Source organism: Methylocystis sp. H62 (assembly GCF_015709515.1).
In the GTDB taxonomy this organism is placed as follows: domain Bacteria; phylum Pseudomonadota; class Alphaproteobacteria; order Rhizobiales; family Beijerinckiaceae; genus Methylocystis.
The window spans coordinates 1-57671 of record NZ_JADNQZ010000059.1 but is presented as its reverse complement, the minus strand read 5'-3'; the positions used below and the strand labels follow the sequence as shown (position 1 = coordinate 57671).

Genomic DNA, 57671 nt, shown 5'->3' with positions numbered 1-57671 from the left:
GGCGCCTTGCTGTTGCGGCTCACCGGAATGGCGTTCGGCGAGCCGAGCCGCGACCAAGGCGAGGTGAAGGCTTCGATGTGGCCTGTCTACGCGCATCTCTCGCTCGTGCTGCTGGCGGGAATCTACCTTCCCTCGCACGTCGTGACCTGGTTCCAGAACGTCGCGCGGCTCTTGGGTTGAGTTCAAAGGATGAAAAGATGAACTTCGCCAGCAAACAGATAGAGGCCCAGCCGTCGCCGCCGACGTGCCTGCCCTGGCCGCGTGAGATCGTCGACAGAGCTGGTTGGCTCGCTTTCGCCGAAAGTCTTGCGAAGGGCGCGCGCGAGCTCCTCAGCCTGTGGGGCGAACCTTCGAGCGTTCACATGGCGGTGCTCGAAGAGCGGCAGCCGCGCCTGCGCATCGTCAGTTTGGAGTGTCCCGAGGGCTCCTTTCCATCCGTCGGGCGATTGCATCCGCCGGCGTTGAGGCTTGAGCGCGCGATCCGCGATCTTTATGGCCTGCGAGCCGAAAATGCGCCCGACGCGCGGCCCTGGCTCGATCATGGCCGTTGGGGCGTGCGTCATCCCTGCAGCGACCCCGAAAAGATCGACTCCACCAAAGACAGTTACGCATTCCTTCCCGCCGAAGGCGAACCGCTCCACCAGATACCGGTCGGACCCGTGCATGCCGGCATTATCGAGCCGGGCCATTTCCGCTTCTCCGCCAATGGCGAAACCGTCGTGCGTCTTGAGGAGCGGTTTGGCTTTGTGCACAAGGGCGTCGATCAACTGATGGCCGGCGCCTCGATCGAGCGCGCCGCGCGTCTCGCGGCGCGCGTGTCCGGCGACAGCACGGTCGCCTATAACCTCGCCTTTTCGCAGGCGGTCGAAGCGGCGTTCGACGTCCATGTTCCGCCGCGCGCGATATATCTGCGCGCGCTGATGGCCGAACTGGAACGCCTCGCCAATCATTTCGGCGATATCGGCGCCATCTGCAACGACGCGGCCTTCGCATTGATGCATGCGCAATGCGGCATCGTCCGCGAACGCATCTTGAGAGAAGCGGCAAGTTGCTTCGGACACCGCCTGATGATGGATCGCATCGCGCCGGGAGGCGTTGTCGTCGATTTGGAGCAAGAGAACGTCACGGCGCTCTTCACGCTGATCGAATGGATCGAGCTGATGACTCCGCGCCTGATCGCGCTCTTCGGCGACACGACGTCGCTGCAGGATCGGACCGTCGGGACAGGATACGTCAGTGAGGCGCTCGCAAAGCAATATGCGTGCGGCGGCTATGTCGGTCGCGCCTCCGGCCGGACGTTCGACGCGCGCAAGGCGATCGGTTACGCCCCCTACCCGCAGCTGACCTTCGAGATCGGCGCCTCGAAGGAAGGCGACGTCGATGCGCGCGTATGGGTCCGCTTCGACGAAATCAAAGCCTCGCTGAAACTCCTCAGACAGATTCTCGACGAAATGCCGGAGGGACCGATCATCGCTGCCTGGGCGCTGCCGGAAGACTGGACGCGGGAAGGCGCGGCGCTCGTCGAAGGATTCCGCGGCGACATCTTCGTTTGGCTGCGCATGCGCGCTGACGGCGTGGTGCAGCGCTGCCATTTGCGCGATCCGTCCTGGTTCCAATGGCCGCTGCTCGAAGCGGCGATCAAGGACAACATCGTCGCCGACTTCCCGCTCTGCAACAAATCCTTCAACTGCTCCTACTCGGGGCACGATCTCTAGGACGCGCGCACGATGCAGAAATTCTTGCTTCAAGGCCTGCTTCGGCGCGCTCTGACCGAACCGGCGCCCACGCCGACTCCGACGTCGATCGCGGAACTTGGCTACACGCTCGGCCGAACGGCGCGCCAGAAACTGGGACGCAGCCTGTCGATCCGCGAAGTCGACGCGGGGTCCTGCAATGGCTGCGAACTGGAAATACATGCGCTCAACAACGCCTATTACGATCTCGAAAGGTTCGGCCTGCGTTTTGTCGCGTCGCCGCGCCATGCCGACGTCTTGCTCGTCACCGGTCCGGTGACGAAAAACATGCGCGAAGCGCTTGAGCGAACCTATGCGGCGACGCCCGATCCAAAATGGGTGATCGCCGTCGGCGACTGCGCCTTCGACGGCGGCGTTTATTGCGAGAGCTATGCATGCGTTGGCGGCGTCGCCAACGTCGTCCCTGTCGATCTCCATATTCGCGGCTGCCCGCCTGACCCCACAACGCTGCTCAAAGGATTGATCGCTTTCGTTGACACGATGAGCTGATCGACGCCAGCGAGTCCGATGGAAGATGGCCGCCGCCTGAAACATGGTGGCGGCCATTTTTGCGAAACGCACGAGCAATGTTTGAGGGCGCAGAGATAAACTCGGGAAAAACCTGCGCATAAAAACTTGGCTAGAACGCAAGCGTGCGAATGTAGAGGACGCACCAATGCAGACGCGCCAGAACGCCAAGGTTTTTTTTCGAGCTGAGCCTTTCTGGAGCGACGCAAAGGCGAGGATCCATTTACTTAAAGACGTCAAGCGTTCCGCAGTTGCGCTTACGGCTGCTGGCGTCGTGGCTCTATTGCCGCCACATCGCGCGATGGCCATGACGGACAAGGAGCAGCTGCAAATGCTCCTTGGTCAGGTGAAGCAACTTAAAGCCCGCATGGATAAAAAGGACCGAGAAGAGCAGGAGCGTCGCCGGGCCGAAACAGTAAATGCTCGCAGTGCGAACGTCAGGGAAACGGCGCTGACGCCGGTCGCCGCCGTCGCCATGCCAAGGATCCCAGATAGGTTCGTCTACAAGGGTCTGGAGATTATTCCCGGCGGCTTTCTGGCGCTCGAGTCTGTCTGGCGCAACCACTGGGTCGGCGCCGACGTCGCCACGCCCTTCAACGCCATTCCCTATGGCTTCGCGACCGCCGGACATACGGACGAGTTTCACTTCAGCGCCCGCGCGACACGTCCCGCTCTCCTCGTGCGCGGCGATCTCAATCCCACGACGCATATCCAGGGCTATTTCGAAACGGACTTTCTCGGCGCGGCCCAGACGGCGAACGCGAACCAGAGCAATTCGTACAATCTCCGCGTTCGCCAAGCCTACACCAACATCGACAACGACGATTATGGGCTGCATTTCACGGCAGGTCAGACCTGGTCGCTCGTAACGATGAATTCACTCGGCACTCGGCCTGACACGTCGTTGCAGCCGCCGACGATCGACCACAATTACATGCCCGGCTATGTCTGGGATCGAAATCCTGGCATCCGCATTTACAAGGATTTCGGAAAGCAATTCTGGTTGGCCTTGGCCGCGGAAGGCTCGGCCAACACCTTCGCCGCGCCCGGCCCAGGATTCGGGCCCGTCTCCACGCTTCTTCCCAACAATCTCGGAATCCCCGCGCCCGCCCTGCTCGCCCTGGCGACGAACGGCGGCTCCCTCAACACCTTGGACACTTATTCCTTCAATCGACTTCCCGATCTCGTCGGCAAGGCCGCATGGGATGCGCCACTCGGCGACCGGACGGTGCATCTCGAAGCGTTCGGGGTGGCGCGTGAAATCACCGAGCGCGTCTATTTTGGCAATCATCGAGTTTGGGTAGGCGGCGTTGGCGCCGGCGCAGTTATCCCGTTCATTCCCAAGATCCTGGAATTCCAGGTGTCGGGCATGATCGGACGCGGCGTCGGCCGTCTCGCATCGAGTCAGCTTCCCGATGCGACCTATTCAGTTTTCGGCGCGCTCCAGCCACTCCATCAGCGAAGCCTCCTCGTCGGCGCAACGCTGCATCCGACGCCACAAACCGATGTTTTTGCATTCGCGGGCGGCGACATCGCCGGCAAGAATCCGCAGGTCACCGCCATCAACGGCACAATCTTCGCCGGTGGCTACGGCAATCCGCTTTATAACAATATCGGCTGTAGTCTGGAAAATCCCATATCGCAGGTTACGCCGGGCGTCGCAGCAGCGGTTCCACTTGCGGCGCTCGGCAATCCCGTTTTCAATTGTTCCGGACAGACCCACGCGCTACGCGAAATCACCGCCGGAGCCTGGCACACGCTCTACGAGGGACCGGCCGGCAAAATCAGGGTCGGCGTGCAATTCGCCCATATCATTCGTAACGGCTTCAACGCGGTCGGCGGCGCGCCACGCGGCTCGGAAAACACCATCTTGACGAGCTTCCGCTACTTTCCCTTCTAGGGTTCGGTCCTACGGCTTTAAGCGCGCTTCTCCAATGCGCTTCATTGTTCGAAAGCCCATATCCGGCTCCAATCGCTCTTCATGCTGATGACGAACCATCCTCGCCGCTTCGCCTCGTCATACAAAGACTGAGGAAACGTCCCAATTCTGGTGTCAGGCAATCCGAGCGCTGGGCCATAGGCGAATTCCCGCTTGGCGTCGTCGTGCAAAACCAACATGCCAAACCGCGCGCCGTCCCCCGACGTCGTGTATTCGAGCATCTGCCGGTCGCCGGTTGAATTTCCGAACGCGGCGCGCGGACGACGACCGATCATCAAATGGATGGCCTCGGGCTTGCCGGCGCCGACGTCGCTGAGCAGCGTTTCGGCGCTCTCGATCAGAACGGGACGCCCGCGCTTGTCATAATGGTAACTCACGCTCTCCAGAGTCCCGACAATCTGCTCGGGCGGAACGCCATAGGTCTGCTCTGCATAGACTCGCACGAAATCCTGCCCGCCTCCGGTGACGATGTAAGTCTTATAGCCGTTGGCGCGTAGATGCTTCATCAGCTCGAGCATCGGCAGATACGTCAGCTCGGTGTAGCGGCGGCCCCAGCGCGGGTGTCTCGCTGTCTCAAGCCATTTCTCTGCATCCGCTCTAAACTGCTCTACGCTCATGCCGCTGGACTGCACGGCCATGATCTTGATGAGGTCCTTCGTGGAAAGCTTCGATATCGCTTCGATGTTGCGCGAAAGCGCTGTCTTGAAGGGCTCGATCTTCGCAAGCGCCGGTCTTGCCTTTACGACGGCAGGCAGGCGATCCAGACAATACATCAACTGCGGGTATATCGGATGGGACGCCCAGAGCGTGCCATCCTGATCGAAGACCGCGATGCGCTCCTCGGGCGGCACGAATTTCGTATTGGATGGATCGGTCGTCGTTCGAATGAATTCGACGATGGCAGTTTTCGTCGGAGCTTCGTTCCATGACGGAAGCGGATCGCTTCCCGCCCTGACAGACGATCCCGCCAACAGGAATGTTGTGGCCATCACAGCGATCAGGAAGCTCAATCGAACCAGCGTTTTCATCATTCCCCCTGATAGGCTGACAGGTCGTCCAAGAAGCGCCTCCGACGAGGTCGCATGTCTGCATGAACGGATGGTCGACGGCAGACGATGGACGCGCCGATCTATAAGCGATTTACACGATTGATTGTATTGCCCTTCGCGGGCGGACATACGTCTCCGCTGAGGAGCAGCTGCTTCGCAGACGATCAACTGAAAGCGCGAAGCGCCGCGACAAATTTGCAACGCTCGGCGCAATTCGTCGACGAAAGACGCGAGAAAATCGGAACAGAGATTGATTTCAGTCGTTGTTAGGATGACGTTCTAGACAGGTTGTTCAGTGGTCCTTCTCTAAAGAAGGAGATTTCCGATGACCACCAGGAAGCTTCAGCGAAGGCGAAACGCGATCAGATCGATTCTCCAGAACCTGGAGACTCGTCCGTTCTGCGAGGATCATCTGCCGCACTCCGGCGGATGGTTGAGCCAGCCTCGACCCAGGCTGTCGCGCAGCGCCTCCAGCGGCGGCAGCCAAGGCGATCGCCGCTAGAAATTTGATGCAGGCGCGTGAGCGCCTCTCAACCGCGCCCGCAATTGGGACGCGACAGCGTTCCGGCGACGAACGCCCCGACCGTGAATGTAACGGCGGGGCGTTCTGCATAGAGCGAAAAGATCTCAGAAAAAAAATCTCAGCAAGCGCCGGCTTTGGTAGCGGGCTCAGCATTCACTTTTCAGATCGGGAAGCCTCCGTCGCCTCCAGCACATTCTCGATCGGGCAGTTGAACTCCCAGACGACGCCTGCGCTGTCGTATTGGAGCCTTGCAGCCCCTCTGAGGTTCAGTCTGATCATATCGCGGATGACTGTGGACCCAAAGCCGCTACGCGCGGGCGGCGCCACCGCGGGACCCTCCGTTTCACGCCAGCTCATCGTGAAGCGCCGGCCCTCGCCATCGTGCTTGTGGACCCCCCATTCGATGTCGACGCGGCCATCCGAGGTGGACAGCGCGCCATATTTGACGGCGTTGGTCGCCAGCTCATGCAGCGCCATGCTGAAAGATTGCGACGCCGCGGCCGAGATCGTCAGCGGCGGGCCTTTGAGCGTGATGCGATGGTCGATCAAATCCTCCAGATGAGCGAGCTGCGAGCGGACGAGATCGCTTAGCGTGACGCCTTGCCAGTCGCTGGCGACCAGCAGGTCCTGATTCGCGGCGAGAGACAAAATGCGCTCTTGGAACGTTTCCTCGAAGTCGCGTCCTGGATCGCCCGCGGTCGCTCGTGCGATGGCCAGCACGATGCTCAACATGTTTTTCGAGCGGTGATTGAGCTCACGCATGAGAAGAGCGCGCTGTTCCTCCGCGCGCACGCGCTCCGTCACGTCTCTCGACAGCACCGCGACTCTTGGGCTTTCCGCTTCCTCGACGCGGAAGACAAAGGCGTCATAGATCTTGCCGAGCGCGCGCGCTCTGCGGACGACGCGTTCGGCGTTCCCGGACACCGCAACTCTGCCGATCGTATCGATCCAGTCCTTTTCCAGGCTGGGCACAAGCTCGCGACCGCTCCGCCCTTCAACGTTCTTCAGTCCCGTTATAGCCTCAAAGGCTGGATTGACCTCAAGGAAGCGGTAGTCGATCGCATGACCTTGCTCGTCATAGAGCGGCTCGACCACCGTGAAGCTTTCGTCGATGGATTCGAACAGCAGGCGATACCGCGACTCGCTCTCGCGCAGCGCCTCTTCCGCGCGCGCCCGCTCGATCGCCGACCACGTTCGCTCGGCGACGTTCTCCGCCGCCGCCACCTCAGCAGCGCTCCATATACGCGGCAGGCGGGAATGAATGGCGAGCACCGCGACAAGCCGCTTGTCTTTAACCAACGGCACGCTAAGAACCGCGGCAATCGAACGGCTGTTGAAGGTCCGTAGGCTCTCCGGCGCCGACGTTCGCGGGTCCTGACTGACGTCGCCGACCGCGACCGTCCTGCCGCGCTTCAGGTCGGCGATAAAAGCCTCGCCAAAGTCCAAAAGACGATGGCGCCCGGCGTTGCTTGGCGCCGCGCCGGCGTTCCAGTCTTGCTGAACAGTTGCGTATTCGCCGGCCTCGTCGATCTCCGCATAGGCCGCCTGGTTGGCCTCGAGATGCCGGCCCAGGACTTCGCTCGCCGCAGCCTGAATGGCCACGGGATCCGCCAATGGGCGCAAACGATCATTCAGCTCGACGAGCATATTCTGCCGAGCCTCGCGGTCCAGACGTTTCGCCTCGGGCGTCCGCTGCTCTGTCGTGTCGCGTATGGCGAGAAGGATGAGGTTAAGCTTGTCGAGCCGACGGCCGTTCAGCAGCATCACCCGAGGACCGAAGCCTTGGAACACGCGTTCGATCCGGAAGTCGTCGAAACTCTGGCGGAGGGGAAGAATGTCCTCAAGCAGCCGTCGCAGCTCCGGGGTGTCCCACTGGCCATCGCCCAGCTCGTAAATGGGGCGTCCTTCGGTCTCCTCGGGCCCTCCCCCGAAGAGTTGATAGAAGGGCCGATTCGCCGAGTGAACCGTAAGGTCCCCGTGGAGAATCAGCAGCGCTTCATGCACACTGTCGATCAGTTTCTCGGCGAATTCTATTCCGCCCTCGTGTTCATCACGAAGCCGCTCACGCTCAGCGTCATCGGATATCGCAAGCAGGATAAAATCTTTTTCATCTGGCCTGCGGATGCGCCTGGCCTTGAGCCGCAGGATGCGACGGCCGACACGTTCGAAGTCATGTTCAACGCGGCAATCCTCGATCGTACTGTTGCGCTCAACAATTTGCTCTAGCAGCCGGCGCAGCTCCGGGATGTCCCACTGACCGTCGCAAAGCTCATAAACCGGCCGGCCGACTGTCTCCTCGCGCGTCACCCGAAACTGACTGAGGAACGCGTCATTGGCGACCTCGACCGTGAGCTGTGGATCAAGCGCCAGCAGCGGCAAGCCCACGGTCTCCAGAATTGAACTCGCATAGGCGGAAATGTCAGTCTCGGTTGTCATGCCTACCGAACTCAGATCGACGATCAGCCTTGCTGAAGGTAACGCGTTTGGACGCCAGAGGAACCCCGTAATGCGAAAGGCGCGCGCAGGGGATACGATCGTCTGGCGAATCTCGATTATGATGCCCTTCAATCGCCATTAACTGTCGATTCGAGGGAACACGTGCTTTTAAAATTCTGGATGTCGCAGACGACGCTCGTGATGGCGCTCATGCTCACAGGCGCCATGGCCGCTATCGCGCTTTTCCTGTGCTGGCTCAGTTTCGCCTCGCGCTTTGCCGCCTATGCACAGAGCTGGAAAGGCGTCGTGCCGCCCTTCGTCGCCGTCCCGGCGACCCTGTTTGGCCTGCTGATGACGTTTCTCTCGCAGGACGTCTGGGACGCAAATCGCAGCGCCTATCGCGCCATCGCCATGGAGCGCGAACAATTGGCGACGCTCGCAGCGCTTTCGGGCAATCATGGAGTCAACGCGGACGATATTCCGCGCGCTGTGCGTGACTATGTGGAAACCGCCGTTGGCCTCGAATGGAAAACCATGGAAGACGGCAAAGAATCGGCGGAAACCGAGGCCGCGTTAAACAGACTCACGCGCGCGGTCGCCAGCGCGAGAATCGACGCGGCCTTCCAGCGCGCGCTCGTCGATACGGTGATGCGTTTGCGATCGGCGCGGGAACAACGACTCGCGATTGCGGGGGCCTTTCCCGACGATCGCAAATGGGCGGCGGTGATCATCATCGCCTTCATCACGCAAATCGCCCTTGCCGTCGTGCATCTCGACCGCCCGAGGCCCCAGCTTCTCGCGCAAGCGATATTCGCTTTGGCGGCGATCGTCCCGATATCGCTCGTCGCATCCGTGGACGAGCCCTATTCGCCGCCCAATGCGGTGAGTTCCGAGCCGCTTGTGCAACTGCTGGAGCGCTATCCTCAAAAGTGACCGGCTCACCTTTGATAGCGCCCTGCAGACGCAGCTAAGAGTTCCAAGAAAATTGCATTAACCTTCAACGAACGCCGGAACGCGTTCCGGCCCCGAACCCGAGTCCAATCGAGACGAGCCCATGACCAAAATTCAAAAAGTGGTTGGCACCGCTTTTGTCGTGGCGGAATTCCGCAATGACGAAAACACGCAAGCTCATCCGCTCTACCGCGATCCCTACGTACACCTGTTCCTCGATCGCGAAACGAAAGAGGCGGCGGACCGCATTTCTCAATCGTTTCCGCCAATACGCAACAATGTGCGACTGAGGACCCGCTACTTCGACGACCGGCTTCGTCATCAGATCGACCGAGGGCGCCGACAGATCCTCATCCTTGGCGCCGGACTCGACACAAGGCCGCAGCGGATCGCGGCCGATGGCGTCGCCTATTTTGAAATCGACGCTCCTGAAACCCAGGCGTTCAAGAAGGCGAAGCTCGAAGAAAGCGATGTCGATCCCAACACGACATATATCGGGGCGGACTATGTGACGGATGGAATGATTGATCTCCTACGAGAAAACGGATGTGATTTCCGGCTTCCCACCCATGTTATCTGGGAAGGAAACACAATGTATTTGAACGACGCTTCTGTGTGTCAGATCCTGAAGAGCCTCATGCGCCACATCGAGAGCTGCTCGGTGTCCTTCGACTATATGGCGCAGGATGTGATCAGCAACGCCACTGGCGATCCTGAAATCACCAGCGTCGTCGAGAGATTCGCCGCCATGGGAGCCCCTTGGACGTACGGGATCGACGATCTTGCCGCAGTCGCCGCGCGTTGCGGGGCGAGCGTGCTCGATCGGGCGACGCTCGCCGACCTTCATCGAACCTATTGGCCGGATCAGCCGTTATCGTCGCCTATTTACGGGTATTATTCGCTTTGCACGCTGCAGAACGCGGTGGCGTCTTAGTCGGCACGCCGCTGCCTGCGCCTGGGGGAACGAGCGCAAACGCCGTAAACATCGTCAGGGAGACGGCCCAGCGCTACATGAATATCAAAATCGTAAGGCAGGAGGCCCCCATGCCAAAAGGCATTCAGTTCACCGGCGATTTTGAGGTATCCGCGATGCCGGCGCTCATCCCTGGCAGCTGGTATATTGGATTTGCGTGCAAACAGTGCCGACAACGCTTTGCTTTTCTGAGCGAGCTGACAGGCACGGGCGCTCTGGAGATATCCGGGCCCGCCACATTTAAGGTGGCGTGTCCGAACTGCGGAGCGCGCGGAGAATATTCGGCCACCGAGGTCATACAGTTTCAGGCCGCTCAGGGCGGCCCATCGTCGACCGCCTGAGGCGAGTCGCGCCGCCCTCACGTAACCCTCATTTGCCGCCGCAGCGCTCGAGGCTCAACCGGCTCGTTCGTAATGGGCGGTGAAGTGCCTCAGAAATGGCGCCTGTTCAGTGATCCGGTAGGCTTCGATTGACTCGCGCTGGCGGCCAATGGCGTCGAGCACTTCGATCAGATAGTCGAAATGGCTCTGCGTATAAACCCGGCGAGGGAACGCCAACCGCACCAATTCGTGCGGCGCGGGAATCTCCTCTCCCCCTCCCGGCGCAGGCTTTCCGAACATGACGCTGCCGAGCTCCACGGCGCGAACCCCGCCCTCGAGATAGAGCGCATTAACGAGCCCGATCCCGGGATAGTCGCTGGCCCTCAAATGCGGGCAAAACGCGGCGGCGTCGATGAATATGGCGTGGCCACCGGCTGGGCGCACGATCGGGATGTCGCGCGAGATCAGCGCCGACGCCACATATTCGACTGTCGCATGTCGATAGCGCTGATAGTCGTATTCCAACGCCTCCAACAGGCCGACGGAGATGGCTTCCAGATCGCGGCCGGCGAGACCGCCATATGTCGGAAATCCTTCGGTCAGGATGAGCAGGTTGCGGAAGTCATCAGCCCATGAATCATTGTTGCAGGCGAGAAATCCTCCGATATTTGCGAGCCCGTCCTTTTTTGCGCTCATCGTCGCCCCATCGGCGAATGAAAACATTTCCCGCGCGATTTCGAGCAGGCTGCGATCGGCGAAGCCTTGCTCGCGTTCTTTGATGAAGAAAGCGTTTTCCGCAAAGCGGCAGGCGTCGATGATCAGCGGAATGCCGCGCTTGTTCAAGATTTCCTTGACGCTCCGGACGTTTTCCATCGACACCGGTTGGCCGCCGCCGGTGTTGTTGGTCACTGTCAGCATGCAGAAGGGAATGTTTCCGGCGCCGTCGGCCTCGATCAACTGTTCGAGCTTGCCAAGGTCCATATTTCCCTTGAACAGTTTCTCAGATTGCAGATCGCGCGCTTCGGTCGACGGCAGATCCGTCGCAACGGCGCCGACATATTCGATGTTCGCGCGCGTCGTGTCGAAGTGACCATTGTTGGGAACGACGTTCCCTTTCTGGAGACGCGTCGCAGCCAGAATGCGCTCGGCGGCGCGCCCCTGATGCGTCGGAAAAATGTGTTTGAAGCCGGTAATCTCGCGCACGGTTTGCTCGAAGCGTCGCCAAGAGCGGCTTCCGGCGTAGCTCTCGTCGCCAAGCATCAGAGCCGACCATTGACGGTCCGACATAGCGCCCGTGCCGCTGTCGGTCAGCAAGTCGATGGTGACGTGGTCGGCGTCCAAGAGGAAGACATTGTTGAAGGCGCTGGCGAGAAGCGCCTCACGCTCGCTGCGCGTGGTGATGGGCAGCGCCTCGGTCATCTTGATGCGAAACGGCTCGATGATCGTTCTCACGGGAATGCTCGCGATAATAGCCGAGCCGACCGGGCTGTCGGCCACATGCGACTCACATGGGCCTCATCGCACGGCTGGTCCACTTCCAAGCGCCAACGGCAGGCATCGCCGCTCGTTCACAGCCGCCTGCGAGCCGCTTTCTCGTTGATGGGTTTAATCTTGGGGATCGTCGGGCCGTTCGGCGCGTTCTGGCGTTCGCGCGTTTGACGCGGCGCGTGCATGGCGGATGCCGAACCGATTGCGCCAAGCCTGGTCGCGGCGCCGGGAGCGGCCATCGATTACGACTGCGCCGATCAACGGCGATCGTTACTGCTTCTCCCCGAGCCGTCCGAAAAACTTGCGAACCGAATTCGCGGTGCGCTTCAGAAAGGTGGAGAGGCCGTCGGTCTTTCGAGAGGCGTGATGGCTGGCGTTCTTGTCCTTGGCTTGATGCTTGGGTTTGGCGTCCGCGCCGGCATTGACTGCTCCGCGTTTGGACTCAGACGCATTTTGCTCTTGTTCGGGCCTGATCTGCTCACGCGATCTTTCCGGCGCCCCGGCTGCGGGCTCCGCATTTGAATTCTTGTCCGGCTTTGCAGGCGCGGCGGCTTCCGGAGCGGCCCGCGGAACGGGCGCCGGCAGAGTCGCCGCTGGCGCAGCCTCATTGTCATGGAGCGCCTTGTCTCCCTGCTCGCGCTCTTGGGATGGAGAGCGCGCTTTGCTTCCCTGCTCGGCGCCTGGCGCAACAGGATCGGGTTTCGAGCCTTCTGGCGTTGCGGCCGGAGGCGCGGCGATGATCGCGGCGTCGCTCGGCCCGGCCGGCGCGGCGGCGCTCGGATGTGTCGGCGCGTCGTTTGTCGGCGCGCTCCCCTTCTCCATGGGCTGCGCCGCCGGGGCGCCCGACGTCTCCGGCTTGGGCAATACGCTCTGGCTGCGATTGACCTTTTCTTGTGTTGTCGGCGGCGATGCGCGGCGCGCGCCTGCGCGTTTGGTTGTGTCGACAGAGCCAAAGAGCAATGTCTTGACGCCAATAATAGAAACCAAACCGCCAACAACGACGAGACCGGCTATTAGGACTATCCGGCCGGCGCGGCGCGGCGGCTTATCGAGAACCGTTCCGTCGTGGCCGCGTAGGAGAGGCACAAGGGCTGTTGCTGAAGCTTGATCATTGGCGCCTGTCGCGGCGTCTTGCTTCGCAGACCCGCGATCCTCGGACAGGCTGATCCGCTCCGCCGCGACGCCGCCATCCGACGGCGACAAGGCCAGATCTGAAAGGGAATGGTCGTCGCCAACGCCCGGCGCTTCTGCTTCATCGGGGCTGGCGATCGTTTCTCGTCGCCGTTCTTCTTGCTGGTGACGCTTGAAGCCTTCGATGAGCCAATTATCGACGGGAACTTCCTTGCTTGCCGCATGCGGATGTGCGCCACCGGATTGATGGCGCGCCGCTTTTGCGCGCTCTTCCGCTTGCCGGCGCCTGAAGGCTTCGGCGATCCAATTATTGCCGGATCCGTCGTGAGCTTGGCGCGTTTCGCCGATGTCGGCGCCTGGGGAAGAGCCGCGCTCGCTGCTTCGCCGCGCGTCTTCACGGCGTTCAAAGGCGCCGAGCGTCCAATCGCTTTCGAGAATTTCTTGCAAAATCTTATCCCCACTCACCGGCTCCGCTCCTGCGCTCATGGCTGCAGCGATGATCATCCGGGAACGCATGAGGTTTACACGAATGATCGATGCTAGCTGACTGGCGGCGTGCGTCAATGATCCTGGGCTAGACTCCGCCCTGGTCAGGTTGGCGGCGCGCGAAATCTGCGCGCGAACAAGCTCCTATCGCAAGCGTCGCTCTAATAAGATCAGCCGCGGCAGACCTTCCATGCCGAGCTTACGACGCGCCATGTGGACGCGCCATGTGGACGCGCCATGCGGACGCGCCATGCGGACGCGCGGTTGAGCGCGCCGTGGAGCTCAATGTGACGGTGGCGCAGAAATGGCCATTCGGGGTAAGCTCTCGCTAAGCGGGAAGTGGTGAGAGAAGGTGGAACGCTGCGGCGGCCGCGCCAGACGGCCAAGACGGAAGCGAGTGCAGAAATTTTCAACACAAGGAAACAGACTATGCGGACTGTCCTCAAATTTTCGATTGCGCTCGCGTTTGTTGGAATCTCCCATCCCGCACTGGCGGCCCAGTGTGGACGCTCGGCGGCGGGCTTCGACAATTGGAAGCAGGAATTCGCGCAGGAAGCGCGCGGCCAGGGCATCGGTCAGGCGGGCATCAGCGCGCTCATGGGCACCCATTACAACGCGCCGACGATTTCCGCCGACCGCGGCCAGAAGAGTTTCCGTCTTTCGCTCGACCAGTTCCTCGCCAAGCGCGGCGGCTCGGCCATTGTGTCGCGTGGCCGTGCGCTCAAGCGGTCCTACGGCGGTCTCTTCGCGCAGATCGAGCAGCGCTACGGCGTGCCGCCAGGACCTCTTCTCGCGATCTGGGGGATGGAGACCGGATTTGGCGCGGTGCATGGCAATCAGCACGCGCTGTCGGCTGTCGCGACCTTGGCCTATGACTGCCGCCGCTCCGACTTTTTCACCGATCAGCTCTATGCCGCGCTGACATTGGTGGATCGAGGCGCGCTGTCGCCGAGCGCGCGCGGCTCGATGCATGGCGAAATTGGCCAGACCCAATTCCTGCCGAAGAACATCCTGAATTACGGCGGCGGCGGCAATCTCGACAACTCGGCCGCGGCGCTCAACGCCACGGCGAATTTCCTTCACGCCCATGGCTGGCGCGCGGGAGGCGGCTATCAGCCGGGCGAGAGCAATTTCAGCGCGATCCAGGCGTGGAATGCAGCTTCGGTCTATCAACAGGCGATTGCGCAGATTGGCCGCCAGATCGACGGCGGCGGCGCCTACCAGTGACCGCGCTAAGCCAAAAAAACGCCGGCGCGATCGGCGCCGGCGCAATTCCTCAAACGCCTCGAGGCGAGGCGCCATCACTCAGCCGGAGTCGCCTCCGGTCCGTGGTCCTCATCTGGCGCACTCGGCGGCGGCGGCGGCGGGGGTTTGTGAGCCTTGGCCGCGGTCGTCGTGTCACGACGGCGATGGACGAGATAGATTAAGAAGGCGGCGATCGTGCCGAGGCCGAGAGTAAGATAGACCGGCAGATCGCGCATGAAGCTCTTTCCCACCGAGAAGGGGAAGCGAGACACCCAACGCTCACCGTGATCGCCCGTGACCGTGACGATGCCGACGAAATAGCCCGGCTCATCGAACGTATGTTCGAAATTGATCGTGCCTGTCGGGTAGCTCTTGGGTTCCCGGTAGGCGACGGTGACGGCCTGGAGATCCGCGTTTTCCTTCTCCTCCCCGCCGATATCCTTGACGATGCGCAACTCGACCTTCATGTCGCGCAGCTCTTCCTGCTCCGCGTCGAAAACCATGATAATCGGCCCGGTGGCGGGAATGTCTTCGCAGAATTCGTTCTTGGACGCTTCCGGCAGGTAGCCCGTGAAATTCATGATGTCCGGCCCAATGAAGAGCCGGCACCGGCCTTCGGCCGCCCCCAAGCGCCCGTGCGCCTCTGCCGGAGCGGTCGCGCCGGCGACCATCGTCACGACAACAGCCGCGGCCGATAAAACAGCGAGGCGAAGGCCTCTAGCGAAACGGAAAGCATACCGCTGCGCGAAGCGATCTTCGCCCACGTCCGGCGCGGGATGCGCTTCCGGATTTCCACCATCACGCATGATGACCTCCTGGGTCTTCGTGTGACAAGAACACGCGACTCTCAGAAATGTTGCCTTCGCGCCGCACAAACCACTCCCGTCACGCTTCCGCTCGGGGAGTCGCTCCTAACAACGCCTGAGGCTTGATGTTAGCGGATTCCGGCGCATCAGCAAGGGTGCGACAATCAGCCGCTGTTTCCGCGGCGCGCAACGTGGCGGCCCTCTCTATGCGCCGCGCTCCTTGGAATCGCCGACAACCGAACGAACGCCGCTTGGAAAAATGCATTTTGCAGCGCGAAATAAAATTGACAAAAATCAGAAAAATATTCTCCGCCGGCTTTCCGTCGTGAAACCACCTTAACAAGAGTTCATCACAGGGAAGCTTGCCACCCAATTAAGGCGGAGCCATATTCAGCGCGAGGCTGGGAGCGCTTTTCTCTATCGCGAAGCGCGGAACGGCCAAACAGACCAAGAGGATCACATGTCCAACTTCGACCGCAACACCAGCTTCGGCTACGGGCGCGGGGTCGCGCGGCCGACCACGGCTGAGATCGACCAGGGCCTGCGCGCCTATATGCTTGGCGTCTATAATTATATGACGCTGGGCTTGGCCGTGACCGGGCTCGTCGCGCTCGGCGTTTATATGCTCGCCGTCGCCAAGGTGGCGCCCGGCGCGATCGAACTGACGTCCTTCGGCCACACGCTCTACACCACACCGCTGCGCTGGGTGGTGATTCTGTCGCCGCTGGCGTTCATTTTCTTCCTGGGCGCGCGCGCGAACACCATTTCGGCGGCGACGGCCCGCAATCTCTTCATCGCCTTCGCGGCGGTGATGGGACTGTCGATGTCCTCGCTTCTGCTCGTCTTCACCGGCGTATCGATTGCGCGGGTCTTCTTCATTACCGCGGCGGCGTTCGGCGGGCTGAGCCTATACGGCTACATGACGCAGCGGGATCTGTCGGCCTTCGGCTCCTTCCTGGTGATGGGCGTCTGGGGGCTCGTGATCGCCGGCCTCGTCAATCTGTTCCTGCAGTCGACCGGCCTGCAGTTCGCGCTGTCGATCATCGCGGTGTTGGTGTTCGCCGGCCTGACGGCCTGGGACACGCAGAACATCAAGGAGATGTATTACAGCAGCGACAGCCATGAAGTCGCGCAGAAGAAGAGCGTTTTTGGCGCGCTCTCGCTCTATCTGGACTTCATCAACATGTTCCAGTCGCTGCTGTTCCTGTTCGGCCAGCGCAACAACTAAACGGGCGCCCCGCCTGAGAAAAGCCCCGCTTCGGCGGGGCTTCTTCTTGCGTAAGCCTTTGCGGGCCGGCCCGCCTGTGGCAGAAAGCCGCCGAGCGACCTAACAAGGAGCCTTAATGGCGGACGTCACATTCCCAGCCGCCGCGGCGGCGGGACTACTGTCTTTTCTCTCCCCCTGCGTCCTGCCTCTTGTGCCGCCCTATCTGACCTATCTCGCGGGCGTCAGCATGGAGGATCTCGAACTCGAGACGCGCTCCGCCGCGCGGCGCGACATTCTGCTGTCGTCAATTCTCTTCGTCCTTGGCTTTACGACGGTCTTCGTCGCCCTTGGCGCGACAGCCAGCGCCTTCGGCGGCGTGTTGCGCGCCAATATGCATATTCTGTCCTGGGTCGCGGGCGGCATCATCATTCTGATGGGCCTGCACTTCATCGGACTCCTGAAAGTCGACCTGCTGTATCGCGAGAAGCGCGCCGAGATCGCCAAGCCCATGGGGCTTTTCGGCGCTTATGTCATGGGGCTTGCCTTCGCGTTCGGCTGGACGCCCTGCATCGGGCCGATCCTCGCCGCGATTCTCGCCGTCGCGGGGACACAGGAGACGGTGCCGCTCGGCGCCGCTCTGCTCGCAACCTATTCGCTCGGCCTCGGTCTGCCTTTCATCCTGGCCGGCCTGGCGCTCGGCCGCTTCCTCGCCTTCGTTGCGCGTTTCCGCCGGCATTTTGGAAAAGTCGAAAAGATCGTCGGCGTGCTGCTCGTCTTCACCGGCATCGCATTTCTCACGGGCGGCGTGCAGGAGATGTCCTATTGGCTACTGGAACTGTTTCCTGGCCTCGCCAGGCTCGGATAGGCGGCACGCAAAACCCGCTCTATGACGAGCACCGGCTGCCGGAGATCGACCGGCTGCGCGGCCTTGTCATGGTCCTCATGGCGCTCGACCATATGCGCGATTTCTTCGACGCGGACGTCATGCGCTTCTCGCCGACCGATCTCGATCACACCTATCCTCTTCTGTTCTTCACGCGCTTCATCACGCATTTCTGCGCGCCGACCTTCACCGTTCTCGCCGGCGTGAGCGCCTATCTCTACGGCGTAAAGGTGAAAGACCCCGCGGCGCTTGCGAAATTTCTCGCCGCGCGGGGCGTATGGCTCATCTTGCTCGACGCCGCCGTCATAAGCCCGATCTGGGGCATGGGCTGGGGCCGAATCGAGCTGTCGACGCTTTGGGCGATCGGCTGCAGCCTCGTGGCGCTCGCCGCTCTCTCGCGCCTGTCGCCGCGAATTGTGCTGCTTATCGGCCTCGCGATCATCTTCGGCCATAATCTCCTCGATGGGATTCATGCCGCCGACCTCGGCGCGTTCGGACCATGGTGGTCTCTGCTGCATGAGCCCGGCAAACTGCCCCTTGATGTGCCGGGCGGCGTCCTCTATCCGGCGCTTCCTTGGATCGGCGTCGGCGCGCTGGGTTACGGGCTCGGGCCGCTGTTCCTCAAGCCGGCGATACGGCGCGACCGCACGCTTTATCTTGCTGGCGGCGCGGCTCTGGCGCTTTTTGTCGTGCTGCGCTTCTCCAATCTCTACGGCGATCCGCGTCCTTGGAGCGTGCAGCGTGACCCCGTCTTCACCCTGCTCTCCTTTCTCAACGTCACGAAATATCCGCCCTCGCTGCTCTATCTTCTGGTGACGCTTGGCGGCGCGGCGTTGACGCTGCCGGCATTGGCGCGCGCCGGAAAAAGACTAGGCGACGCGCTGACGGTCTTCGGCCGCACGCCATTGTTCTTTTATGTCCTGCATCTTTACGTCGGCGCCCTCGCGGCGCTGGCGCTCACCTTCGCGCGCGGCTATTCCCTGGAGGACATCGCGACCTGGTCGAAAGCCGGGGGGCCGCCGCCGGAATTCGGCGTTGGGCTCGCGGGCGCTTACGTCGCCTGGATCTTGATTGTATTGGCGTTGTATCCGCTGTGCCGCTGGTTTGCGGAGGTGAAGCGCCGACGCCGCGATCTCTGGTGGCTGACGTATTTGTGACGCGGCGTCAAATTGGCGCGCGGCGCCGCCTTAAGGTTTCGGCGTAAGCCGCCTTGGTGGTCGCGCAGCGCGCTTGTATAGAGGAACCCGACCGAAGAGCGCCGGTTCCCGCTCATATGAGGTCTTACGCCAGAAGGCGGGAAAAACGGAATGCTTGAAAAGCTGGTCGCCTTTTGTCTCCGCTGGCCCTGGACAGTGGTTTTGCTCACTCTCTGCCTGACGGCGGGGGGCGTCTATGTCACCGCTGAGCGGTTCGCCATCGACACTGACACCGGAAATCTTTTCTCGCCAGATATCCCTTGGCGCAAGAATGAAGCGGCGCTCTACAAAGCCTTCCCGGACCTCCTCGACGTCATCGTCATCGTCATCGACGGCAAAACCAGCGAAGAGGCCGACGACGCCGCGAAACGTCTCAACGCGGCGCTGCAGGACAAGCCTCTCCTGTCGCGCGTATGGCGCCCGGACGAGCACGAATATTTCCGCAAGAACGGCCTGCTGTTCCTGCCGGTCTCCGACATCGAAAAAAATGTCGGCGTGATGATCGGTCAGCGCGACGTACTCCAACCGCTCGCCGAAGATTCAAGTTTGCGGGGCCTGGCGAGCGTGCTCGTCGGCAACTTCAAGTCCGCTTCCGGCAGCGACCGCGCGATGAAAATGTACATCAGCGGCGTCGAGGAGTTTTCCGCCGGGATTGAGCAGGCGCTCGCTGGAAAGCCGGCGGAGGTCGACTGGGGCAAGCTGCTGGCGTCAGGCGGCAGCGCGCCCGCCGCGCCTGAAATGGACAAGCGACGCATCGTGATCGCCAAGCCGGTCGTCAATTATTCCGACCTTGAGCCGGGCGCCGATGCGATCAGGCTGGTGCGACAGACGGCGGCCGACCTGCGTCTCGACGAACAACATGGAGTCAAGCTGCGCTTGACAGGTCAGGTGCCGCTCGCGGACGACGAATTCGCCACCATCTCGGAAAACATGACCCTGAACACGGTTGGCACGCTCGCCGTGGTGACGCTCATTCTGTTCGCCGCGCTGCGTTCGCCAAAGCTCATTCTCGCCGTCCTCGCCACCCTGCTCGCAGGTCTCGCCATGACGTCGGGGCTTGGGATCTTGATGATCGGCCGCTTCAACCTGATCTCGGTCGCCTTCGCCGCGCTGTTCATCGGGCTTGGAGTCGACTTCGGCATCCAGTTCGCGACCCGCTATCGCGAAGAACGGCACAGCGACGACCATCTCGAACGCTCGCTGCTTTCAGCGACCCGGGGCATCGGCAGTTCGCTGACGCTCGCCGCGGTGTCGCTGCTCGCGGGCTTCTTCTGCTTTCTGCCGACCTCGTTCAGCGGCGTGTCGGAACTCGGACTCATCGCCGGCGTCGGCATGATCGTCGCCTATATCGCGACCCTCACGTTCCTGCCGGCGGCGATCAAATTGCTGCGCCCGCGCGCGGAGCATGTGCCGATCGCGACGACCTCGCTCGCCGCCGTGGACCACTGGATCGCGCATCACCGGGCCTTCGTGCTGATCGCCACGGCGATCGTCGTGCTCGCCGGCATGCCGGCGCTGATGCATCTGACCTTCGACTCCAATCCGATGAATCTGCGCGATCAGAAGGTGGAATCGGTCGCGACTTTTCTTGATCTCTCGAAGGACCCCAAGACGGCGCCGAACAAGATCGAGGTGCTCGCGCCCTCGATCGACGCCGCGCGCGAACTCGAAAAGAAGATCGAGGCGCTGCCTGAAGTCGATCACGTCGACTCGGTCGACTCATTGGTCCCCAAGGATCAGGACGACAAGCTCGCCCTCGTCGATATGGCGGTTTCGCAATTGCGCGGCGTGCTGAATCCCAAGCTGAAATCGCCGCCAAGCGACGCCCAGACCGTCAAGGCGCTGACGGACGCCGCCAAGGCGCTGCGCCGCGCGACGGCGAAGAAGCCCATCCCGGCCGTGACGCGCTTCGCCAACGACCTCGACGCTCTCGCCAAGGCGAGCCCGGAGACGCGCGCGGCGGCGCGCCAGGCGGTGTTCGGCGGCTTCGACAAGATGCTCGGTGAAATCCGTCAGGCGCTGCAAGCGCAGCGCGTCACGGTCGACACGCTGCCCGCGGATTTGCGTAGCGACTGGATTTCCAGCACCGGCTTGGTGCGCGTCGAGGTGACGCCCAAAGGCGACAGCAATGACCGTGTCGTCATGACCGAATTCGCCCAAGCGATGCAGGCCATCGCGCCGGACGCGAGCGGTCCGCCGGTGATCGTGTCGGAAGCGCAAAAGACCATTACGCGCGCGTTTCTCGAAGCTGGACTCTACGCCTTTATCGCGATCTTCATCATCTTGGCGGTGGCGCTGCGCAATCCGCTCGACGTCGCCTTGACGCTGGGCCCGCTGGTGCTCGCCGGCATCATGAGCCTTCAGGCCGCCGACTTACTTGGCATGTCGCTTAATTTCGCCAACATCATTGCGCTGCCGCTGATGTTCGGCGTCGGCGTCGCCTTCCACATCTATTATGTCATTGCTTGGCGAAAGGGCGTCGTCGACATGTTGGCGTCGAGCCTGACTCGCGCCATCTTTTTCAGTTCTCTAACGACGGGCACCGCTTTTGGCAGCTTGATCCTGTCGAGCCATCCCGGAACCGCGAGCATGGGCCAACTTCTCGCCATTGCGCTGTTCTTCACATTGCTCGCCGCCTTCATTATCGTGCCGGCGTTTCTTGGCCCGCCCCGCGCTCCCGCGACAGATGAGGGGGACGTGGCTTGACGGAGTCGGCGTTCCGCCGTTCGCTACTTTGAGCGAATCGTATTCATTGCAACCGAAACAGAGGTCCCGCGTCATGAGAAAAGCACTTCTACGCATCGCGATGGCGACGGCCCTCTGCGCCCCAACGGCGGCGTACGCGGCCGACGGCGTTTACGGCGTCTGGGTTCGCGAAGGACATCCGAACGACAAGCTGGAATTCTACGACTGCTCGGGCAAGCTCTGCGCCAAGGGGATCGAGGCGATGCCCGATGGCTCGCCGGCCCCGCAGGTCCTGCGCAACGCCGCAAAAACAACGCCCAACCACTGGGAGGGCGAGATCAATGATCCCGAAAGCGGCAAGACCTACATCGGCAAGATCGCGGTTGATTCGCCAACGACGCTGACGATGACCGGCTGTCTGGTCGCCTTCCTGTGTCAAAGCGAGACCTGGACGAAAGTTTCCGGCCCCACCAAGCCTGCGGCCGACGCCAAGCCCGCCGGCCAGCCCGCCGCACAGCCTGCAGCCAAAACGGCCGCGCCCGCGCCGGACTCGAAGGAGCCTGCCGCGGCAAAGCCCGCCGCCCACGAACCAGCGGCCAAGGAGACGGCGAAGCCCGCGGCCAAGGCGGCGAAACCGGCGAAAGGCAAGACGACAGCCCCTCCAGCCGCAACGGAATAGCGGCCCGTTGCGGCGCGCGGCAGGCGGTCCTTACCGATACGTAACTTGACCGTCACGGCGCGCCGCGCGAGCTTAGACCTCACAGCTTTCGCGCGTTGACGGCCAGCGCGCGCCTCCCCGCCGCCGCTCCGAGACTCGCAACTCGCTGCTCGTTAAGTCTTCGGACGAGCGAAAGCGAGCCGCAGAGACGAGCGAGAGGCCTTCCCCGCGCCTTCGCCGGCGCTTAAGGAAGGGGACGCACGCGGCCGTTCCCGCGGTCCCTCCGGAGACGTCTGCTACTTGACCGCGCCCGCTCTGTCTCGCTCTTTTCGACCGGCGCTGGCGGCCGCCGCGACGCTCGCGGCGGCGCTCGCCGGCTGCGATCTCGAGTGGGACAAGCCCGATCTCTCCGCCCCGCCGCCCGCACGCTTCAAAGAGGCGAAACCGCAGCCGCAGCCGCCCATCGCCGGCGGACGGGATTTCGCCGCAAAATTTGGCTCGCGGGAGCTGATCGAACTCGTCGAGCGGGCGCTCGACGATAATCTCGACCTTGCGGCCGCAATCGGCCGCATCGCCCAGGCCGACGCCCAGGCGCGCGTCTCGAGCGCCGCGCAATGGCCCTCGATCTCGATGACGGATATCGCCCGCACGACGCGGACTCCCGGCACGACGATCAACGTCGGCTCCGCGAGTTCCGGATTTAATCCGGCCACCTCGTCGAGTTCGACCTCTACCTCGAGCTCCGGGTTCCGCGCGCGCAATTTCGGTTTTTTCCAGCTTGGCCTCACCGCGAGCTACGAAGTGGACTTCTGGGGCAAGAACGAGGACGCCTCCAAGGCGGCGCGCATTCTCGCCAACGCCTCGCGCTTCGATCGCGACGTCGTAGAAATCTCGACCGTCGCAGCCGTGCTGAACGCCTATTTCCAGGTGCTCACGGCGCAGGACCGTCTGCGCATCGCTAATCAGAACGTCGCGATCGCGCAGGGAGTCATGGACGCCATCAACGCCCGGCTTGAAGTTGGCACGGCGACCGTACTCGACACCTCGCAGCAGGAAACGATACTGGCTCAACAGCGCGCGACGATTCCGCCGCTCGAACAGACCTTGCGCCAGACGCGCAACAACCTTGCCGTATTGCTGGGACAGACTCCCGAAAGCATGACTGTAAAGGGCGGCTCTCTCGTAAAGCTCAAGTTTCCGCAGATTGCGCCAGGGCTGCCCTCTGAAGTGCTGCTGCGCCGCCCAGACGTCGCTGAAGCGGAAGCGCGCCTCGCATCCCAGGAATTTTCGGTGTTGCAGGCCCGAGCGGCCTTTTTTCCGTCGTTGACGCTCACCGGCCTCTACGGCTTCCAAAGCGCCTTGCTGTCCACGCTCGTTTTGAGGCCTGACGCCGTCGCCTGGCAGGTCGCCGGCACGCTCACGCAGCCCGTATTCGACGGCTGGAACCTGCAGGGCCAATATGACCTGCAAAAGGGCCGCTATTCGGAACTGGCGGCGATTTATCGCAAGCAGATTCTAACCGCTCTGTCCGATACTGAGAACGCGCTGATTGCAATACGCGAAACGGACCGCCAGATGAAGTTCCTCGCCGTCGCCGTTTCTGCGGCGCGACGCGCCTTGGACGCCGTAGAGATGCGTCTGCGGGAAGGGACAATCGACATCGTGCAGCTTGCGCAGACGCAGACGACCTACTTCCAGACCGAGGATCAGCTCGCGATCGCGCGTCTCTCCCACTACCAGGCGGCGACGAGCCTGTATCAGGCGCTCGGCGGCGGCTGGTCGCCGACGACCCGCGAAATCGAGATCACTCGCTCCAACGCCGCTTATGAGGCCGACAGGGGACCATGGCCATGACCCGCGTCAGCCGAAGGGTGCTGCTTGCGGTCGGCGCGCTCGCGCTCGCCGCCGCCCTTGCGTGGACGTATCAGACGGGCAGGCTTCCCGGCTTCCCCGCCAAGGACCAGGGCCCGGTCGCCGGGCGTTCCGGCGGCGGGCGCGGCGAGGGAACCGTCACCGTCACCGCCGCGAAGGCGCGTCTCGACGACGTGCCTGTGACCATTGACGCTGTCGGCACCGTGCAGGCGCTCAACACGGTGACGATCCGCACGCAGGTGGACGGGAGGCTGATGCGCCTCGCCTTCACGGAGGGACAGGACGTCCGCAAAGGCGACATATTGGCCGAAATCGATCCCGCGCTGTATCAGGCGCAGTATGATCAGGCGGTGGCCAAGAAGGCGCAGGACGAGGCCAACCTCGCCAACGCTCGCGTCGATCTCGCGCGCTACGAAAGGCTCCTCGTCGGCGCCTACGCCTCGAAGCAGCAACACGCCACTCAAAAGGCGTCCGTCGCCCAGCTTGAAGCGCTGGTGCGCGCCGACAAAGCGGCGATCGACAACGCCAAAACCACGCTGGACTATGCGACGATACGCTCGCCGATCGACGGGCGCGCCGGCATCCGCCTCGTCGACGTCGGCAATATTCTGCACCCGTCCGACCAGACCGGCATTGTCGTCATCACGCAACTGAAGCCGATCTATGTTGTGTTCACATTGCCTCAGCAGGCGTTGCCGGCGGTGCAGAAGGCGGAAGGAAAGGCCAAGGTTTCGGCGCTTGGTCCGGACAACGCGACGCCGATCGAGATCGGCGAGCTGACCGTCATCGACAATCAGATCGACCAGCAGACGGGCACTGTGCGTTTGAAAGCGACCTTCGCCAATCCGAACCTGGCGCTCTGGCCCGGCCAGTTCGTCAATGTGCGGCTGATGCTCGACACGATGAAGAATGTCCTCGTGGCGCCGAGTCAGGCCGTGCAGCGCGGGCCGAACGGCGCCTTCGTCTACGTTCTGGGGCCCGATAACATCGCGAAGATGCGCCCCGTGACGACAGGCCGACAAGATGAGACGATCGCCGTTGTGGCTTCCGGCCTCGAGCCCGGCGAAGTCGTGATCACAAGCGGCTTCTCGCGGCTGTCGGATGGCGCGAAAGCGCGCGTCATGGACCCGCCGGAAACCGCAAACGCCGAAAAAAGCGGTGGCGCTGAAGACGAGCGCAGCGCGCCTAGCGACGGCGCGCCGCGTGTGCGAGGTGATCGAACAAAACGAGGTGATCGAACAAAACGATGAACGTTTCGGCGCCCTTCATCCATCGGCCGGTGGCGACGTCGCTCTTGGCGTTCGCCGTGCTGCTGTTTGGCGTGATGGGCTATCTGCGGCTTCCCGTCTCGCCGTTGCCGCAGGTCGACTTTCCCACGATCCAGGTGACGACGCAGCTTCCAGGCGCCAACCCTGACACGATCGCCTCACTGGTGACAGCGTCGCTCGAACGGCAGTTCGGCCAGACTCCCTCGCTGACCAGCATGTCGTCGCAAAGCTCATTCGGGCTTTCGCAGATTACGCTGCAGTTCGATCTCGACCGCAATATCGACGCGGCCGCACAAGACGTTCAGGCGGCAATCAACGCCGCCGCCTCGACGCTGCCGCGCAATCTCCCCTATCCGCCCGTTTACGCCAAGGTTAATCCCGCCGACACGCCAATCCTGACGCTGACGCTGCGTTCGAAGACCGCCACGCTGCGGGACTTGAGCGATCGCGCCGACACGTTGATCGCGCCGCAACTCTCGCAGGTCACCGGCGTCGGCCGTGTGTCGGTGCAGGGCGGCGTCCGCCCCGCCGTGCGCATTCAGGCCGATCTCGCCCGGCTCGCCGCCAACCGCATCGGCATGGAGGATCTGCGCCTCGCCATCGCCGCGGCGAACATCGCCGGGGCCAAGGGTTCGCTCGACGGCAGGCGGCAATCGTACACCCTCGACGCCAATGACCAGATTCTGCGCGCGAGTCAGTACAACGACATCATCGTCGCGTGGCGCAATGGCGCGCCGGTGGCGCTTCGCGACGTTGCGCAGGTCGTCGATGGGCTCGAGAACTCCCGTGTCGGCGGCTGGCACAATGGCGAGCAGACGGTCGTTCTCGACGTGCTGCGACAGCCCGGCGCCAATATCATCAATACCGTCGAGCTGGTGAAGAAGGAGCTGCCGCAAATTCAGCGGGCGCTTCCCGCCGGCATGTCTTTGGAGATCGTCAACGACCGCACCGTAACGATCCGCGCCTCGATTTTCGAGGTGCAGCTGACGCTTGTCATCGCCTCGGCGCTCGTCGTGCTCGTGGTGTTAATGTTTCTGCGCAGCTGGCGCGCGACGATCGTCGCCGGCGTCAGCCTGCCGCTCTCGATCATCGCCACCTTCTCGATCATGTGGGCCGCGGGCTTCTCGCTCGACAACCTGTCGCTGATGGCGCTGACCATCGGCACGGGCTTCATCGTCGACGACGCGATCGTGATGATCGAGAACATCGTGCGCAATATCGAGGAAGGCAAAGCGCCGCGTCAGGCCGCGCTCGACGGCGCCCGCCAAATCAGCTTCACGGTCGTATCGCTCACCGTCTCGCTTATCGCCGTCTTTATACCGCTGCTGTTCATGACCGGCATCGTCGGACGGATGTTCCGCGAATTCGCGCTGACGTTGACGATCGCCGTCGTGGTCTCGGCGGTGATCTCGCTAACGCTGACGCCAATGCTATGTGCGGCGCTGCTGCGGCTGGCGCCGCCGCAGGGACAATCGCGATGGGAGACGCTTTCGCTGGCGCTCGATCGCGCTTATCACGTATCGCTCGATTGGGCGCTCAAGCGCGAGAAATTCATGCTTGCGCTCACCGTCGCGACTCTGGCGCTCACCGTCGCGCTTTACGCCGTCATTCCCAAAGGCTTTCTGCCGCGACAGGACACCGGCGTGCTGTCGGTGGTTCTAGAGGCTTCGTCGGACGCATCCTTCGACAAGATGACGGCGCTGCAGGCGAAGATCGCCGAAGAGTTTCGCCGCGACCCGGACGTGAGCGGCGTGACATCGGTGCTGGGCGTCGGTCCCCTCAACGCGACGACCAATGTCGCCCGGCTCACCGTGATGCTGCGTCCGCATAGCGAGCGCCGGGAGAACGCCGAAAAGATCGCCGACCGTCTAAAGGCGGCGGGCGAGCAAACGCCGGGCGTCACGCTTTACGTCCAGCCGGTTCAAGACATCCAGATTACGACGCGGCCAAGCCGGTCCCAATTTCAATATACGCTGACCGCCGCTGACGGCGGCGAATTGCTGACATGGTCCGGCCGATTGCTCGATCGACTGCGCATGACCACAGGCTTGCGTAACGTCGCCGCCGAAACGCAGGAGGGCGGGTTGCGCACGCTCATGCGAATCGACCGCGACAAGATGGGGCGGCTCGGCATTACGGCGCAGATGGTCGACGACGCGCTCAACGACGCCTTTGGGCAGCGGCAGATTTCGACAATCTACACGCAATCAAACCAGTATCGCGTCATTCTTGAAGCTGCGCCTCAATATCTGCGCGACCCGTCGGCGTTGGAGAAGCTTTATGTCGCGCCGCCTGGCGGCGGACCGCAGACGCCGCTTGCGGCTTTTGCGCGCCTGGAAAATCTCTCCGCGCCGCTTTCCATTGCGCATCAGGATCAGTTTCCAGCCTCGACAATCAGTTTCGATCTTGCCGAGGGCTATGCGCTTGGCGACGCGGTGAAAATGATCGCCAACGCGGAAGCCGCGGTCGGCATGCCGTCGACAATCGTCGGCGTATTCAGCGCCGACGCCGCCGAATTCAACAAGTCTCTGGCGAGCCAACCCTGGCTCATTCTCGCAGCGATCGTGTCGATCTATATCGTGCTCGGCGTTCTTTACGAAAGCTTCGCCCATCCCTTCACCGTCTTGACGACCCTGCCTTCGGCGGGCGTTGGCGCGCTGCTCGCTCTGCTCGCCTTCCAGATCGAAATGTCCATTGTCGCGCTGATCGGCATCGTTCTCCTGATGGGCATCGTCAAGAAGAACGCGATCATGATGATCGACTTCGCGCTGGACGCCGAGCGCGATGAGGGACTCTCGGCGCGTGACGCGATCGTGCGCGCCTGCCATCTGCGTTTCCGTCCCATCATGATGACGACGCTTGCCGCGCTTTTCGGCGCGCTGCCGCTCGCGCTCACGCATGGGCCGGGCAGCGAGTTGCGCATTCCGCTGGGCGTTGCGATCATCGGCGGCCTGCTGCTGTCGCAGGCGCTGACGCTGTACACGACGCCGGTCATCTATCTCGCCGTGGAGCGGCTGCGTGTCCGGCTCTCGCCGCCAGCGGAGCCGCCCGCCGCCGAGGAGTTTAAACCGTTCGGCGAGCTGCCGAAGCCACCAACCCGCGAGGCCGCCGAGTGAACGTCTCCGCGCCCTTCATCAAGCGGCCAGTCGCGACGACGCTGCTTGCCGGCGCGTTGTTTCTGATCGGAGCCGTCGCTTATTTTTTCCTGCCCGTCGCGAGCTTGCCGGAGGTGGATTTTCCGATCATCGGGATCTCCGCCCAGCGCCCGGGCGCTGATCCGGGCACGATGGCGGCGTCGGTCGCAGCGCCGCTCGAACGTCGCCTCTCCACCATCTCGGGCCTGAATGAGTTGACTTCAACCAACTCACTCGGTTCAACTCAGATCATCGCCCAGTTCGACATCTCGCGGCCGATCGACGCCGCGGCGCGCGACGTGCAGGCGGCGCTTAACGCCGCGCTCACCGACCTGCCGACCGATCTGCCAACGATGCCGACCTATCGAAAGGCAAGCCAATCCGGCATGCCCGTGCTCGTGCTGGCGATGACCTCCGACACATTGCCGACGAGCGCCATCTTCGATGCCGTCGACTCGGTGATGCTGCAGCGCGTTTCGCAAGTTCCGGGCGTCGGCGAGGTGCGCCTCGCCGGCGCCGAGCAGCCAGCGATCCGCGTCCAGGTCGACAGCGCGCGTCTCGCCGCCATGGGGCTCGGCGTCGACGCCGTCGCCAATGCGCTCAACGCCGCCAACGCCCATTCCGCCGTAGGGGCGCTCGGCGGCGATACGCGGGAGATCACGCTCGCCACGACCGATCAGCTGTCGACGCCCGACGATTATCGCAACATCGTCGTCGCATCGCGCAATGGGGCGGTCGTCAAGCTCGGCGACGTCGCCACGGTCGAGCGCGGCGTCAAAAACCGCAACGCCGCCGGCTGGTTCAACGGCAAGCCCGCCGTGCTGCTTATCGTCACCAAGCAGCCCAACGCCAATGTGATCGAAACGGTCGATCACATTAAGGCGCTGATGCCACGGCTTCAGGAATGGATACCGAGCGGCATCAAGATCAATGTGCTCTCCGACCGCACGCAAACGATTCGCGCCAGCATTCACGACATTCAGCGCACGCTGGCGATCTCCGTCCTGCTGGTGATGATGGTCGTCTACGTATTTCTGCGCCGTTCGACGCCCGTCATCGCCGCCGGCGTCACCGTGCCCCTTTCTCTGATCGGCACTTGCGCGGCGATGTGGGCCGCAGGTTTCTCGCTCGATAATCTGTCGCTGATGGCCCTGACGGTCTCGGTCGGCTTCGTCGTCGACGACGCTATCGTCATGATCGAAAACATCCAAAGCAACGCCGAGCGCGGTCTGAACCGTCTGGAAGCGGCGCTGGTCGGCTCCAAGCAGATCGGCTTCACCGTCGTTTCAATCAGCCTCTCGCTCGTCGCCGTTTTTATACCGCTGCTCTTCATGGAAGGCGTGATGGGCCGGCTGCTGCGCGAATTTTCCTGGACGCTGACCTTCGCCATTGCGATTTCAACGGTCATCTCCCTGACAGTGACGCCGATGATCTGCGCGCACTTGCCTGCGCGACGCGAGAAGCCGCCATCGCGCTTCGACCGGATCGTAGAAGGCGCTCTCGACACGGTCGTCGATTTGTATGCGCGCAGCCTGCGGCCGGTGATCGATCATCCATGGGTCACCCTTCTTGTCGTGGTCGTCTCGATCGCCTGGACGGTGCGTCTCTATCAGACGATTCCCAAGGGCACGCTGCCCCAGGACGATATCGGCCTGATCAATGGAACCACCGAGGCGTCGGGCGACGTGTCTTTCGACGAGATGGAGCGGCTGCAAAGGCTCGCGTCTGAAACGCTGCTCGCTGATCCGGATGTGGCCAATGTCGGCTCGTTCATCGGCGCGAAAAGCTTGACCGCCTCGATGAATCAGGGCCGGCTGTTCGTCGCCTTGAAGCCCGCGGACGAACGGCGTGCGTCGAGCAAGGAGGTGATCGCGCGCCTGCGCGGCCAATTCGCGAAGATTCCCGGCCTGGCCGTTTATATGGTGCCGTCCCAGGATTTGCGGGCGGGCGGGCGGCTCAGCAAGGCGCAATATCAGTTCACGCTGTCGAGCCCGTCGGTGGAAATCCTCGAGGAATGGCGCGACAAGGTGCTGGCGCGCCTAAAGCAGGCGCCCGAACTTGTCGACGTGACCACCGATCAGGAGCGCGGCGGCCTTCGCGCCAAGGTCGTCATCGATCGCAACGCCGCCTCCCGTATGAATGTGCAGATCGCCGCCATCGACGCGGCGCTGAATAGCGCGTTCGGCCAGCGGCAGGACGCGATCATCTATACTCAGCGCAACCAATATCGCGTGATCTACGAAACGCCGCCTGAACGGCAACGAGATATTCGCGACCTCGCCGGAGTCTACGTGACGTCGACGACCGGCGAACAGATTCCGCTGACAGCGCTCGCCCATATCGAGCGTAGCTCGATGCCGCTCGTCGTCAATCATCAGGGCGTGGTGCCGTCGACGACCATTTCCTACAATGTCGCGCCCGGCTACAGTCTTGACGCCACCGTCGCGGCGATCGAACTGGCGATCGCCGAACTCAATCCGCCGGGCGGCCTGCGCGCCGAATTCGCAGGCGACGTCGCGGATTTCCGCAAGGTGGCGGCGGGAATGGCGGCGCTGATTCTCGCCGCTCTGCTTTCGGTCTACATTATTCTCGGCATTCTTTACGAAAGCCTCATCCATCCGATCACGATCATCTCGACGCTGCCCTCGGCAGGTCTGGGCGCGCTGCTGTCGCTCGAACTATTCAATGTCGAATTCACCATCATCGCCTTCATCGGCATTTTGCTGCTGATCGGCATCGTCAAGAAGAACGGCATCATGCTCGTCGACTTTGCCTTGCAAGCGGAGCGCGACGGCGGCATGTCCGTGCATGACGCGGCGCTCGCGGCGGCGCGCGAACGCTTCCGTCCCATTCTGATGACGACCCTTGCCGCGATTTTCGGCGCGCTGCCGCTCGCCTTCGCAACCGGGATCGGCGCCGAACTCCGGCGTCCGCTCGGCATCACCATCGTCGGCGGATTGCTGCTCAGCCAGGCGCTGACGCTTTACACGACGCCGGTGATCTATCTGTTGATGAGCAAGCTTCGGCGCGCGAAACCGGCCGCGCCCGCGCAAGCGCGGGTCACGCCGTTAAAGGTTCACGGAGCTTAGAGCGCTTGCCGATCACATGGAATCATGTGATCGATAAGGAATCGCTCAAAATCAAAACGTTAGAGTAGGTTCTCATCGAAAAAGTCTGTCAACTTTTTCGGAACCTGCTCTAGGTCAGTGCGCCGGCGGTTGTGGCGCCGCGAAGAAGAAGCGCAGCACCTGGGCCGCGCCGCAATCCTCGATCGGGACGTGCCAGAACTTGGAATCGAGATCGGGAAACCGTTCCATCGGCAGCTGGATCTGCGTGAGCCGCGCGTGACTGTCGAAACCTCGAAGCATGGCGCGTTCGAACAGTTTCAGCAGCTGCTCTTCGCAGTCTGGCACTTCCGTGACGGTGAGAATGGTGTTGTTGGCGAGGGGGAAGTCTTTGTCGAACAGCTGTTCCATATTAACCGGCGCCATGTTCGCGTCTCCGACGCCCCCGAGATGGAGCTTCGACTATCCTGGAAGTCCTAACGCGCCAACCCTTAACATCACGCCAAAAGATGAGTGACGCTAACACGTTGGCGATAGGAGTCCACAGGGAAGCCGGGCTCAGCCTTTCAGTTATTTAAGGCGGGTTTGTGGAAGCGACCAGTTCTCCCCAGCTGTCCTCGAAGATCAGATTCTCCAAAGGCAGCCGCGAGGCCCAGCGTTTCGCTTCGAGCTCCGGCAGTCTATAGGCCTGCGCGACATAGCCGACGCAGAGATAGGCCACGATGGCGATCTCCTTGGGAATGTTAAAGATCTGGCGCAGATCGGCATCCTTGACGATGCTCACCCAGCCGACGCCGACGCCTTCGGCGCGCGCCGCAAGCCATAGATTTTGAACAGCGCAGGCGGTGCTCAGAATATCGGTGTCGGGCTGCTGCGTGCGTCCGAGCCCGGTTGCGCCGAACCGCGCGCGATCGCAGGTGACGCAGATATTGAGGGGGGCTTTCACGATGCCCTGCAGCTTGAGGCTGCGATAGAGCGAGCGGCGCTCCGGCTCCAGCGCCTGCTCCTCGGCTTCGCAGGCGCGTTGAAAGGCCGCATAGGCGGCGCGCCGCTTCTCGACGTCGCGGATGACGATGAAGTTCCATGGCTGCATGAAGCCGACGGAAGGCGCATGATGGGCCGCGTCGAGAATGCGCAGCAGAACGTCGCGCGGCACGTCTTCGGGAAGGAATTCGTCGCGCACGTCTCGGCGCGCGTGGATGACGCGATAGATCGCGGCGCGCTCAGCCTCGCTGAAGGCGCCGGCAGGCGCCAGATCCGCTTGCTGCTCATCAGGCTTCTTTGGCGCCTCAGCCGCCATCGACGCTCTCCAGCGCCGCGGCGAGCCGCGCCCAGGCGGATTCGTCTCGCGGCAGTCCGAACCGCAGCCAGTCTGGCCGTTCGGCGAAGGCTCGGCTCAATATCCCGCGCGCGGCGAGATGCGTGAACCAGCGAGCGGCTTGCGGATGCGCCGCCAGCCGAAACAGCGTCGTTCCGCCCGCGATGTGAAAACCCGCCCGTATCAGAAGCGCGTCCAAACGCGCAGCGTCGCCCGCGCAGGCGCGCGCGGCGTTCGCGCGCCACGCGTCATCGGCAAGCGCGCGGGCGCCGATGGCGAGAGCCGGACCGGACACGGCCCAGGGTCCGAGCGCCGCGCGCAGCTTCGCCCCGCGCGCACGCGAACAGAGCGCGAAGCCGAGCCGCAATCCGGGAAGCCCATAAGCCTTGCCGAAGGAGCGCAGCACGACGAGGCTCTCGTTCTGCGCGAAACGCGCAACGCTGCGTTCCGGCGTGAAATCCATGAAGGATTCATCGACGATCAGCAGGCCGCGTTGCGACATCTGCGCGGCGGCGGACAAAATGTCCTGCGGCTCGATGCTGCGTCCGTCCGGGTTGTTGGGATTGACGATCACGCCGACGTCGGCGCCTGCAAGCGCGTCCAATGTTTCCACCGTATCGACGTGCGCGCCCGATGCGGCCCAACAGGCGGCGTGCTCAGCGTACGTAAAGCCGAGGATCGCGACGCGTCTGGCTGGGAAAACGCGCGGCAGCATCTGAATGAAGGCTTGCGCGCCGCCGCCTGGAACCACGTCGATTCCGGCGGGCGCGCCATAGGCCTTGCGCGCGGCGCTGTCGATCGCGGCGAAAGCGTCATCGTCGGGTAGCCGCGTAAACGCATCATCGGCGAGCGGCGGCAGCGGATAGGCGCGCGGATTGACGCCCGTCGACAGATCGATCCAGGGCTGCGGCGCGTTCGGATAGAGTCGGCGCGCGGCGTCGAGCCGCCCGCCATGCGCCACGACGGGCGGCGCGCCAATTGCGGAATGCGCCGTCACCGGGCCATCCCCCACAGCGCGTCGAGATCGATGTGGCGCGCGCAATGCGCCGCAAGCGCGTCGAGCGTCTCTTCGATCGATTCTTCGTATCGCAGCGAGGATGGCGGCGCGCCAAGCGTGCGCAGCAGCGCCGCGCGCAAGGAATCATCCGCGAAAATCCCATGCGCATAAGCGCCGGCCACGCGGCCGTCGCGCGAGATCGCGCCATCCGCGCGCCCGTCCGCCAGTTGCAGCGCCGGCCGCGCGCAGTCGGGACCGTTGGTTGCGCCAACATGCATTTCGTAGCCGCAGAACGGCGCGTCGAAAAGCGGCGCATGGCCGTTGACGGGGGTCAGCGTCTTTTCTCCCGTCAGCGTCGTTTCAACGTCGAGGAGACTCAATCCCTGCGCTTCGCCGGCGGCGCCTTCGACGCCGAGCGGATCGCGAATCACGCGGCCGAGCATCTGATAGCCGCCGCAGACGCCGAAGACGCGGCCGCCGCGACGGACATGCGCGAGAATGTCGATGTCCCAGCCGTTGGCGCGCAGCGCCGCGAGATCGGCGATCGTCGCTTTCGAGCCCGGCAGGACGACGAGTTGCGTTTCCGGCGGCAGCGGCTCTCCATCCTTGAGGAAGACCAGGCGCACGCCGGGTTCGGCCTTCAGCGGATCGAGGTCATCGAAATTGGCGATGTGCGGCAGGAGCGGAACGGCGATCACCACGCCATCGCATTGATCCTGGCCTTGCATACGCAACCCGTATGCGTCCTCTGCCGGAAGCCGCGCCGCGGCCTCGAAAAAGGGCACGAGGCCGAGCGAACGCCAGCCGGTCCGCGTTTCGATGAAGCGCAGTCCATCGTCGAACAGCGAGGCGTCGCCGCGAAACTTGTTGACGATGAACCCTTCGATCATCGCCGCGTCATCATCGCCGAGCGCGGCCTTGCAGCCGACGAGTTGCGCAATGACGCCGCCGCGGTCGATGTCGCCGACCAGCACGACCGGAACGTCGGCTTCACGAGCGAAGCCCATATTGGCGATGTCGTTCTTGCGCAGATTGATTTCGGCGGCGCTGCCGGCTCCTTCGACGATGACAAGCTCGACCTCGGCCTTCAGCCGCGCGTAGCTCTCGAGCACAGGCTGCATCAGGCGTGGCTTCAAATCTTGGTAATCGCGCGCCTTCGCCTGGCCGACGACGCGTCCCTGCACGATGATTTGCGCGCCCGACGCGCCTTGCGGTTTGAGCAGCACGGGATTCATGTCGATGCGAGGCGTAAGCCGTGCGGCGCGCGCCTGCAAGGCCTGGGCGCGGCCGATCTCGCCGCCGTCGGCGGTCACAGCGGCGTTGTTCGACATGTTCTGCGGTTTGAAAGGCGCGACCCTGACGCCGCGATTGGCGAAGGCGCGGGCGAGCCCGGCGACGAGCAGCGACTTGCCGACGTCGGAGCCCGTGCCTTGGATCATCAGCGTGCGGCTCATGATTCGAGGAAAGCCATCGCCGCGTCGATGCTATGCGTCGTCGCGGCGTCCGCGCTTGCCGGACGCGCGATCATGACGACATCAAGCCCGAGCGTCCGCGCCGCTTCGATCTTGGCGTAGGCGAGCGCGCCGCCGCTGTTCTTGGTGACGACGATCTCGATGCGCCCCTCACGCATCAACGCGATCTCATCCTCGAGCGCGAAGGGACCGCGGCCGAAGATCACCTCGCAGGCGGGCGGCAGGTCGGCGGCCTGCGGCGGTTCGATCACCCGCAGGAGATAGTCGTGCTGTGGCGCGGCGCGAAAATCGGCGACGCCTTGCCGGCCGATCGCAAGAAAGACTCGGCGCGGCGCGGCGCCGAGCGCGCTTACCGCTGCGGCGTTGTCGTCGACGTCGATCCAGCGATCGCCCTGCGCAGGCACCCATGGCGGGCGCGTCAGGACGAGCAGCGGCACGTTGGCGACGGCGCAGGCGGCGCGGGCGTTGGCGGAGATGCGCGCGGCGAAAGGATGCGTCGCGTCGATCACATGCGAAATGCGCTCGTCGATGAGATAGCGCGTCAATCCTTCGACGCCGCCGAAACCGCCCACGCGAACCGGCAGATCATGCGCGAGCGGCGCGCTGGTGCGTCCGGCGAGCGAAATGACGCCTGCGACACGCGGGTCGGCGGCGATGCGCGTCGCGAGCGCGCGGGCTTCACTCGAGCCGCCGAGCACGAGCGCGCGGCGGCGCTCGGTCGAAGCGGACGAAAGAGCGCACGCCGAGTCTGCACCCTTCGGGCCGAATTCCATCAATCCATTCACGCGCGTCACAACAACCCAATCGAAGTTTTCGCGAATATCATTCCCGACGCGCGGAAGCGCGATCGGGAATCCAGACTCTTATCGCGATACTGGATCCCCGGTCGGACCTTCGGTCCGTCGGGAATGACAGCCCCGAGGCGCTGGCGGTCGGATTTATATCACCGCTTAGTCCCGGCGATGCTCACTCGGCGGCGAGTTTCACCGCAGTTGGCTGGCGATATTCGGCCATGAGCCGCTCGCGCTCGGCGTCCGCCGCCGCGATGTGGCGCGCCTTGACGTGGCCAAATCCGCGGATGTATTCGGGCACCCGCGCCAGCGCCACAGCGCTTGCATGGTTTTCCCGCGTCAGCGAAGCGGCAAATTCGTCGAGCAGCGCTTCGTAGTCCTTCAGCAACCTGCCCTCGACCACGCGGTCGTGGTCGAAGCGAAAGACGTCGAACCAGGTGTTGCGCAGCGTCTTCATCCGCGCCAACAGGCGCAGCACCTTGAACATCCAGGGTCCGAAGGTGATCTTGCGCGAGCCGCCGAAGTCGGTCTTGCGCTGTAGGGACGGGAAGTTGGGCGCAAGATGCAGTTCGAGGCGCAGATCGCCCTCGAAAGTTTCCTTAAGCTGTCGTTGAAAGGCGCCGTCCGTATAAAGCCGTCCGACTTCATAATAGTCTTTCGTCGCCATCAGCTTGTAGAGATAGCGGGCGACCGCCTCGGTGAGTTCGCGCGAGCCTGGCGCGCGCGCAGCTTCGAGCCTCGCGATCTTTTCAACGCGTGCGCGATATCGGGCGGCGTAGGCTTCGTTCTGGTAACCGACGAGAAAAGCCGCGCGACGTTCGATGATTTCCTCGAGCGTCTTCGAACTCGCGCGATCGCCGTGGGGCTGGCGCAGCGACTTGACGGTGGCGAGCACGCTGCTCAGATCATGCGCGGCGCGTCGGCCCCACAAGAAGGCCGACTGATTCATCGGCACGGATTCGCCGTTCAGTTCGATGGCGCGCAGGATCGCCGCTTCCGACAGCGGCAGATAGCCCTTCTGCCACGCGTAGCCGAGGATGAAAATATTTGCGGCGATCGAGTCGCCGAGCAGCGCCTGCGCGAGCGCCGTGGTGTCGATGAAGGTCGACTCCGGCCCGCCCGCGCGGCGGATCGCCTGCTTGATCTCTTCGGACGGCAGCACGAAGTCGGGATTGCGCTCGATGTCGCCGGGGAACACTTCGGCGCTGTTGACGAGCACCGCCGTCTTGCCCTGCTCGACGGCGGCGAGCACTTGTTTGGCGCCGGCGACGACGAGGTCGCAGCCGAGCAGAAGATCGGCTTCGCCCGCAGCGATGCGGATGGCGTGAACGTCCGCCGGCGTGCGGCCGATCTTCACATGGCAATAGACCGCCCCGCCCTTCTGCGCGAGGCCGGCCATATCGATGACGCCGACGCCTTTGCCCTCGAGATGCGCGGCCATGCCGAGAATGGCGGAAACGGTGACGACGCCGGTGCCGCCAAGCCCGGCGATGAGAACGCCGTAGGGCACGGCGCCGATCTCCGCGATCGCAGGCTCCGGCAACGCCGGCAGTCCGCCGTCGTCCTGCGTCGAGGGCACCGGCGCCTTTTTCATGCGCCCGCCATGTACGGTGACGAAGCTGGGGCAGAACCCCTCCAAGCAGGAAAAGTCCTTGTTGCAGGCGGACTGGTCGATGCGCCGCTTGCGGCCGAATTCGGTTTCGACCGGCTGCACCGCGACGCAGTTCGACGCCGTGCCGCAGTCGCCGCAGCCCTCGCAGACGAGTTCGTTGATGATGACGCGCGAATCCGGATCGTTCATCAGCCCGCGCTTGCGCAGGCGACGCTTTTCCGTCGCGCAGGTCTGATCATAGATCAGTACGGTGACGCCGTCCGTTTGCGCCAGATCGCGCTGCACCTCATTGAGGACATTGCGATGATGGATCGTCAGGCCCGGCGGCCAGCCGATCGTCGGCGCATATTTGCCAGGCTCATCGGAGACGAGGGCGATCTTCTGCACGCCTTCGGCCGCGACCTGCCGCGCGATCGTCTCGACGGTCAGCTCGCCTTCATGCTTCTGGCCGCCGGTCATCGCGACGACGCCGTTGAAGAGTATCTTGAAGGTGATGTTGGTGTTGGTCGCGACGGCAAAGCGGATGGCGAGCGACCCCGAATGATTATAGGTGCCGTCGCCGAGATTTTGGAACATATGCTTGCGCGTCGAGAACGGCGCTTCGCCGATCCAGTTCGCGCCTTCGCCGCCCATATGGGTGTAGCCCTCCGTCGAGCGGTCCATCCATTGCGCCATGTAATGGCAGCCGATGCCGGTGTAGGCGCGCGAGCCCTCGGGCACATGGGTCGACGTCGAATGCGGACAGCCGGCGCAAAAATGCGGCACGCGAACGGTGACGTCGGTCATCGTCCGGCGGCGATCCTGCAGCTTTTCGAGCCGGCGCACGCGCGCCTCCAGCTCGTCGAGCGAATGATATTTCAACAACCGTCGGCCGATGGCGATGGCGACGTCGTTGGAGTCGAGCGCGCCTTTGACCGGGAACAGCCATTCGCCGCGCTCATCCTTCTTGCCGATGCAGAGCGGCTGATGCGGCGCGCCGTACAATTCCTCGCGCAGCTGCACTTCAATGAGCGAGCGCTTCTCCTCGACGACGATGATGAGGTCGAGGCCGCGGGCGAATTCACGCAGACCCTGGGGCTCCAGCGGCCAGGGCGCGGCGATCTTGTATAGGCGCAGACCGAGATCGTTCGCCTTCACCTCGTCGAGGCCGAGATCGTCCATCGCCTGGCGCACGTCGAGATAGGACTTGCCGACGGTGATGACGCCGATCTTCGGATTGGCGCCGCCGGAGGTAATGATCCGGTTCAACCGATTGGCGCGGATGAAGGCGAGCATCGCGTCGCGCTTGCTCTCCTGCATGCGCGCTTCCTGCGCGAGCACCGGATCGCCGGGGCGGATGTTGAGGCCGCCCGGCGGCATGAAGAAAGATGGGGGGATGATCGGGCGGATGCGGTCGAGCGAACCGTCGATCGAGGCCGTCGATTCGACCGTATCCTTGAGGAGCTTCAGTCCGACCCAGACGCCCGCGAAGCGCGACAGGGCGAAGCCGTAAAGCCCGTAATCCAGGATTTCCTGCACGCCGGCCGGCGACAGGATCGGGATCATCACATCGACGAAATGATAATCGGACTGATGCGCGGTGGTTGAGGATTCGGCGGTGTGATCGTCGCCCATGAGGGCCAGCGCGCCGCCATGCCGCGACGTGCCGGCGAGATTGACGTGGCGGAAGGCGTCGCCGCTGCGGTCGATGCCTGGACCTTTGCCGTACCAAAGCGAGAAAACGCCGTCATATTTGCCTTCGCCGCGCATCTCGGCCTGCTGCGCGCCCCAGACGGCGGTCGCGGCGAGATCCTCGTTAAGCCCGGGCATGTACAAGATATTATTGGCGTCGAAGAGCGCCTTGGCCTTATGCATCTGCGCGTCGACGCCGCCGAGCGGCGAGCCGCGGTAGCCGGTGACGAAGCCCGCGGTGTTCAAGCCGGCGCGGCGGTCCGCCTCCTTCTGCATCAGGAGCATGCGCACGATCGCCTGGGTGCCGGTGATCAGAACGCGCGACCTGTCGAGATCAAATCGATCGGAGAGCGACGCCTCGGCGAAGGCGGAGCCGGTCTTTGCGTCGCCGGCGGCGATGTCCGCCATTACTGCTCTCCTGCGAGAAATCGGGGCGAAGCGCGCTTGGGACTCTTGCGCTCACACGCTAAAAGCAAGGATCAACCCGTGAACGAATCCGGTTCAAAGACCCAGCCGGGCGGCCTTCCGCCGCAGAGGCGCCCCATGAGCGCCGATTCTATATCCGCCACCTTATGCCACACGGAAGCGCCTTTTCAAGGACGGATCTGCTAGCATGCACAGGCTCGAAGCGGGAGCCTGCGCCGCGTTTTCGCCGCCTTCGCCGCATAAGCGCGAGACTCGCATGAAGCTGAAAATAAGCTCGATTCTCATCCTTTTGACGACGGCGCTCGGAATCGGCGCGGCCTTCGCGCACCCCCATGTCTGGGTGGCGGTGCGCAGCGAGGTCATATTCGCGCCCGACGGAAAAATCTCGGGCGTTCAACACGCTTGGGAATTCGACGAAATGTATTCGGCCTATGCCGTACAGGGGCTCGGCAAGGACGGCAAGCCGCCCACCCGGGAAGAACTCGCCCCGCTCGCCAGGACGAACGTCGAATCGCTGGCCGAATTCGAGTTTTTCACCTTCGCCAAGCAGAACAACGCCAAGCTTGCGTTCAAGGAGCCGGAGAAGGTGACGCTCGAAGCCAATGACAAGAAGCTCGTCACGCTGCGCTTCTTCCTGCCGCTGCGGACGCCGGTGGCGGCGAAGAAACCGTTCTCCTTTCAGGTCTATGACCCGACCTATTTCGTCTCCTTCGGACTGGAAAAGAAGGATCCCGTGACGCTCGCGGGGGCGCCGGCCGGATGCTCGCTCAGTCTCGTCGAACCTGCGCCGCTGGTGGCGAATGAAAACCAGAAACTGAGCGAAGCGTTCTTTCAGAACATGTCGCCGGGAGCCGATTTCGGCATGAAGCTGGCGACGCGCGCGATCGTGGCCTGTCCGTGAAGACTGGGCGGAGGATGGTTTGGCTCGGCGTCACCGCCGCGGCGCTGGCCGCGATCGCCGCCTCATCGGCCTGGGGCGCGCCGCGCCATCCGTTTGCGGTCGGCGCTCAAGAGTCGACCGCGGCGGCGACAGGCGTCGCCGGGCTTATCCTGGCATGGCAGAGCAAGTTCCACGCTGAGCTGCACGCCGCCGTGCGCGCGCTGAAGACCGATCCTTCCGCGTTCTTCGCGCTCGCCGCGGCAAGTTTCGCCTATGGTGCCTTTCACGCCGCTGGTCCCGGCCATGGGAAGGCGGTGCTTGCCTCCTACATGCTCGCCAATGAAACGGCGCTGCGCCGCGGTCTGCTGCTTGCGGCGCTGGCCGCGCTGCTGCAAGGACTGGTCGCCATCGCCGTCGTCGGCGCGGCGGCGATGTTTTTTCGCGCGACCGCGAATCAGATGAGCGACGCGACCCACTTCATCGAGCTTGCAAGCTATGCGGCGGTCGCGGCGCTCGGCGCGCGCCTCGCCTGGGTGAAAGGCCGCGCGCTGACGGCGGCCATCCGCATGCCTGCAATCGCGCTGACGGCGCGCGGCTTCGTCTGCGAGGCCATCGACGACCCGACGCATGTGCATGACGCGACCTGCCGCCACGCGCCGGACCCTTCGACATTGGGAGGAGCGAAGTTTCGCCTCGCCGACGCCGCCGCGACCGTCGTCGCCGCCGGCCTGCGCCCCTGCTCGGGGGCCATTCTGGTGCTGGTCTTCACCCTCTCGCAGGGGCTTTTCGCCGCCGGCGCCGGGGCGGTCATCGCCATGTCGGCGGGAACGGCGATTACGACGAGCGCCCTCGCCGCGACGGCTGTTTACGCCAAGAGCGCCGCGGTGCGGTTCGGCGCGAAGGATTCGCGGCGCGCGGTCATCATCGCCCGCGGCGGCGAGTTCATCGCCGCCATCCTCGTTCTGGCGCTCGGCGTTACGCTGCTCTTCGGCCTCGGGCCGGCTCCGCCTGGGACGGCGTGACGCGGCTCGCGGCGACGCACCATAATGATTGCGGCGGGACTGGCCTCATTCGACGCGAGACGCGCTATCTTGAACAGAAGTAGATAGGCGGAGCGGACGATTCGCGTCGCGCGCTTCACGCCCGCGAAGCCGAGGACGACATGACCAGCGCAGAAAAAATAGAGGATCCTTACGTCAAGCGGCCCTGGCTTTCGTCCTACCCCTCTGGCGTCCCGGCGGACATCGACGAATCTTCCTATTCGACGCTGGTCAATATGTTCAACGCGAGCGTTGCGGAATTCGCCGAGCGGCCGGCGATGGAGAGTTTCGGCGCGACGCTCACCTTCGAGGAGCTCGGCCGCGCGGCGGTCGCCGTCGCCGCCTGGCTGCAGACGCGCGGATTAAGAAAAGGCGATCGGGTCGCGATCATGTCGCCCAACGTCCTCGCCTATCCAGCGACGCTCTTTGGCGTCCTGCTCGCCGGCGGCGTCGTCGTGAACGTCAATCCGCTGTACACGCCGCATGAGCTCGAGCACCAGCTGAACGACTCCGGCGCGCGCTTCTTGTTCGTGTTCGAAAACTTTGCGCATACGGCGGCCGCCGCCTGGCCGCACATGAAAGTCGAACGTGCGGTGATCGTGAAGCCCGGAGATCTGATGGGGCTGCGCGGACTGATCGTCAATTTCGTCTCGCGCTGGGTCAAGCGCATGGTCCCCGCCTATCGGCTGCAGGGCGGCGTCGGCTTCGCGCATGTGTTGCAAGCGGGCGCCGAAGAGCCGTTCAAGCCGCCGTCGATCGGGCCGGACGACATCGCCTTTCTGCAATACACCGGCGGCACCACCGGCGTCGCCAAGGGCGCCATGCTGCTGCATCGCAACGTCGCCGCCAATGTCGAACAGTCGTGGACCTGGCTGAAGCCCTATCTCGAAGGTAAGCCGCTGATCATGGTGACGGCGCTGCCGCTCTACCATATTTTCGGATTGACCGCCTGTCTGCTGCTTGTGGTGAAGACCGGCGGTTGCTGCCTGCTGATCGCCAATCCCCGCGACATTAAGGGACTGATCGCGACGCTGCGCAAATCGACGTTCACCCTGTTCTCCGGCGTCAACACGCTTTACGCGGCGATCGCCGACCATTCCACCGCCGGCTCCGTCGACTATTCCAATCTTCTTCTGACCATCTCCGGCGGCATGTCGACCCAAGAGGTCGTGGCGCAAAAGTGGAAGGCGTTGACGGGAAAGCCGATCGTCGAAGGCTACGGACTGACCGAAACGTCGCCGATCGTAACGGTCAACAAGCCGACTATCGCCGAATTCACCGGCGCGATCGGCTATCCGGCGCCGTCGACGGAAGTCTCGCTGCGCTCGCCCGAGGGCGATCCCGTTTCCCTCGGCGAACGCGGCGAACTCTGCGTCAAGGGCCCGCAGTTGATGGGCGGCTACTGGCGCAGGCCCGATGAGACCGCGAAAGCCCTGACGCCCGACGGTTTCCTCAGAACGGGCGACATTGCGGTGATGGCGCCGGACGGGATCATCAAGATCGTCGATCGGCTGAAGGACATGATTCTCGTCTCCGGCTTCAACGTCTATCCGAACGAAGTCGAATCCGTCCTGATCGAACATCCGAAAGTCAAAGAGGTGGCTGTCATCGGCGTGCCGAACGAACATTCCGGCGAAGCGCCGATGGCGTTTGTCGTGGCGCGCGACCCGAGCCTCACGCGCGAGGAGTTGCGCGCCTTCGCGCATGAGCAACTGACGAGCTACAAGGTTCCGCGTTATTACGAATTTCGTGAGAGCCTGCCTAAGAGCAACGTCGGCAAAATTTTGCGGCGCGCGCTTAAGGACGAATTTCTCGCGCGCAAGAACACCGTCGCCGATGAGGGACGCGGCAAGAGCGTGAGAACCGAACTCAAAGGCTGACGATCGCTTTACGCAGATCCGCCGAAGCAATCGGCCGCCTCGCTGATCGCGTCATAGACGAGATCGAGTTCGGCCGCCTCGACGCAATACGGCGGAAAGACATAGATCGTCGGCCCGAGCGGGCGCAGCAGAAGACCACGCGCATTGAAGAAACGCATCAGATCGAGCGCGATCGTCGCCAGATAGCCGCTCTGCGCGACGTTGAGATCGAGCGCCGTGATGATTCCGAGCTGACGGACGTTCGAGAAGCGCGCGTCGTCCGCAAAGCGCGCGATGCGCGTCGCCTGCATCTCGCAAAGCGCCGCGACGCGGGCGGCGGGTTCGCCTGTCGCCCAGACGTCGAGATTGGCGAGCGCCGCGGCGCACGCGATCGGATTGGCGGTGTAGGAACTCGAATGAAAAAAGGCGCGGGCGCGCTCCGGCGATAGATGCGCCTCAAAAATTTCGGCTTTGCACATGGTGACGGCGAGCGGCAGCGCGCCGCCGGTGAGACCCTTGGCGTAGCAGGCGATGTCCGGAACGACGCCCGCCTGCTCGGAGGCGAAGAGCGTTCCGGTGCGGCCGAAGCCGGTCATCACCTCATCGGCGATGAACAGCACGTCGTAACGCGCGCAGATGCGCTTCATCTGCGCGAGCGTATCGGCGCCGTAGAAGAGCATGCCGCCCGATCCAAGAACGAGCGGCTCGACCAGGAGGGCGGCGGGTCTATCGCGGCAGGCGCGCTCCAGCGCGTCGAGCGTCTCCTGCTCGCGCCCGCGCGTGGGGAAGGGAATGCGCGAGACCTCATAGAGCAGCGGCTCGTAAGGCGCATTGAAGGGCGATCGCGCGCCGACGGACATCGTGCCGATCGTATCGCCGTGATAACCGTGTTCGAGCGCGACGATGCGCGTGCGCGCTTCGCCGCGATTGCGCCAGAAGCCGAGCGCCATCTTGATCGCCACTTCGACGCAGGTGGAGCCGCTGTCGGAATAGAAGACGTAGTCGAGGCCCGGCGGCGTCAGCGCCACGAGGCGCCGCGCCAGCGCTTCCGCCGGCTCATGGGTGAAGCCGGCGAAGATGATCTGGTCGAGCCGTTCGGTTTCTTCGCGGATCGCCTGCATGATGGCAGGGTGGCGATGGCCGTGGGTGATGACCCACCAGGACGAAATGGCGTCGAGAAAGCGGGCGCCGTCTTCGGCTTCGAGCCAGGCCCCTTCGGCGCGCGCGATCTTGAAGGCGCCGGGCTGCAGCGCATGCTGCGTGAACGGCCGCCAGACCGGAGAGTCAGTGACGAGGCTCACGCGCCGCTCCCAAAAGCGTCGCGCGCGATCGCGGCGCTGAACGCCGCGCCGAGCGTTTTTTTATTCAGAGGATCGAGCTTCGGCAGACGGCCAAGAATGCGCGCGCCGCCCATCGTCTCGATCGAATGTTGCGCGTCGGCGTCGGCGTCGCCAACGAAAATGATTCCGGTGATTGAGATTCCGCGTCGGCGCAAGGCTTCGAGCGTAAGCAGGCTGTGATTGATCGTGCCGAGGCGCGTGCGCGCGACGAGTATGACCGGCAGGCGCCAGCGTTCGAGCACGTCGATGGTCAGCGCGCGGTCGCTGAGGGGCGTCAGCACGCCGCCAGCCGTTTCTATGATCAGAGGACCGTCGCATGGCGGCGGGTTCAAAGCGGCGGCGTCGATTTCGACGCCCTCGTCGCGCGCGGCAAGATGTGGCGAGGCCGGTCGACGCAGCCGCCAGGCTTCTGGGAAAATATGCGCGGCCGGCGCGCCCGAAAGCCGCGCGACGATCTGCGAGTCCGTCTCGCCATCGAGGCCCGACTGCACCGGCTTCCAGTAACAGGCGTTGAGAGCGCCGACGAGCGCGGCGGAGACGACAGTCTTGCCGACGTCCGTATCGGTTCCCACGATCACGAAGCGGCGGTTCATGGTTCGAGCCTCGCGAGTTCTGCGCCAAGATGCGCGATCATGCGCACGACGTCTTCTTTGCTCGTATTGAGCGTCAGCGCGATGCGCAAGCGCGCGGAGCCGTCCGGCACCGTCGGCGGACGAATGGCGCGAATGTCATAGCCATGCGCCTGCATGCGCGACGCCAGCGTCGTCGCGCGGATATCGCCCCCGACGACGATCGGTTGAATCTGGGAGCCTGAGGGTTCAATCGCGCAGAGGCGCCGCAGCTCGGCGCCGGCGAAATCGATGCGCGACATCAGCTCGGCGCGCCGATCGTCGGCCGCTTCGATGATCTTGAGCGCCGCGCGCACGCAAGCGGCCATAATTGGCGAAGGCGCCGTCGCAAAAATGAACGGCCGGCAGCGATTGATCATGAAGTCCCGCAAAATGCGCGGCAGACAAAGGAGACCGCCGGCGACTCCCATCGCCTTGCCGCAAGTGTGCAGCGTGACGACGTTCTCCGCGCCTTCAAAACGCGCGGCGAGTCCGCGGCCGCCTGGGCCATAGACGCCCGTCGCATGCGCCTCGTCGATCAGGAGAAAGGCGTCGTTCCTCGCGGCGAGCGCATAGAGATCATTAAGCGGCGCCTTGTCGCCGTCCATGCTGTAAAGGCTTTCCACGACGATCCAGACTTTTCCGCCTCCGCCCTTTTCGCGCCAAACGCGGATCGCGTCCTCGGCGGCGCCGACGTCATTATGAGGAAATCGCGCATTCGGCGCGCGCGCCAATCGCATGCCTTCGTGGGCGCTGGCGTGCGCGAGCGCATCATAGAGAATGAAATCGTCGCGCTGAGGCGCCGTCGAGAGCAGCGCTTCGTTGGCGGTGAAGCCGGCGCTGAAATACAGCGCGCTTTCCGCGCCAAAAAAGCGCGCCGCTTCCTCTTCCAGCGCTTCATGCTCCGGATGATTGCCGCGCAACAACCGCGAACCGCCGGCGCCGACGGGAACGCCGCGCGCGAGCGCCGTCGTCACGGCCGCGGCGAGTTCGGGCGACTCGGCCAAAGCCAGATAATCATTCGACGCGAAATCCAGTCCGGCGCGCGAAGCGAGCGCGCGCAGCCTGCCGCGCGCGGCGAGGCTCGCAAGATCTTGCGCGTAGCGCTCAAGCATGAAGGGCCGATGCTCGATCAGGAGAAACGCTCCCAGGCGGCCTGTCGGGAAACGCCCAGGACCTTGCCGATCGCCGTCCAGCTCACCTCGCGTTTGCGAAGCGCCGCGACTTGCGCGTGAATCAGTGAATGCAGCGCCGCCACGCTGGCCTCGCTCGCCTTGATCGAGGTCAGCAGCTGCTCGTCGGTGAGGTCGTCCCAGCTTTTGAACGGCGAAGGCGCGGCGTCAAGAATCGTGTTGCAGACTCCGACGCAATCTTCGCAAATATAGCCCCCGGCGGCGCCGCCGATGAGCCGCGCGACCTGCGTCTCGGACTTCTTGCAGAATGAGCAGCGCAGCTTACGTTTGGGCAAGGCCAGCATGACAGCTCTCGCATGTCCAGGGCGATCGGATGTCAAGCCAATCTTGACAGCCTGCAGGACCGCCGTCAAGTCTCCCTTGACAAGGGCGCACTTGAAACGAGCGCCCGCAACCGCGATCTAAAGAGAAGCGTTTTCCACCGATAGGAGCCGCGATGAACGCGCAGATCGGCGCAACCGCGCCCCCCTCCCGCATCCCGTGGCCGCCGATCCTGATGGCGATGACCTTGGCGGCCGGGCTGGCGCTCGACGCCGCGACAGGGGCTTCGCTCACCGACCGCGCCTCTTCTTCTATCACCCAGATCGCCGGCGCGGCCATTGTCCTCCTCGCGCTGGCCAATGACGTCTGGTGCTTTCGCATCCTCTCGCGCCATGAAACGACGATCATGCCGCATCGCGCCGCGTCCTTTCTCGTGACCGAGGGGCCGCTCCGCTTTTCGCGCAATCCGATCTATATCTCGCATGTCGCCCTGATCTTTGGCCTTGGTCTCTTCCTCGGCTCGCCCTTTACGCTGTTGTTGACGCCGGTTCTGGCGATCGGGCTGACAAAGCTGGCGATCGAGCCCGAAGAGCGGCATCTTCTTGGGAAATTTGGCGACGACTATCGGTCCTATATGGCGCGCACGCGGCGGTGGCTTTAAACTGATGCGCGTGGGCGTTGTGAACGAGGCGGCAAGTATGAACGCTCAATCTCCATTACCCGGCGGCGAACGCCTCGACTTCACCGTCCGAGGCATGACCTGCGCCTCCTGCGTGTCGCATGTCGAAAAAGCCCTGGCGCATACGCCGGGCGTTAACGCCGCCAGCGTCAATCTCGCGACTGAACGGGCGGAGGTTTCTCTGGCGCCGGGGGCCAGTCTCGCGCAACTCGTCAAGTCGGTCTCGGACGCGGGCTACGAGGCGGTCGTCGAGACAATCGAGATCGGCGTCGGCGGCATGACCTGCGCCTCCTGCGTCTCGCATGTTGAGAAGGCGCTCAGCGCCGTTCCGGGCGTCATGGAAGCGAAAGTCAATCTCGCGACCGAACGCGCGACCGTGCGCGCGCTCGCCGGGCCCGGCCTGACAGACCGCCTGCGCCGGGCGATTTCACAGGCCGGCTATGAGCCGCGCGCGATCGAATCCGATTCTGGCGGCGCCGATCGCGAGAGAATGCGACGTGAGGAAGAGATGCGCGCGCTGCGCTTCCGCCTCATCGTCGCCGCGACTCTAACGGCGCCGATCTTCGTGGTCGAAATGGGCGGGCATCTGATCCCCGCCGTCCATCACTGGACGATGAGCGTGATCGGCGAGGCGAGGATCCGCGAGATTTCCTTCCTGCTGACGACCATCGTGCTGTTTGGACCGGGCCTGGTTTTCTTCCTCAAGGGGATTCCGTCGCTGTTGCGGCGCCAGCCCGACATGAACGCCCTCGTCGCCACCGGCACGCTCAGCGCCTATCTCTATTCCGTCGTCGCGACCTTTGCGCCCCAGGTGCTGCCAGCCGGCTCGGTGCATGTCTATTACGAGGCCGCGGTCGTCATCGTCACCCTCATCCTGTTCGGCCGCTATCTCGAAGCGCGCGCCAAAGGCCGCACGTCGGAGGCGATCCGCGCGCTGGCGCGGCTTCAGCCGAAAACCGCCCGCGTCGAGCGCGACGGCGCGACCGTCGACGTCGATATCGACGACGTGCGCGTCGGCGACATCGTGCTGGTGCGGCCGGGCGAACGTATTCCGACCGACGGCGTGGTCACGCAGGGCGCATCCCATGTCGATGAGTCGATGGTCACCGGCGAGCCGACGCCGGTCGCCAAGCGGACGGGCGCCGCGGTCACCGGGGCGACCGTCAACGGCTCCGGCGCATTCTCGTTTCGCGCCACCCGCGTCGGCGCCGATACGACGCTCGCCGGCATCATCCGCATGGTCGAGCAGGCGCAGGGCGCCAAGCTGCCGATTCAGGCGATGGTCGATCGCGTCACCGCCGTCTTCGTCCCGGCTGTTTTCGCCGTCGCGGCGCTGACCTTCGTCGTCTGGATGCTGATCGGTCCGGAGCCGCGCCTCACTTACGCGCTGGTCAATGCGGTCGCCGTGCTGATCATCGCCTGCCCCTGCGCCATGGGGCTGGCGACGCCGGCGGCGATCATGACCGGCACCGGCCGGGCGGCGGAGCTCGGCGTGCTGTTTCGCAAGGGCGAAGCCCTGCAGACGCTGCGCGACGTGACCCTCATCGCCTTCGACAAGACCGGCACGCTGACGTATGGCAAGCCGCGCCTGACCGATCTCGTCGCGACGCCCGGCAAGAACGAGAATGAGCTTCTGCGGCTTGCCGCGAGCGTCGAGGCGCAGTCCGAACATCCCGTCGGCGCGGCGCTGGTCGTCGCCGCCAAGGCCGCGGATCTGGCGCTTTCCCCCTGCGCCGACTTCAAATCGATCGCCGGCATGGGCGTCACGGGGATCGTCGACCGCAAGACCGTCGCCATCGGCGCAGAGCGCTTCATGGCGTCGCTTGGCCTCGACGCTTCGCCTTTCGCGCAAGACGCTCAGAGGCTCGCCGAGGAAGGCAAAACGCCGCTTTACGTCGCGGTCGACGGGAAGCTCGGCGCCATACTCTCCGTCGCCGACGATCTGAAGCCGACCAGCCGCGCCGCGATCGACGCGATTCATTCGCTCGGCGTGAAAACCGCGATGATCACCGGCGATGACGCCCGGACGGCGAAGGCTATCGCCGCGAGACTCGGAATTGACGAGGTCGTCGCCGGCGTCCTCCCCGACGGAAAAGTCGCGACGCTCGAGCGGCTGCGGGAGGCCAACAAAATCGCCTTCGTCGGCGACGGGGTGAACGACGCGCCGGCGCTCGCGGCCGCCGACGCCGGGATCGCCATCGGCACGGGAACCGACATCGCGATCGAGGCCGCCGACGTCGTGCTGATGTCGGGCGATCTCGCCAAGGTGCCGGCGGCGCTCGCGATCTCGCGCGCAACGATGCGCAACATCCAGCAGAATTTGTTCTGGGCGTTCGGCTATAACGTCGTGCTCATACCGGTGGCAGCGGGCGCGCTCTATCCCGTCAACGGCATGCTGCTCTCGCCGATGTTCGGCGCGGCGGCCATGGCGCTGTCGAGCGTTTTCGTGCTGACCAATGCGTTGCGCCTGCGCCGCTTCAAGGCGCCGATCATCGCAAGCGCCGATTCCGGCGCGGAGGCGGCGCCGATTGAAACGGAAGCTGCGGATAAGGAATTCAAGGAGGAAGTAATGACAACATTCAATGTGCAAGACATGACCTGCAATATGTGCGTGAAACATGTCACCAAGGCGGTGCAGGCCGTCGAGCCGAACGCCGACGTCAGGGTCGATCTCGCCACGGGCAAGGTCGATGTGACGCCGGCGCCGAAAGACGCGCAGGCGCTCGCCAAGGCGATCAGCGAAGCGGGCTATCCGGCGCAGGTCGCCGCGTGAGTTTCGCGACGAACCGCGGCGGAAGCGCGCCATGACGCCGACGACGACGCGCTCGCTCGCCGGCAAGACGCTCTTCATCACCGGCGCGAGCCGAGGAATCGGACTCGCCATCGCCATGCGCGCCGCGCACGACGGCGCGAACGTCGTCGTCGCGGCGAAGAGCATCACCGAAAACCCGAGAATTCCTGGCACGATCTACACCGCCGCAGCCGAGATCGAAGCGGCGGGCGGACAGGCGCTCGCCATCCCTTGTGACATTCGCTTTGAGGATCAGGTGGAGGCGGCGGTCGGTCAGGCCGTGTCCTGCTTTGGCGGGATCGACATCCTCGTCAACAACGCCAGCGCCATCGATCTGCGCGGGATCGACGCGCTCGAGATGAAGCGCTTCGATCTGATGCATCAGATCAACGCGCGCGGAACCTATTTATGCTGCAAGGCGGCGCTGCCGCATCTGCGCCAATCCGCCAATCCGCATATTCTCACGCTGTCGCCGCCGCTGGATTTGAACCCGAAGTGGTTTTCGCCGAACCTCGCCTACACAATGTCGAAATATGGGATGAGCCTGGTGACGCTCGGCCTCGCACGGGACCTCGCGCCCGACGGCGTCGCCGTGAATGCGCTCTGGCCGGAGACGGCGATCGCGACGGCTGCGGTGGGCAATCTTCTGGGCGGCGACGAACTGCTGCGCAGGTCACGTAAACCCGAGATCGTCGCGGACGCCGCGCACGCCATTCTGATTCGTCCCGCAAAGAGTTGCAGCGGCAATTTTTTCGTCGACGTCAGCGTTCTGGCGGAAGAAGGCATGACCGACTTTTCGACCTACGCCGTCGATCCCCGGGTTGACGCCGTGCTCGACTTTTTCCTCGAGGCGCCGATCACCGCCAAGGTGACGAAAACGTCGTTTCACCTGGGGAAATAGCCTTACGCCAGCGCGGCTGCGCCCATTGCGATCGTATAGACGCCGACGGCGGCGACGATCGCGCCTGAAACATAGGGGGCGCGGGCGGCCAGCGCTTCGAATCCGGGCCAGCGCGACGCGGCGTGACGCATGCCGAGCGCCGCCGCCACCCCGACAAGCACGAGAGTCAGCGCCAGCCCGATGCTGAAGCAGAGCACCAGCAGCGCGCCGAGTCCGATGCGACCGACTTGCAGGCAAAGCAGCAGAACGGTGATCGACGCGGGACAGGGAATGAGTCCGCCCGTCAGGCCGAAGAGAATGATCTGTCCGGTCGTCACGCGGCGACTGGCGAAGCGCCGCTCGATATCTAACGCATGTTCGCGCTCATGCGCGTCAGCATAGACGGTGGGATCGACGTCGAGGAGCGCGCTCTCGAATTCCTCTTCCTGGTGGCTATGCGGCACGCCGCCGTCATGAGCGTGAGGATGGGCATGGTCGTGAACATGGCCGTGAACATGGTCTTCGTCGTGCGAGTGGCCATGCGCGTCGCAGGCGCCGGCTGGAAGAAGTCCGCTCGCATGCGCGGGCGCCGTCGTCACGGCGCCTTTGGCGGCGATATCCCGCCAGCTTCGCCAAATCATCCAAAGCGCGACGGCGATGATCAACACGCCAGAGACAATCTGCAGATAGGGTTCGTTCGCTTCGACGTTCAGTTGCGCGCCGAGATAAAGCCCGGTCAGCGCCACGGCCCAGACGATCGCCGTATGGGAAATTGTCGCCGCGACGCCCAGCAGCACCGCTTGCGCCACCGTGCCGCGAACCGCGACGATGAAGGCGGCCATCATCGTCTTCGAGTGGCCCGGTTCGAGCCCGTGCAGCGCGCCCAAAGCCACAGCGCTCGGCGCAAAAATCCAGGCGTTCGACGCGCCGGCGCGGAAGACTTCGGAGAGGTCGGACATCGTGTTCGCCGTGGGCTCCTCGGGCGCAAGGCCGAGGCGATGGAAGGGGCGCAGCCTCTGAGCGGCGCTCTCATGCGCCGCCGGCAACGAGGCAGCCTCAACCCCGGTATTTTATAGTGAGCGTCGCTTGATGAAACAAGCGCCAGTAGAAACAGAGAAATAGAAGCAGCGCGGCGCCAAGGGCGAAGGCGGTCGTTTCAATTCATTTGGCCGCGACGGCGCCAACTCCGCGGGCAGCCTTTTCATACGCAGCGGCGCTTTGCGCCACGCCCGCCCGCGCATCCCTGGCGGACCGCAAGGCTTCGCGGCGCAGTCCCCAAAAGAAAACCCCCGGCTTTATGGGCCGGGGGCTTTTTAGTTCAATTCGTCAGTATCGATCAGGGCATATCGCCCGCGACGAACTTCGGAATGACCGGACCGCCGATTTCGGCCGCGAAGCGGCGACCCGTCGGCGAGAAGAACATCAAGAGGCCGCCGATCTGGCTGTCGGTGTCGTAAGCCAGGTCAGACAGACGCTCGATGTCCCAACGCGCGTCCTGCACCTTCACGGCGATTTCCTTGGTCTCGCCCGGCGCGATCGGCGTCGGGTCCGTCGACAGACCGCGGTCGGCCAACAGATAGTCCGGGAAGTCGGGCTTCGTCGTGAACACGTCAGGGTTCAGGAAGCGCAGGCCGGCCGCCGTATATTCGCCAAGGCGAAGCGGCTCGGAGGTCGTGTTCGTGACCTTGACGTTGATCGTCAGCTCACGGCCAGGAACCTTGTAGACGCCGCCGTTCAGATCGGCCGTCACGCGCTCCTTGCCGACGCCCGCCGTGCCGTCCGTAACGAGCGGCGTCAGAGGCTTCTGCAAGCCCGCCTGAAGCGGGATCGTGCGCGGGAAGGTCGAGTTCGTCACAGCGTAGCCGACGATCGTCGCCAGAATGGTCAACGCCAGGACAATCGCGCCAATCCGCTTGTCGTCGTCAGTCACCTGCTCATCAACCTTGCCGGTGGCGACACGGAGATAAGAAGCGATGACGCCCTTACGGACGAACCAGAACAGGATCCACGCCGCGCCAACCGCAAGCCACGGCAGATGCCACGCGTAAACGCGGTTGATGCCGTAGGTCTCGAGGTCGACCGTCGAGCCATCAAGCAACGTCACCGGATCGGTGAAGTCCTTCATGTCGCCCTTGATCTCGATCCACTGGCCGGGGCCGATGATCGGACCGCCGCCCTCGACGTTGACCTGCGCATGAACGTGCCAACGGCCCGCGCGACGACCGCGAAGGTTGATGGAGAAGGCGTAGTCGTTGCCAGGAACAAGCGACACCGAACGCGGCGCAAACTGATCGCCGATGAACTGCGCCGTACGAACCAGAACCGGACCGGGCTCGCCGGCGTTCAGGAACGACACGCGCGGATTGGCGACCGCCTGCGGCCAGGCGGAGAACACATGGATCTTGCCCGACAGCACCATCTCTTCATTGACGTTCACCGTCGTCTTCGACCACTGGACGTCATACCAGTTCAACGTGCGCATCCGAAGAAACGCCTGCTGAGACTTTTCGCCGTGCGCCGACGCAGGAGCAACAGCTCCCAGGGTCGCCGCCACAGCCGCCGCCGCGCCAATCGCGGCGAGCTTGACGAACTTTTTCATCGATAAACCTCCCAGGTTCCTCTTCCCGGCCGCCGCCTCGCGCGCCAACCGGTCTTGTCTCTCGCAGCGGACCTTCGCTCTTAAAAAAGCTTCCAGCCCGCCGCTCTTCTTTCTTGCAGGCCGCCGCGGCGCCCGTTCAGCGCCGCAGCACGCGACGCGGCTTAGATCGTGTCGATGATCTTGGTCGTCGAATACCAACGACCCATGAACCACCACAGGAAATACACCATCATCGAGACGAAGCCCGAGAAGAACGCCGCAACCGGCACAACGTCCTTACCGAAGGTGCGCAGCGTGCCGCGCTCGACCATGCGGATATATTCCGGCATCGAGGTGCGGACGAAGTGGAAGCCGATCAGATCCGCAAGCGTCATCAGCTGACCATGCTGCTCCGTCGCCTGATGGAACGCCGCAATCGCCGGCCAGTTGTTCGGGTAGAACAACAGACCCCAGCCGAGCGAACCAACAATCGCCGTGATCACATAGGAGCCCGACAGAAGCAGGATCACGTCAAGCCAGATCGCCGGAACGATCAACGCAGACGGGAACACAAGGCTGATCGGGAAGTAGGTCCAGCCCCAGAAGTTGACGTAGCGGTTGATCCACTCGCCAATCAGCAGGCCAAGAGCCGCGAACACCGCGCCGAACGGCAGACGGAAGTTCACCCACCAGAACGCCTGCGCCGCGGCGCAGAAGGTCACGCCGAGAATCGGCACGACCGTCGGCCACATACGACGATCCTTCCAGTCAACCCAGAAGTCCCAGTCGCCCGCCGTCAACATGAAGTGGACGTGGTAGCCGCCAAGAACGGCGAAGAACAGAAGAACAAGAAGCATCCAGTCGACCGTCTGAACGCAACCCGCCGCCTCGGCGACGGAGTTGAACGGACCGACCGCCCCCCCGCTTTTCGATTGTGACATCACTCTTCTCCTTGGTGTTTCTCGAACCCGTAAAGCCCGAGTTCTTTCCTTATGGCCTCCGGCAGGCCTTCCCGCCGCCGGCGCCCGGACGGCGGAGATCCCGCCGGCCGCATCGCTTAAAAACCCTTCGCAACCCGATCGCCCCCAGAGCCCGAAGACCCCTTCTCGACCGCAACAAGCCAACCCATTCGCCAAAGCGACAGGCAAAAGCTCTCTGGTTCTCGCGAAAAGCCCGGAGCCAGTCGCCGCCCGCCTTAAAAGCGGGCGGCGAAGTCTCGGATTACTCGGTCAGGAGGGCGACGCCTTCCTTGCCGATCAGGCGCTGAATGTTCATCAGCAGCTGAAGCACGACGCCGAACACGCCGAGCGCCATCCAGCCGAAGAACACGAAGCCCCAATGCAGCGGCGCAACGAACAGTTCTTCCATGAACCAGAACGTGTGGCCCCACTCATTCAGGCCGACGTTCGGGATGATCATGAACGGGCCAATCGCCACGATCAGATAGGCAACCGAATAGCCCTTGGAGAAATACGGAAGACGGGTCTTCGCATAGAAGAAGCCGCCCACCGCGATCACCGAGTAGATCGGGTAGCTCATGTAGAACTCGATGATGTGCGACGGCGTGAAGTCCGTGTCGCGAATCACCGTCATGTGCCAGGTGCCGTCCTGCTCGGTGAAGAACGACGCGCCCCAGTAAATGGCCGCGGCGTAAACAACAAGCCATTGCACTTCGACAACCAGGCGGCGCATCTCTTCGCGCGGCGCCAGGTTCGAGAAGTCGCGCGTGCGCGTCTTCCAAAGAAAGCCCGCAAGGCCAATGCCGGAGATCAGCTCAAGCGGAATCTCGGTCCAAAGGATCGACATCCAATATGTCTGAAACTCCGGAGCGAACGAATCAAGGCCGGCGCGCCAGCCAAAAACCTGCTCGTAAATCCGGACGACCAGATAGAACCCGTTCAGAACGGCCAAGCCGATCCACATGCCCTTCAGGTCTACTACAGCTTCCGTGCCAGCAGCAGCGCGGGCTGCTGTGTCAGTCGTTGAGCTCATTATGACTCCTCCATAAAATTTGGCTCAAAGAGACGCTCTTCGAGGCTGACGCATCTTGCTTGTTATGGCGCATCGAAACAGTGACTTTGTCGCCAAATACGGCGCAGAACCCGCCACGCGGAAGTCTCTCGCAATACAAAAAAAAGGCCCGGCGCTGACGCCGGGCCCTATGCTTTCAATCGCCGGAGTTTAGACCGGCTGTGGCTCCAAGCCGCCGACGTCGGGCTCTGGCTTTTGCCCCGTCGTCGGCACCGCCGAGCCGCGCGGCGGCGGCGTTGGCGTCGACTCTTCGCGCACCGGCCGCTTGCCGGCGAGCAGGCCCTTCATCTCGTCGCCGGACAGCGTCTCAAATTCGAGAAGCGCATTGGCGATCGTGTCGAGTTGGCTGCGCTTTTCCGACAGGATGCGCATCGCCTCGTCGTAGGCCTCCTGCACCAATCGGCGCACCTCGGCGTCGATCGTCTGCTGCGTCGCCTCGGAAATCGTCTGCTGACGCCCGAGGGAATATCCGAGGAACTGCTCCTGCTCGGGATTGGCGTAGGCGACAGTGCCGAGCTTGTCCGAGAAGCCGAGCTGAGTGACCATCGCACGCGCCACACGGGTGCATTGCTGAATGTCCGAAGCCGCTCCCGACGTCACCTTGTCGTGGCCAAAGATCATTTCCTCGGCGACGCGGCCGCCCATGGCGATGGCGAGCATCGCGGTCAGTTGCTCGTATGTTTGCGAGATCTGATCGCGCTCGGGGAGGCCCTGCACCATGCCGAGCGCTCTGCCGCGCGGAATGATCGTCGCCTTGTGGATCGGCATCGCGCCAGGAACCGAGAGCTGCACCAGCGCATGGCCGCCTTCGTGATAGGCGGTGAGTTTCTTCTCCTCATCCGTCATCACCAGCGTGCGCCGCTCGGCGCCCATCATGATCTTGTCGCGGGCGTCCTCGAACTCCTGTTTCGTGACGATCCGCTTCGAGCGCCGCGCCGCGAGCAGCGCCGCCTCGTTGACAAGATTCATCAGATCGGCGCCCGAGAACCCCGGCGTGCCGCGCGCGACGATCTTCAGATCCACGTCCGGCGCCAAAGGCACCTTGCGGGCGTGAACCTTGAGGATCTTCTCGCGGCCGATGAAATCCGGGTTCGGCACCTGGATCTGCCGGTCGAACCGGCCCGGACGCATCAGCGCCGGATCGAGCACGTCCGGACGGTTGGTCGCGGCGATCAGGATGATGCCCTCATTCGCCTCGAAGCCGTCCATCTCGACGAGCAGCTGATTCAGCGTCTGCTCGCGCTCGTCATTGCCGCCGCCCAGGCCGGCGCCGCGATGGCGGCCGACCGCGTCGATCTCGTCGACAAAGATGATGCAGGGCGCGTTCTTCTTCGCCTGTTCGAACATGTCGCGCACGCGCGAGGCGCCGACGCCGACGAACATTTCGACGAAGTCGGAGCCCGAGATCGAGAAGAACGGCACGCCCGCCTCGCCGGCGATGGCGCGCGCCAGCAGCGTCTTGCCGGTGCCGGGCGGTCCCACCAGCAGCACGCCGCGCGGAATGCGCCCGCCGAGCCGCTGGAACTTCTGCGGATCGCGCAGGAATTCGACGATCTCCTGCAGATCCTCCTTGGCTTCGTCGACGCCGGCGACGTCCTCGAAGGTGACGCGCCCTTGCGTCTCCGTCAGCAGTTTCGCTTTCGATTTGCCAAAGCCCATCGCGCGGCC

General features: G+C 63.5%; 43 protein-coding genes (1 of these 43 running past the window's edge). 23 read left to right on the top strand and 20 right to left on the bottom strand.

All coding sequences use genetic code 11. The features are described 5' to 3' along the window. The 4 genes from IYY11_RS19650 to IYY11_RS19635 form a co-directional block, all read left to right on the top strand. Positions 1-180, top strand: partial view of a hydrogenase 4 subunit F gene (locus IYY11_RS19650; protein ID WP_196405433.1) — the final stretch only. The gene continues 1269 nt to the left of window position 1, outside the view; 180 of the gene's 1449 nt are visible here — the last part of the coding sequence; its start codon lies off the left edge, out of view; its stop codon occupies positions 178-180. Positions 181-197: 17 nt separating this feature from the next. Then, entirely contained in the window at positions 198-1715 is a 1518-nt protein-coding gene (locus IYY11_RS19645) for an NADH-quinone oxidoreductase subunit C (protein ID WP_246720120.1), read from the top strand. Positions 1716-1727: 12 nt separating this feature from the next. Beyond that, complete coding sequence (locus tag IYY11_RS19640; protein ID WP_196405431.1) at positions 1728-2243, top strand: NADH-quinone oxidoreductase subunit B family protein; 516 nt, start codon at positions 1728-1730, stop codon at positions 2241-2243. Between the two features lie 325 nt (positions 2244-2568). Beyond that, on the top strand, positions 2569-4161 hold the full coding sequence (locus IYY11_RS19635) for a hypothetical protein (RefSeq protein WP_246720118.1): 1593 nt from the start codon (positions 2569-2571) through the stop codon (positions 4159-4161). Between the two features lie 41 nt (positions 4162-4202). On the opposite strand, the gene IYY11_RS19630 is transcribed toward IYY11_RS19635, so the two are convergent. Continuing rightward, positions 4203-5231, bottom strand: coding sequence for an HAD family phosphatase (locus IYY11_RS19630; RefSeq protein WP_210331465.1), 1029 nt, complete (start codon positions 5229-5231; stop codon positions 4203-4205). A 694-nt stretch (positions 5232-5925) separates the two neighbouring features. Further along, a complete protein-coding gene (locus tag IYY11_RS19625) occupies positions 5926-8208 on the bottom strand; it encodes an HWE histidine kinase domain-containing protein (protein ID WP_196405429.1) in 2283 nt (760 codons plus the stop codon). A 162-nt stretch (positions 8209-8370) separates the two neighbouring features. Here IYY11_RS19625 and IYY11_RS19620 point away from each other — a divergent pair, with 162 nt between their 5' ends. From IYY11_RS19620 to IYY11_RS19610, 3 genes are all read left to right on the top strand, one after another. Then, positions 8371-9141 carry a hypothetical protein gene (locus IYY11_RS19620; protein WP_312029759.1) on the top strand — a complete coding sequence of 257 codons (771 nt, stop codon included), beginning with the start codon at positions 8371-8373 and terminating at the stop codon, positions 9139-9141. A gap of 121 nt (positions 9142-9262) precedes the next feature. Beyond that, on the top strand, positions 9263-10093 hold the full coding sequence (locus IYY11_RS19615) for a class I SAM-dependent methyltransferase (protein WP_196405428.1): 831 nt from the start codon (positions 9263-9265) through the stop codon (positions 10091-10093). Between the two features lie 110 nt (positions 10094-10203). After that, positions 10204-10473 (top strand): hypothetical protein, encoded by a 270-nt coding sequence (locus tag IYY11_RS19610; RefSeq protein WP_196405427.1) that lies wholly within the window; start codon positions 10204-10206, stop codon positions 10471-10473. Between the two features lie 54 nt (positions 10474-10527). On the opposite strand, the gene IYY11_RS19605 is transcribed toward IYY11_RS19610, so the two are convergent. Both IYY11_RS19605 and IYY11_RS19600 read right to left on the bottom strand, forming a co-directional pair. Next, positions 10528-11949, bottom strand: coding sequence for a tryptophanase (locus IYY11_RS19605; RefSeq protein WP_312029758.1), 1422 nt, complete (start codon positions 11947-11949; stop codon positions 10528-10530). A gap of 261 nt (positions 11950-12210) precedes the next feature. Then, positions 12211-13536, bottom strand: coding sequence for a hypothetical protein (locus IYY11_RS19600; protein ID WP_196405426.1), 1326 nt, complete (start codon positions 13534-13536; stop codon positions 12211-12213). A gap of 450 nt (positions 13537-13986) precedes the next feature. On the opposite strand from IYY11_RS19600, the gene IYY11_RS19595 reads away from it, so the two are divergent. Then, positions 13987-14784, top strand: coding sequence for a lytic transglycosylase domain-containing protein (locus IYY11_RS19595; RefSeq protein ID WP_196405425.1), 798 nt, complete (start codon positions 13987-13989; stop codon positions 14782-14784). Positions 14785-14858: 74 nt separating this feature from the next. On the opposite strand, the gene IYY11_RS19590 is transcribed toward IYY11_RS19595, so the two are convergent. Then, positions 14859-15608 (bottom strand): hypothetical protein, encoded by a 750-nt coding sequence (locus tag IYY11_RS19590; protein WP_196405424.1) that lies wholly within the window; start codon positions 15606-15608, stop codon positions 14859-14861. Positions 15609-16068: 460 nt separating this feature from the next. Here IYY11_RS19590 and IYY11_RS19585 point away from each other — a divergent pair, with 460 nt between their 5' ends. The 9 genes from IYY11_RS19585 to IYY11_RS19545 all read left to right on the top strand — a co-directional run bounded on the left by IYY11_RS19585 (position 16069) and on the right by IYY11_RS19545 (position 31600). Beyond that, on the top strand, positions 16069-16836 hold the full coding sequence (locus IYY11_RS19585) for a Bax inhibitor-1/YccA family protein (protein ID WP_196405423.1): 768 nt from the start codon (positions 16069-16071) through the stop codon (positions 16834-16836). Positions 16837-16951: 115 nt separating this feature from the next. Further along, entirely contained in the window at positions 16952-17680 is a 729-nt protein-coding gene (locus tag IYY11_RS19580) for a cytochrome c biogenesis CcdA family protein (RefSeq protein WP_196405422.1), read from the top strand. Then, positions 17638-18855: a DUF1624 domain-containing protein gene (locus IYY11_RS19575; RefSeq protein WP_246720117.1), complete on the top strand. Its 1218-nt coding sequence runs from the start codon at positions 17638-17640 to the stop codon at positions 18853-18855. Before IYY11_RS19580 ends, IYY11_RS19575 begins: the two co-directional genes overlap by 43 nt. A 150-nt stretch (positions 18856-19005) precedes the next feature. Beyond that, positions 19006-21600, top strand: coding sequence for an MMPL family transporter (locus IYY11_RS19570; protein WP_196405421.1), 2595 nt, complete (start codon positions 19006-19008; stop codon positions 21598-21600). A gap of 73 nt (positions 21601-21673) precedes the next feature. Continuing rightward, positions 21674-22258: a DUF2147 domain-containing protein gene (locus IYY11_RS19565; protein WP_196405420.1), complete on the top strand. Its 585-nt coding sequence runs from the start codon at positions 21674-21676 to the stop codon at positions 22256-22258. A 279-nt stretch (positions 22259-22537) separates the two neighbouring features. Then, positions 22538-24091, top strand: coding sequence for an efflux transporter outer membrane subunit (locus tag IYY11_RS19560; protein WP_196405419.1), 1554 nt, complete (start codon positions 22538-22540; stop codon positions 24089-24091). Further along, a complete protein-coding gene (locus IYY11_RS19555) occupies positions 24088-25359 on the top strand; it encodes an efflux RND transporter periplasmic adaptor subunit (protein WP_196405418.1) in 1272 nt (423 codons plus the stop codon). The genes IYY11_RS19560 and IYY11_RS19555 overlap by 4 nt, the downstream gene beginning before the upstream one ends. Further along, positions 25356-28493, top strand: coding sequence for an efflux RND transporter permease subunit (locus tag IYY11_RS19550; RefSeq protein WP_196405417.1), 3138 nt, complete (start codon positions 25356-25358; stop codon positions 28491-28493). Before IYY11_RS19555 ends, IYY11_RS19550 begins: the two co-directional genes overlap by 4 nt. Next, entirely contained in the window at positions 28490-31600 is a 3111-nt protein-coding gene (locus IYY11_RS19545) for an efflux RND transporter permease subunit (protein WP_196405416.1), read from the top strand. Before IYY11_RS19550 ends, IYY11_RS19545 begins: the two co-directional genes overlap by 4 nt. Positions 31601-31714: 114 nt before the next feature. On the opposite strand, the gene IYY11_RS19540 is transcribed toward IYY11_RS19545, so the two are convergent. From IYY11_RS19540 to IYY11_RS19515, 6 genes are all read right to left on the bottom strand, one after another. Next, positions 31715-31987: a hypothetical protein gene (locus IYY11_RS19540; RefSeq protein ID WP_018407313.1), complete on the bottom strand. Its 273-nt coding sequence runs from the start codon at positions 31985-31987 to the stop codon at positions 31715-31717. Between the two features lie 163 nt (positions 31988-32150). Next, positions 32151-32876 carry a 5,6-dimethylbenzimidazole synthase gene (bluB, locus tag IYY11_RS19535; RefSeq protein WP_196405415.1) on the bottom strand — a complete coding sequence of 242 codons (726 nt, stop codon included), beginning with the start codon at positions 32874-32876 and terminating at the stop codon, positions 32151-32153. After that, positions 32866-33891 (bottom strand): threonine-phosphate decarboxylase CobD, encoded by a 1026-nt coding sequence (gene cobD, locus IYY11_RS19530; RefSeq protein ID WP_312029757.1) that lies wholly within the window; start codon positions 33889-33891, stop codon positions 32866-32868. The genes bluB and cobD overlap by 11 nt, the downstream gene beginning before the upstream one ends. Beyond that, entirely contained in the window at positions 33888-35345 is a 1458-nt protein-coding gene (locus tag IYY11_RS19525; protein ID WP_196405413.1) for a cobyric acid synthase, read from the bottom strand. Before IYY11_RS19525 ends, cobD begins: the two co-directional genes overlap by 4 nt. After that, a complete protein-coding gene (locus tag IYY11_RS19520) occupies positions 35342-36136 on the bottom strand; it encodes a cobalt-precorrin-6A reductase (RefSeq protein ID WP_196405412.1) in 795 nt (264 codons plus the stop codon). Before IYY11_RS19520 ends, IYY11_RS19525 begins: the two co-directional genes overlap by 4 nt. A 193-nt stretch (positions 36137-36329) precedes the next feature. Beyond that, the gene (locus IYY11_RS19515) at positions 36330-39845 is read right to left on the bottom strand and encodes an indolepyruvate ferredoxin oxidoreductase family protein (RefSeq protein WP_196405411.1); all 3516 of its coding nucleotides are present in this window, start codon (positions 39843-39845) and stop codon (positions 36330-36332) included. 205 nt (positions 39846-40050) lie between these two features. Here IYY11_RS19515 and IYY11_RS19510 point away from each other — a divergent pair, with 205 nt between their 5' ends. The 3 genes from IYY11_RS19510 to IYY11_RS19500 all read left to right on the top strand — a co-directional run bounded on the left by IYY11_RS19510 (position 40051) and on the right by IYY11_RS19500 (position 43663). Next, on the top strand, positions 40051-40764 hold the full coding sequence (locus tag IYY11_RS19510) for a DUF1007 family protein (RefSeq protein WP_196405410.1): 714 nt from the start codon (positions 40051-40053) through the stop codon (positions 40762-40764). A 14-nt stretch (positions 40765-40778) separates the two neighbouring features. Beyond that, positions 40779-41765: a nickel/cobalt transporter gene (locus IYY11_RS19505; RefSeq protein ID WP_210331463.1), complete on the top strand. Its 987-nt coding sequence runs from the start codon at positions 40779-40781 to the stop codon at positions 41763-41765. A 140-nt stretch (positions 41766-41905) separates the two neighbouring features. Next, positions 41906-43663 (top strand): AMP-binding protein, encoded by a 1758-nt coding sequence (locus IYY11_RS19500; RefSeq protein ID WP_196405408.1) that lies wholly within the window; start codon positions 41906-41908, stop codon positions 43661-43663. An 8-nt stretch (positions 43664-43671) separates the two neighbouring features. On the opposite strand, the gene IYY11_RS19495 is transcribed toward IYY11_RS19500, so the two are convergent. The 4 genes from IYY11_RS19495 to IYY11_RS19480 are packed head-to-tail and all read right to left on the bottom strand — an operon-like array spanning position 43672 to position 47067. Continuing rightward, positions 43672-44943: an adenosylmethionine--8-amino-7-oxononanoate transaminase gene (locus IYY11_RS19495; RefSeq protein WP_196405407.1), complete on the bottom strand. Its 1272-nt coding sequence runs from the start codon at positions 44941-44943 to the stop codon at positions 43672-43674. Beyond that, positions 44940-45575 (bottom strand): dethiobiotin synthase, encoded by a 636-nt coding sequence (bioD, locus tag IYY11_RS19490; protein WP_196405406.1) that lies wholly within the window; start codon positions 45573-45575, stop codon positions 44940-44942. Before bioD ends, IYY11_RS19495 begins: the two co-directional genes overlap by 4 nt. After that, positions 45572-46705 carry an 8-amino-7-oxononanoate synthase gene (locus tag IYY11_RS19485; protein ID WP_196405405.1) on the bottom strand — a complete coding sequence of 378 codons (1134 nt, stop codon included), beginning with the start codon at positions 46703-46705 and terminating at the stop codon, positions 45572-45574. Before IYY11_RS19485 ends, bioD begins: the two co-directional genes overlap by 4 nt. A gap of 17 nt (positions 46706-46722) precedes the next feature. Further along, complete coding sequence (locus IYY11_RS19480; protein WP_124737481.1) at positions 46723-47067, bottom strand: ClpX C4-type zinc finger protein; 345 nt, start codon at positions 47065-47067, stop codon at positions 46723-46725. Between the two features lie 152 nt (positions 47068-47219). On the opposite strand from IYY11_RS19480, the gene IYY11_RS19475 reads away from it, so the two are divergent. Genes IYY11_RS19475 through IYY11_RS19465 form a run of 3 tightly spaced genes read left to right on the top strand, consistent with a single transcriptional unit; the run spans position 47220 to position 51415 of the window. Then, complete coding sequence (locus IYY11_RS19475; protein WP_196405404.1) at positions 47220-47705, top strand: isoprenylcysteine carboxylmethyltransferase family protein; 486 nt, start codon at positions 47220-47222, stop codon at positions 47703-47705. A 37-nt stretch (positions 47706-47742) separates the two neighbouring features. Further along, positions 47743-50496 (top strand): heavy metal translocating P-type ATPase, encoded by a 2754-nt coding sequence (locus tag IYY11_RS19470; RefSeq protein WP_196405403.1) that lies wholly within the window; start codon positions 47743-47745, stop codon positions 50494-50496. Between the two features lie 31 nt (positions 50497-50527). Further along, entirely contained in the window at positions 50528-51415 is an 888-nt protein-coding gene (locus tag IYY11_RS19465; RefSeq protein WP_196405402.1) for an NAD(P)-dependent oxidoreductase, read from the top strand. Between the two features lie 2 nt (positions 51416-51417). Here the strand turns inward: IYY11_RS19465 and IYY11_RS19460 are convergent, their stop codons facing one another. From IYY11_RS19460 to ftsH, 5 genes are all read right to left on the bottom strand, one after another. Beyond that, positions 51418-52353, bottom strand: a complete 936-nt coding sequence (locus tag IYY11_RS19460) for a nickel/cobalt efflux transporter (protein WP_196405887.1) — start codon at positions 52351-52353, stop codon at positions 51418-51420. 377 nt (positions 52354-52730) lie between these two features. Then, positions 52731-53993, bottom strand: a complete 1263-nt coding sequence (gene amoB, locus IYY11_RS19455) for a bacterial ammonia monooxygenase, subunit AmoB (protein ID WP_196405401.1) — start codon at positions 53991-53993, stop codon at positions 52731-52733. 161 nt (positions 53994-54154) lie between these two features. Beyond that, entirely contained in the window at positions 54155-54913 is a 759-nt protein-coding gene (gene amoA / locus IYY11_RS19450) for a bacterial ammonia monooxygenase, subunit AmoA (RefSeq protein ID WP_014892304.1), read from the bottom strand. Positions 54914-55193: 280 nt separating this feature from the next. After that, positions 55194-55964, bottom strand: a complete 771-nt coding sequence (amoC, locus tag IYY11_RS19445; RefSeq protein ID WP_026222791.1) for a bacterial ammonia monooxygenase, subunit AmoC — start codon at positions 55962-55964, stop codon at positions 55194-55196. A gap of 189 nt (positions 55965-56153) precedes the next feature. After that, positions 56154-57671 (bottom strand): ATP-dependent zinc metalloprotease FtsH (gene ftsH / locus IYY11_RS19440; RefSeq protein ID WP_196405400.1); only part of this gene is annotated, 1518 nt, incomplete at its 5' end.

What these genes read in the sequence shown, in the direction of transcription:
- IYY11_RS19645 (WP_246720120.1), top strand. Translation starts at nt 198, where the DNA reads ATGAACTTCGCCAGCAAACAGATAGAGGCCCAGCCGTCGCCGCCGACG.
- IYY11_RS19640 (WP_196405431.1), top strand. Translation starts at nt 1,728, where the DNA reads ATGCAGAAATTCTTGCTTCAAGGCCTGCTTCGGCGCGCTCTGACCGAA.
- IYY11_RS19635 (WP_246720118.1), top strand. Translation starts at nt 2,569, where the DNA reads ATGACGGACAAGGAGCAGCTGCAAATGCTCCTTGGTCAGGTGAAGCAA.
- IYY11_RS19630 (WP_210331465.1), bottom strand. Translation starts at nt 5,231, where the DNA reads ATGATGAAAACGCTGGTTCGATTGAGCTTCCTGATCGCTGTGATGGCC.
- IYY11_RS19625 (WP_196405429.1), bottom strand. Translation starts at nt 8,208, where the DNA reads ATGACAACCGAGACTGACATTTCCGCCTATGCGAGTTCAATTCTGGAG.
- IYY11_RS19615 (WP_196405428.1), top strand. Translation starts at nt 9,263, where the DNA reads ATGACCAAAATTCAAAAAGTGGTTGGCACCGCTTTTGTCGTGGCGGAA.
- IYY11_RS19610 (WP_196405427.1), top strand. Translation starts at nt 10,204, where the DNA reads ATGCCAAAAGGCATTCAGTTCACCGGCGATTTTGAGGTATCCGCGATG.
- IYY11_RS19595 (WP_196405425.1), top strand. Translation starts at nt 13,987, where the DNA reads ATGCGGACTGTCCTCAAATTTTCGATTGCGCTCGCGTTTGTTGGAATC.
- IYY11_RS19590 (WP_196405424.1), bottom strand. Translation starts at nt 15,608, where the DNA reads ATGCGTGATGGTGGAAATCCGGAAGCGCATCCCGCGCCGGACGTGGGC.
- IYY11_RS19585 (WP_196405423.1), top strand. Translation starts at nt 16,069, where the DNA reads ATGTCCAACTTCGACCGCAACACCAGCTTCGGCTACGGGCGCGGGGTC.
- IYY11_RS19580 (WP_196405422.1), top strand. Translation starts at nt 16,952, where the DNA reads ATGGCGGACGTCACATTCCCAGCCGCCGCGGCGGCGGGACTACTGTCT.
- IYY11_RS19570 (WP_196405421.1), top strand. Translation starts at nt 19,006, where the DNA reads ATGCTTGAAAAGCTGGTCGCCTTTTGTCTCCGCTGGCCCTGGACAGTG.
- IYY11_RS19565 (WP_196405420.1), top strand. Translation starts at nt 21,674, where the DNA reads ATGAGAAAAGCACTTCTACGCATCGCGATGGCGACGGCCCTCTGCGCC.
- IYY11_RS19555 (WP_196405418.1), top strand. Translation starts at nt 24,088, where the DNA reads ATGACCCGCGTCAGCCGAAGGGTGCTGCTTGCGGTCGGCGCGCTCGCG.
- IYY11_RS19550 (WP_196405417.1), top strand. Translation starts at nt 25,356, where the DNA reads ATGAACGTTTCGGCGCCCTTCATCCATCGGCCGGTGGCGACGTCGCTC.
- IYY11_RS19540 (WP_018407313.1), bottom strand. Translation starts at nt 31,987, where the DNA reads ATGGAACAGCTGTTCGACAAAGACTTCCCCCTCGCCAACAACACCATT.
- bluB (WP_196405415.1), bottom strand. Translation starts at nt 32,876, where the DNA reads ATGGCGGCTGAGGCGCCAAAGAAGCCTGATGAGCAGCAAGCGGATCTG.
- IYY11_RS19525 (WP_196405413.1), bottom strand. Translation starts at nt 35,345, where the DNA reads ATGAGCCGCACGCTGATGATCCAAGGCACGGGCTCCGACGTCGGCAAG.
- IYY11_RS19520 (WP_196405412.1), bottom strand. Translation starts at nt 36,136, where the DNA reads ATGGAATTCGGCCCGAAGGGTGCAGACTCGGCGTGCGCTCTTTCGTCC.
- IYY11_RS19515 (WP_196405411.1), bottom strand. Translation starts at nt 39,845, where the DNA reads ATGGCGGACATCGCCGCCGGCGACGCAAAGACCGGCTCCGCCTTCGCC.
- IYY11_RS19510 (WP_196405410.1), top strand. Translation starts at nt 40,051, where the DNA reads ATGCACAGGCTCGAAGCGGGAGCCTGCGCCGCGTTTTCGCCGCCTTCG.
- IYY11_RS19505 (WP_210331463.1), top strand. Translation starts at nt 40,779, where the DNA reads ATGGTTTGGCTCGGCGTCACCGCCGCGGCGCTGGCCGCGATCGCCGCC.
- IYY11_RS19500 (WP_196405408.1), top strand. Translation starts at nt 41,906, where the DNA reads ATGACCAGCGCAGAAAAAATAGAGGATCCTTACGTCAAGCGGCCCTGG.
- bioD (WP_196405406.1), bottom strand. Translation starts at nt 45,575, where the DNA reads ATGAACCGCCGCTTCGTGATCGTGGGAACCGATACGGACGTCGGCAAG.
- IYY11_RS19485 (WP_196405405.1), bottom strand. Translation starts at nt 46,705, where the DNA reads ATGCTTGAGCGCTACGCGCAAGATCTTGCGAGCCTCGCCGCGCGCGGC.
- IYY11_RS19480 (WP_124737481.1), bottom strand. Translation starts at nt 47,067, where the DNA reads ATGCTGGCCTTGCCCAAACGTAAGCTGCGCTGCTCATTCTGCAAGAAG.
- IYY11_RS19475 (WP_196405404.1), top strand. Translation starts at nt 47,220, where the DNA reads ATGAACGCGCAGATCGGCGCAACCGCGCCCCCCTCCCGCATCCCGTGG.
- IYY11_RS19470 (WP_196405403.1), top strand. Translation starts at nt 47,743, where the DNA reads ATGAACGCTCAATCTCCATTACCCGGCGGCGAACGCCTCGACTTCACC.
- IYY11_RS19465 (WP_196405402.1), top strand. Translation starts at nt 50,528, where the DNA reads ATGACGCCGACGACGACGCGCTCGCTCGCCGGCAAGACGCTCTTCATC.
- IYY11_RS19460 (WP_196405887.1), bottom strand. Translation starts at nt 52,353, where the DNA reads ATGTCCGACCTCTCCGAAGTCTTCCGCGCCGGCGCGTCGAACGCCTGG.
- amoB (WP_196405401.1), bottom strand. Translation starts at nt 53,993, where the DNA reads ATGAAAAAGTTCGTCAAGCTCGCCGCGATTGGCGCGGCGGCGGCTGTG.
- amoA (WP_014892304.1), bottom strand. Translation starts at nt 54,913, where the DNA reads ATGTCACAATCGAAAAGCGGGGGGGCGGTCGGTCCGTTCAACTCCGTC.
- amoC (WP_026222791.1), bottom strand. Translation starts at nt 55,964, where the DNA reads ATGAGCTCAACGACTGACACAGCAGCCCGCGCTGCTGCTGGCACGGAA.